The sequence below is a fragment of the Pseudoalteromonas sp. Cn5-37 genome (assembly GCF_021532495.1).
In the GTDB taxonomy this organism is placed as follows: domain Bacteria; phylum Pseudomonadota; class Gammaproteobacteria; order Enterobacterales; family Alteromonadaceae; genus Pseudoalteromonas; species Pseudoalteromonas simplex.
The window spans coordinates 1-44505 of record NZ_JAKGBA010000026.1; the positions used below are offsets into that span (position 1 = coordinate 1).

Annotated in this window: 52 protein-coding genes and 1 tRNA gene; 20 read left to right on the plus strand and 33 right to left on the minus strand. The window is 41.9% G+C overall.

The window, feature by feature from the left end; translation table 11 throughout:
• Nucleotides 1-513: 513 nt before the first annotated feature.
• Complete coding sequence (gene pyrE / locus L1266_RS18415; protein ID WP_063699763.1) at nt 514-1158, minus strand: orotate phosphoribosyltransferase; 645 nt, start codon at nt 1156-1158, stop codon at nt 514-516.
• 22 nt (nt 1159-1180) lie between these two features.
• A complete protein-coding gene (gene rph / locus L1266_RS18420) occupies nt 1181-1894 on the minus strand; it encodes a ribonuclease PH (protein WP_054554228.1) in 714 nt (237 codons plus the stop codon).
• A gap of 181 nt (nt 1895-2075) precedes the next feature.
• On the opposite strand from rph, the gene L1266_RS18425 reads away from it, so the two are divergent.
• The 6 genes from L1266_RS18425 to L1266_RS18450 all read left to right on the plus strand — a co-directional run bounded on the left by L1266_RS18425 (nt 2076) and on the right by L1266_RS18450 (nt 8503).
• Nucleotides 2076-2936 (plus strand): YicC/YloC family endoribonuclease, encoded by an 861-nt coding sequence (locus L1266_RS18425; RefSeq protein ID WP_138601109.1) that lies wholly within the window; start codon nt 2076-2078, stop codon nt 2934-2936.
• Nucleotides 2937-3105: 169 nt separating this feature from the next.
• Entirely contained in the window at nt 3106-3726 is a 621-nt protein-coding gene (gmk, locus tag L1266_RS18430) for a guanylate kinase (protein WP_054554226.1), read from the plus strand.
• Nucleotides 3727-3829: 103 nt separating this feature from the next.
• The gene (gene rpoZ / locus L1266_RS18435) at nt 3830-4105 is read left to right on the plus strand and encodes a DNA-directed RNA polymerase subunit omega (RefSeq protein WP_054554225.1); all 276 of its coding nucleotides are present in this window, start codon (nt 3830-3832) and stop codon (nt 4103-4105) included.
• A gap of 130 nt (nt 4106-4235) precedes the next feature.
• A complete protein-coding gene (gene spoT / locus L1266_RS18440) occupies nt 4236-6341 on the plus strand; it encodes a bifunctional GTP diphosphokinase/guanosine-3',5'-bis pyrophosphate 3'-pyrophosphohydrolase (RefSeq protein ID WP_138601110.1) in 2106 nt (701 codons plus the stop codon).
• 11 nt (nt 6342-6352) lie between these two features.
• Complete coding sequence (locus tag L1266_RS18445; protein WP_054554223.1) at nt 6353-6745, plus strand: RidA family protein; 393 nt, start codon at nt 6353-6355, stop codon at nt 6743-6745.
• Between the two features lie 153 nt (nt 6746-6898).
• Entirely contained in the window at nt 6899-8503 is a 1605-nt protein-coding gene (locus L1266_RS18450; protein ID WP_054554222.1) for a DUF342 domain-containing protein, read from the plus strand.
• Between the two features lie 48 nt (nt 8504-8551).
• Here the strand turns inward: L1266_RS18450 and asnA are convergent, their stop codons facing one another.
• Nucleotides 8552-9547 (minus strand): aspartate--ammonia ligase, encoded by a 996-nt coding sequence (gene asnA / locus L1266_RS18455; RefSeq protein WP_138601112.1) that lies wholly within the window; start codon nt 9545-9547, stop codon nt 8552-8554.
• Nucleotides 9548-9744: 197 nt separating this feature from the next.
• Between asnA and asnC the strand changes: the two genes are divergently transcribed.
• The 3 genes from asnC to recG are packed head-to-tail and all read left to right on the plus strand — an operon-like array spanning nt 9745 to nt 13085.
• The gene (asnC, locus tag L1266_RS18460) at nt 9745-10203 is read left to right on the plus strand and encodes a transcriptional regulator AsnC (RefSeq protein WP_054554220.1); all 459 of its coding nucleotides are present in this window, start codon (nt 9745-9747) and stop codon (nt 10201-10203) included.
• Nucleotides 10204-10247: 44 nt separating this feature from the next.
• Nucleotides 10248-10964: a tRNA (guanosine(18)-2'-O)-methyltransferase TrmH gene (trmH, locus tag L1266_RS18465; RefSeq protein ID WP_054554219.1), complete on the plus strand. Its 717-nt coding sequence runs from the start codon at nt 10248-10250 to the stop codon at nt 10962-10964.
• A 39-nt stretch (nt 10965-11003) separates the two neighbouring features.
• Nucleotides 11004-13085, plus strand: a complete 2082-nt coding sequence (recG, locus tag L1266_RS18470; protein ID WP_138601114.1) for an ATP-dependent DNA helicase RecG — start codon at nt 11004-11006, stop codon at nt 13083-13085.
• 81 nt (nt 13086-13166) lie between these two features.
• Here the strand turns inward: recG and L1266_RS18475 are convergent, their stop codons facing one another.
• Together L1266_RS18475 and L1266_RS18480 are read right to left on the minus strand one after the other, a co-directional pair.
• A complete protein-coding gene (locus L1266_RS18475; protein WP_138601117.1) occupies nt 13167-14099 on the minus strand; it encodes a porin in 933 nt (310 codons plus the stop codon).
• Between the two features lie 196 nt (nt 14100-14295).
• On the minus strand, nt 14296-15150 hold the full coding sequence (locus L1266_RS18480; protein ID WP_054554216.1) for a LysR family transcriptional regulator: 855 nt from the start codon (nt 15148-15150) through the stop codon (nt 14296-14298).
• 90 nt (nt 15151-15240) lie between these two features.
• Between L1266_RS18480 and L1266_RS18485 the strand changes: the two genes are divergently transcribed.
• Both L1266_RS18485 and L1266_RS18490 read left to right on the plus strand, forming a co-directional pair.
• A complete protein-coding gene (locus L1266_RS18485) occupies nt 15241-15615 on the plus strand; it encodes a DUF413 domain-containing protein (RefSeq protein ID WP_054554215.1) in 375 nt (124 codons plus the stop codon).
• Nucleotides 15616-15693: 78 nt separating this feature from the next.
• Nucleotides 15694-16929, plus strand: a complete 1236-nt coding sequence (locus tag L1266_RS18490; RefSeq protein WP_054554214.1) for a GGDEF domain-containing response regulator — start codon at nt 15694-15696, stop codon at nt 16927-16929.
• A gap of 2 nt (nt 16930-16931) precedes the next feature.
• Here the strand turns inward: L1266_RS18490 and rarD are convergent, their stop codons facing one another.
• Entirely contained in the window at nt 16932-17855 is a 924-nt protein-coding gene (rarD, locus tag L1266_RS18495; protein WP_054554213.1) for an EamA family transporter RarD, read from the minus strand.
• A 225-nt stretch (nt 17856-18080) separates the two neighbouring features.
• On the opposite strand from rarD, the gene recQ reads away from it, so the two are divergent.
• The 4 genes from recQ (at nt 18081) to L1266_RS18515 (ending at nt 22616) form a co-directional block, all read left to right on the plus strand.
• Nucleotides 18081-19904, plus strand: coding sequence for a DNA helicase RecQ (gene recQ, locus L1266_RS18500; protein WP_138601124.1), 1824 nt, complete (start codon nt 18081-18083; stop codon nt 19902-19904).
• A gap of 7 nt (nt 19905-19911) precedes the next feature.
• Nucleotides 19912-20208 (plus strand): DUF3630 family protein, encoded by a 297-nt coding sequence (locus L1266_RS18505; RefSeq protein WP_138601126.1) that lies wholly within the window; start codon nt 19912-19914, stop codon nt 20206-20208.
• A 67-nt stretch (nt 20209-20275) separates the two neighbouring features.
• Complete coding sequence (locus tag L1266_RS18510; protein WP_235378094.1) at nt 20276-21991, plus strand: BamA/TamA family outer membrane protein; 1716 nt, start codon at nt 20276-20278, stop codon at nt 21989-21991.
• Between the two features lie 64 nt (nt 21992-22055).
• On the plus strand, nt 22056-22616 hold the full coding sequence (locus L1266_RS18515; protein ID WP_095209703.1) for a mechanosensitive ion channel domain-containing protein: 561 nt from the start codon (nt 22056-22058) through the stop codon (nt 22614-22616).
• A 342-nt stretch (nt 22617-22958) separates the two neighbouring features.
• Here L1266_RS18515 and L1266_RS18520 read toward each other — a convergent pair whose 3' ends face one another.
• Genes L1266_RS18520 through L1266_RS18530 form a run of 3 tightly spaced genes read right to left on the minus strand, consistent with a single transcriptional unit; the run spans nt 22959 to nt 25450 of the window.
• Entirely contained in the window at nt 22959-24017 is a 1059-nt protein-coding gene (locus tag L1266_RS18520) for a succinylglutamate desuccinylase/aspartoacylase family protein (protein WP_138601134.1), read from the minus strand.
• A gap of 46 nt (nt 24018-24063) precedes the next feature.
• On the minus strand, nt 24064-24969 hold the full coding sequence (gene rimK, locus L1266_RS18525; protein WP_054554209.1) for a 30S ribosomal protein S6--L-glutamate ligase: 906 nt from the start codon (nt 24967-24969) through the stop codon (nt 24064-24066).
• Between the two features lie 58 nt (nt 24970-25027).
• Entirely contained in the window at nt 25028-25450 is a 423-nt protein-coding gene (locus L1266_RS18530; RefSeq protein ID WP_054554208.1) for an ATP-dependent zinc protease family protein, read from the minus strand.
• A gap of 148 nt (nt 25451-25598) precedes the next feature.
• Between L1266_RS18530 and zntB the strand changes: the two genes are divergently transcribed.
• On the plus strand, nt 25599-26570 hold the full coding sequence (zntB, locus tag L1266_RS18535; protein WP_054554207.1) for a zinc transporter ZntB: 972 nt from the start codon (nt 25599-25601) through the stop codon (nt 26568-26570).
• Here zntB and L1266_RS18540 read toward each other — a convergent pair.
• Together L1266_RS18540 and L1266_RS18545 are read right to left on the minus strand one after the other, a co-directional pair.
• Nucleotides 26565-26786, minus strand: a complete 222-nt coding sequence (locus L1266_RS18540) for a Rho-binding antiterminator (RefSeq protein WP_235378095.1) — start codon at nt 26784-26786, stop codon at nt 26565-26567. The two genes, zntB and L1266_RS18540, sit on opposite strands and share 6 nt — an antisense overlap.
• 61 nt (nt 26787-26847) lie before the next feature.
• Nucleotides 26848-26922, minus strand: a tRNA-Arg gene (locus L1266_RS18545).
• Nucleotides 26923-27141: 219 nt separating this feature from the next.
• On the opposite strand from L1266_RS18545, the gene L1266_RS18550 reads away from it, so the two are divergent.
• Nucleotides 27142-27324: a hypothetical protein gene (locus L1266_RS18550; protein WP_054554205.1), complete on the plus strand. Its 183-nt coding sequence runs from the start codon at nt 27142-27144 to the stop codon at nt 27322-27324.
• Here the strand turns inward: L1266_RS18550 and L1266_RS18555 are convergent.
• From L1266_RS18555 to L1266_RS18565, 3 genes are read right to left on the minus strand one after another with little or no spacing between them, the layout of a single operon-like run.
• Nucleotides 27321-28127, minus strand: a complete 807-nt coding sequence (locus L1266_RS18555) for a phosphotransferase family protein (RefSeq protein ID WP_054554204.1) — start codon at nt 28125-28127, stop codon at nt 27321-27323. The two genes, L1266_RS18550 and L1266_RS18555, sit on opposite strands and share 4 nt — an antisense overlap.
• The gene (gene pnuC, locus L1266_RS18560) at nt 28128-28751 is read right to left on the minus strand and encodes a nicotinamide riboside transporter PnuC (RefSeq protein ID WP_058583797.1); all 624 of its coding nucleotides are present in this window, start codon (nt 28749-28751) and stop codon (nt 28128-28130) included.
• Nucleotides 28752-28771: 20 nt separating this feature from the next.
• On the minus strand, nt 28772-29029 hold the full coding sequence (locus L1266_RS18565) for a YkoF family thiamine/hydroxymethylpyrimidine-binding protein (RefSeq protein WP_054563401.1): 258 nt from the start codon (nt 29027-29029) through the stop codon (nt 28772-28774).
• A 115-nt stretch (nt 29030-29144) separates the two neighbouring features.
• On the opposite strand from L1266_RS18565, the gene L1266_RS18570 reads away from it, so the two are divergent.
• Entirely contained in the window at nt 29145-29384 is a 240-nt protein-coding gene (locus tag L1266_RS18570; RefSeq protein WP_054554201.1) for a DUF2960 domain-containing protein, read from the plus strand.
• Nucleotides 29385-29389: 5 nt separating this feature from the next.
• Here L1266_RS18570 and alr read toward each other — a convergent pair whose 3' ends face one another.
• The 17 genes from alr to radC form a co-directional block, all read right to left on the minus strand.
• The gene (alr, locus tag L1266_RS18575; protein ID WP_235378096.1) at nt 29390-30469 is read right to left on the minus strand and encodes an alanine racemase; all 1080 of its coding nucleotides are present in this window, start codon (nt 30467-30469) and stop codon (nt 29390-29392) included.
• Nucleotides 30469-31848: a replicative DNA helicase gene (gene dnaB, locus L1266_RS18580; RefSeq protein WP_235378097.1), complete on the minus strand. Its 1380-nt coding sequence runs from the start codon at nt 31846-31848 to the stop codon at nt 30469-30471. Before dnaB ends, alr begins: the two co-directional genes overlap by 1 nt.
• Nucleotides 31849-32140: 292 nt before the next feature.
• Nucleotides 32141-33082, minus strand: coding sequence for a DUF4097 family beta strand repeat-containing protein (locus tag L1266_RS18585; RefSeq protein ID WP_235378098.1), 942 nt, complete (start codon nt 33080-33082; stop codon nt 32141-32143).
• Between the two features lie 11 nt (nt 33083-33093).
• Nucleotides 33094-33579, minus strand: a complete 486-nt coding sequence (locus L1266_RS18590; RefSeq protein ID WP_082389308.1) for a hypothetical protein — start codon at nt 33577-33579, stop codon at nt 33094-33096.
• Nucleotides 33566-34117 (minus strand): RNA polymerase sigma factor, encoded by a 552-nt coding sequence (locus L1266_RS18595; protein WP_054554197.1) that lies wholly within the window; start codon nt 34115-34117, stop codon nt 33566-33568. The genes L1266_RS18590 and L1266_RS18595 overlap by 14 nt, the downstream gene beginning before the upstream one ends.
• Before the next feature lie 142 nt (nt 34118-34259).
• Nucleotides 34260-36008: a DUF7305 domain-containing protein gene (locus L1266_RS18600; RefSeq protein WP_235378099.1), complete on the minus strand. Its 1749-nt coding sequence runs from the start codon at nt 36006-36008 to the stop codon at nt 34260-34262.
• On the minus strand, nt 36001-36525 hold the full coding sequence (locus L1266_RS18605; RefSeq protein ID WP_235378100.1) for a prepilin-type N-terminal cleavage/methylation domain-containing protein: 525 nt from the start codon (nt 36523-36525) through the stop codon (nt 36001-36003). Before L1266_RS18605 ends, L1266_RS18600 begins: the two co-directional genes overlap by 8 nt.
• On the minus strand, nt 36522-36923 hold the full coding sequence (locus L1266_RS18610) for a type IV pilus modification PilV family protein (protein WP_235378101.1): 402 nt from the start codon (nt 36921-36923) through the stop codon (nt 36522-36524). Before L1266_RS18610 ends, L1266_RS18605 begins: the two co-directional genes overlap by 4 nt.
• Nucleotides 36920-37372, minus strand: coding sequence for a GspH/FimT family pseudopilin (locus tag L1266_RS18615; protein WP_054554194.1), 453 nt, complete (start codon nt 37370-37372; stop codon nt 36920-36922). The genes L1266_RS18610 and L1266_RS18615 overlap by 4 nt, the downstream gene beginning before the upstream one ends.
• Nucleotides 37373-37377: 5 nt before the next feature.
• A complete protein-coding gene (locus L1266_RS18620; RefSeq protein WP_222938086.1) occupies nt 37378-37809 on the minus strand; it encodes a type IV pilin protein in 432 nt (143 codons plus the stop codon).
• 303 nt (nt 37810-38112) lie between these two features.
• Complete coding sequence (gene rplI / locus L1266_RS18625; protein ID WP_054554192.1) at nt 38113-38565, minus strand: 50S ribosomal protein L9; 453 nt, start codon at nt 38563-38565, stop codon at nt 38113-38115.
• Between the two features lie 35 nt (nt 38566-38600).
• Nucleotides 38601-38828: a 30S ribosomal protein S18 gene (rpsR, locus tag L1266_RS18630; RefSeq protein ID WP_002962753.1), complete on the minus strand. Its 228-nt coding sequence runs from the start codon at nt 38826-38828 to the stop codon at nt 38601-38603.
• 12 nt (nt 38829-38840) lie between these two features.
• Complete coding sequence (gene priB, locus L1266_RS18635) at nt 38841-39143, minus strand: primosomal replication protein N (protein ID WP_036973732.1); 303 nt, start codon at nt 39141-39143, stop codon at nt 38841-38843.
• A gap of 67 nt (nt 39144-39210) precedes the next feature.
• Nucleotides 39211-39552: a 30S ribosomal protein S6 gene (gene rpsF, locus L1266_RS18640; protein WP_036973113.1), complete on the minus strand. Its 342-nt coding sequence runs from the start codon at nt 39550-39552 to the stop codon at nt 39211-39213.
• Between the two features lie 227 nt (nt 39553-39779).
• Nucleotides 39780-39935: a 50S ribosomal protein L33 gene (rpmG, locus tag L1266_RS18645; protein WP_022946036.1), complete on the minus strand. Its 156-nt coding sequence runs from the start codon at nt 39933-39935 to the stop codon at nt 39780-39782.
• Nucleotides 39936-39946: 11 nt separating this feature from the next.
• Nucleotides 39947-40183, minus strand: coding sequence for a 50S ribosomal protein L28 (rpmB, locus tag L1266_RS18650; RefSeq protein ID WP_036973115.1), 237 nt, complete (start codon nt 40181-40183; stop codon nt 39947-39949).
• A 273-nt stretch (nt 40184-40456) separates the two neighbouring features.
• Nucleotides 40457-41131 (minus strand): RadC family protein, encoded by a 675-nt coding sequence (gene radC / locus L1266_RS18655; protein WP_138601269.1) that lies wholly within the window; start codon nt 41129-41131, stop codon nt 40457-40459.
• A gap of 144 nt (nt 41132-41275) precedes the next feature.
• Between radC and coaBC the strand changes: the two genes are divergently transcribed.
• The gene (gene coaBC, locus L1266_RS18660) at nt 41276-42469 is read left to right on the plus strand and encodes a bifunctional phosphopantothenoylcysteine decarboxylase/phosphopantothenate--cysteine ligase CoaBC (protein WP_235374046.1); all 1194 of its coding nucleotides are present in this window, start codon (nt 41276-41278) and stop codon (nt 42467-42469) included.
• A 112-nt stretch (nt 42470-42581) separates the two neighbouring features.
• On the plus strand, nt 42582-43169 hold the full coding sequence (gene slmA / locus L1266_RS18665) for a nucleoid occlusion factor SlmA (protein WP_054554189.1): 588 nt from the start codon (nt 42582-42584) through the stop codon (nt 43167-43169).
• A gap of 42 nt (nt 43170-43211) precedes the next feature.
• Here the strand turns inward: slmA and L1266_RS18670 are convergent, their stop codons facing one another.
• Complete coding sequence (locus L1266_RS18670; RefSeq protein ID WP_054554188.1) at nt 43212-43733, minus strand: hypothetical protein; 522 nt, start codon at nt 43731-43733, stop codon at nt 43212-43214.
• A 320-nt stretch (nt 43734-44053) separates the two neighbouring features.
• On the minus strand, nt 44054-44317 hold the full coding sequence (locus tag L1266_RS18675) for a hypothetical protein (RefSeq protein WP_235378102.1): 264 nt from the start codon (nt 44315-44317) through the stop codon (nt 44054-44056).
• Nucleotides 44318-44505 lie beyond the last annotated feature (188 nt).

The following is a 44505-nucleotide window of genomic DNA, read 5'->3' on the forward strand; positions in this document are numbered from 1 at the left end:
TATGAAGTCACTCAGTTACATTTGAGACTCTAAATTTGTTTGCGTTACTTAGTAAACTAAGCTTCGCTGTTAGAACTCAATCTGTACGAGTGCCCACACAGATGATTGCTTTATATTGTTAAAGAACGTTTGAGACACTTTTGCGTCTCAAGGGCTGTACATTCTACGCAAGCCGTTATTTTTGTCAACACTTAATTTTGAGAAAAGTTTATTTTTTCAAAACTCAGTTTTACTTGACTCAACCAACTCGTCGTTTTGCTTTTTTGTAAGCAGTCCGCCGTGTCGGTAGATGCGCATTATAGGGATGCAGCGAATTAACGCAAGCACTTTTTTGAGAAAACTTTAAAAAAACTGCCTTTTGTATCCTTTTTAGTCTAAACACCACAAAAGAGAAACTTTATTAACGCTTCAGTAACTTTTTAACCGTATTTAAGGCCATAAAAGTACAAGACTCTAAAAACAAAAAGGCCCAGCAATATAGCTGGGCCTTTAAATAGTTTGCGTTTTTAGTTGTTAAGCAATGCCGTATTGATCACGGTATGCTTTTACTGCAGCTAAATGCTCATCCATTGTACCTTTGGCTTCTAGGTAACTAATTAAGTCAGCTAGTTTTACAATAGAGATAACTTTAGTGCCAAAGTCTCGCTCGACTTCTTGAATAGCAGATAACTCAGCTTTACCTTTCTCTTGGCGGTCAAGTGCAATTAAAACACCACTTAAGTCCGCACCATTATCTGCAATGATTTCCATAGACTCACGAATAGCTGTACCCGCAGTGATCACGTCATCGACTAACATGATCTTACCTTTAAGTTCAGAACCTACTAATGTACCACCTTCACCGTGTGCTTTTTTCTCTTTACGGTTAAAACAGTAAGGTACATCTTTGTTGTGATGATCAGCTAAAGCAACCGCTGTTGTTGTTGCGATTGGAATACCTTTATAAGCAGGGCCGAATAATACATCGTAATCAATGCCCGCATCTTCAAGTGCTGCAGCGTAAAAGCGACCCAAGCGTGCAAGGTCACGACCGGTATTAAATAAACCTGCATTGAAAAAGTAAGGACTAGTGCGGCCAGACTTTAAAGTAAACTCACCAAATTTAAGCACCTGCTTTTCAAGTGCGAATTCAATAAACTCTTTTTGATAATCTTTCATAACTAATAAACCTACTTATTTATTAAGCTAATGCTTGCTTTTGAACGTCGATAATTTCACGAATTGAATGTTTAGCTAATGTAAGTAGCTCATCAAGTTCGTCGAATGAGAAAGGTTCGCCTTCAGCTGTGCCTTGGATTTCGATGATTTTGCCAGTTTCGGTCAAGATCACGTTCATATCTGTTTCGGCTTCAGAATCTTCTAGGTACTCAAGGTCACTAATTGGTTGACCTTTATATACACCAACTGAAATTGCCGCAATCATATGCTTAAGTGGGTTTGAATTGATCATACCTTTACTACGCATGTAAGTAAGCGCATCAACTAATGCAACACATGCACCACTGATTGATGCCGTACGTGTACCGCCATCTGCTTGAATTACATCACAATCGATAGTAATGGTGTTTTCACCTAACGCCTTTAAGTCAACCGCAGCACGAAGTGCACGTGCGATTAAGCGTTGAATTTCCATAGTACGACCGCCTTGCTTACCGCGCGATGCTTCACGGCCATTACGAGTATGTGTTGAACGAGGTAACATACCGTATTCAGCCGTAACCCAACCTTTACCTTGGCCTTTCATAAAGCGTGGTACACCAGCTTCAACAGTTGCTGTACACAAAACTTTAGTATTTCCAAACTCTACTAATACTGAACCTTCAGCATGCATAGTGTAATTACGTGTGAATGTAACCGGTCTAATTTGGTTAGGTGTTCTTTCGCTTGGACGCATTAACGATCCCCTTAATTCTGAATTTGCCACATTATAAGTCGATGTGGTGCTAGATGCCATGTTCATTTACATAATTAACTGCATCAGAAAAGCACATTTCAGAAAATTTACGCTAGAGGTTAAAAGCTGATTCGGTATAATCAGTCAACTTTGTAAATTTAATAACACTAGGAAATCATCCATGATCCACAGCATGACAGCTTATGCGCGCCGCGAAATTAAAGGCGAATGGGGCACTGGCACTTGGGAAATTCGTTCAGTAAACCAACGTTACCTTGAAACTTTTATCCGCGCACCTGAGCAATTTCGTGGCATGGAACCGGTTATTCGTGAGCGTTTACGTAAACATTTACAACGCGGTAAAGTTGAAGTTTTCTTAAAGTTTGCTGCAAATCCAGCGCATGTTGGTGAGTTAACGATTAACGAATCACTCGCTGAACAATTAATTAAAAGCGCACAATGGGTGCAAAACCAAAGCAATGGTGACATCAACCCAGTTGATATTTTACGTTGGCCTGGCGTGATGGAAGCCGAAGAGCTCGATATGGATAGCGTAAACACTGCGCTAATTGCAGGCTTCGATGAAGTGATTGAAGATTTTAAACAAGCTCGCGGCGATGAAGGCGCAAACTTACAAGAAATGATTGCAACTCGCCTTGATGCTATTTTAGAGCAAGTAACTATTGTTGAAGGCCACTTACCAGAAATTGCTAAATGGCAGCGCGAAAAACTAAACCAAAAGCTAGAAGAACTAAAAACAGACATCGATGAGTCTCGTCTTGAGCAAGAGCTTATTTACCTTGCACAAAAGCAAGATGTTGCTGAAGAACTAGATCGCTTAAAGTCACATGTTAAAGAAACCAAAAAAATCTTAACTAAAGGCGGCGCATGTGGCCGACGCCTAGACTTTATGATGCAAGAGTTTAACCGTGAAGCAAACACATTAGCGTCAAAGTCTATCAACAGTGACATCACAAACGCTGCGGTAGAACTAAAAGTGTTAATCGAGCAAATGCGCGAACAGATCCAGAATATTGAATAAGCACGCTTTACAGTTTTTTATAAGACCCAGCACCTGCTGGGTCTTTGTTTTTGAAAAGTCTAAAAGCAGGCAAACTTGAGCACTTTTAGCGAAATAAAGTACAATAGTTCAATTAAAGGCTTGGATTAGCGATAGTCCGAGCCTGTTTATTTTTTATTAGAGACAGATCATGGCGCAAACTCGCGGAAATTTATTTATCTTGTCAGCTCCATCAGGGGCTGGTAAATCAAGCTTAATTAGTGCTTTATTAGAGAAACACAGCGATATGAAAGTATCGGTTTCGCATACCACTCGCTCACCTCGTCCGGGTGAAGAAAACGGTGTGCACTATCACTTTGTTTCTGTTGATGAGTTCAAAGCGCTAATTGAGAAAAATGACTTTTTTGAATGGGCGCAAGTGTTTGATAACTACTATGGTACGTCTAAGCAAGCAATCGAAAGCCAACTTGAAGCAGGTATTGACGTATTTTTAGATATCGATTGGCAAGGTGCTCAGCAAATTCGCAAATTAGTTGATGATGTTGAGACTATCTTTATTCTTCCACCATCAAAAGAAGAACTTGAATCACGCTTAAATAACCGTGGTCAAGACTCTGCTGAGGTAATCGCAGGAAGAATGGCAAAAGCACAATCAGAAACATCACACTATAATGAGTATGATTATGTTGTTGTTAACGATGACTTTGATACTGCACTTACAGAAATCGAAACGATCGTTATGGCTAAACGTTTATCGTTAAAAAGCCAAACTGTGCGCCATCAGGCGTTATTAGAGAACTTACTTAAGTAATACTTTTTTAAGAATAAGATAAAAATTAACCACAAGCTATTGGCGAATTTAACTTGGTACAGTAAACTACGCCTTTGCTTAAGAATTTATTTGGAGTGCTAAGATGGCTCGCGTAACTGTTGAAGATGCAGTAGATGCAATTGGTAATCGTTTTGACTTAATTTTAGTTGCGGCTCGTCGTGCCCGCCAAATCGCGGTTGGTGGTAAAGATCCACTCGTTGATGCTGAAAATGACAAACCAACGGTTATTGCTTTACGTGAAATTGAGAAAGGGTTAGTAGATAGCTCTTCTATGGACTTAATTGATCGTGAAGAACAACAACATCAAGAAGCAGCAGAAATGGCTGCTGTGGCTGCTATCGTAGGTGGCAACCAGTAATCAAGCTCCCCGCTTTGATTTAGCTATACGGCTAGTATTTCTACACTAGCCGTTGGCAAGCCCTTCTTTTCATCGTATATTCTATTCATACCGTTACCGATTTACTTCATTTGCGCATTGGAGTGTGACTTTGTATCTATTCGAAGGCCTCAAAAAGAAAATATCCGAATACTTACCACCCGCTGAGATTGAGCTGGTACAAAAAGCATACGTGGTCGCTCGCGAAGCCCACGAAGGCCAAACACGCTCAAGTGGCGAGCCTTATATCACCCACCCTGTCGAAGTGACACAAATACTTGCCGGCATGCACTTAGACCACGAAACGCTGATGGCTGCCCTGATGCATGACGTGATTGAAGACACTGACTTTAGCCAACAAGACTTAGCTGAAATTTTTGGCGACACCGTTGCCGAGCTTGTTGAAGGGGTGAGTAAGCTAGATAAACTCAGCTTTAAAGATAAAAAAGAATTCCAAGCCGAAAACTACCGCAAAATGATCATGGCGATGACGCAAGATATTCGCGTGATCTTAATTAAATTGGCTGACCGTACTCACAACATGCGTACTTTAGGCGCACTGCGCCCTGACAAACGCCGTCGCATTGCCCGTGAAACCCTAGAGATTTACGCACCAATTGCGAACCGCCTTGGTATTCACGATATTAAAAATGAATTAGAAGATTTAGGCTTTCAAGCGTTATACCCGATGCGCCATCGCGCATTAAGATCAGAAGTAGTCAAAGCACGTGGTAACCGTAAAGAAGTTATCAGTAATATTAAAACTGAAATTGAAGCGCGTTTAGAAGAGTCTGGCATCGAAGCAACTATATCTGGCCGCGAAAAACACCTTTATAGCATTTACAAAAAAATGCTTAATAAAGAGCTGTCGTTTAACGAAGTGATGGATATCTACGCGTTTCGTATCAATGTTGATAATATGGATACCTGTTATCGCGTATTAGGTGTTGCGCATAACCTTTACAAGCCAATCGAAACTCGCTTTAAAGATTATATTGCTGTACCAAAAACTAACGGCTATCAGTCGCTTCATACCTCATTAGTTGGCCCTCATGGTATTCCTGTTGAGATTCAAATTCGTACCCACGATATGGATCATATGGCAGATAAAGGGGTCGCTGCTCACTGGATGTATAAAAAAGCCGGTGATAATGCAGGCCACACAGCACAACAACGTGCTCGCCAATGGATGCAAAGCTTACTGGAACTTCAGCAAAGCGCTGGTTCGTCTTTTGAGTTTGTTGAAAACGTTAAAACAGAGCTATTCCCTGAAGAGATCTATGTTTTCACGCCAGATGGCCGTATCGTTGAGCTACCCATGGGTGCGACAGCAGTCGACTTTGCTTATGCAGTTCATACTGATGTAGGTAATACCTGTGTGGGGGCACGCGTTAACCGTAAACCTCACCCACTCAGCAAAGCGCTTGATACAGGGCAAACGGTCGAAATCATCACCAGCTCTGGAGCACACCCTAATGCAACTTGGTTAAACTTCGTTGTAACAGGTAAAGCACGTTTAGGTATTCGCAATTACCTGAAGAGCCAACAGCATGAAGAAGCCATGCTGCTCGGTCGACGTTTACTAGACTCAGCACTTGGTGAAACCAAACTGGATGATATTCCAGATGAAAACATTCGCCGTGTACTTCAAGAGCATGAACTAAATACCGTCCTTGAGCTACTAGTAGAAATAGGCTCAGGTAATCTCATGAGTGTGCTAATTGCAAAACGCTTGATGCAAGTTGATGCAGACGACCTAGACGACCTAGCACAAAAAGCAAAAGCGACCATTATCGGTACTGAAGGCATGTTAGTTAATTACTCTAAATGCTGCCGCCCAGTCCCGGGTGATGCAATTACAGCTTATATAAGTCAAGGTAAAGGCCTTACGGTTCACCGCCAAGAATGTAAAAATATTCGTGGTTGGGAAAAAGAGCGCTCAAAATACCTCGTTGTAAAATGGGACGATAACCCAGAGAAAGAATATATTGCTGCCCTTCGTATTGAGATTATTAATCACCAAGGTGCGCTGGCTAAATTAACCAATGTTGTTGCCTCAACCCAAGCCAATATTGTTGAAATAGCGACTGACGAAAAAGAAAGTAATTTATACATGATAGATTTAGGCATCACGGTTAAAAACCGCGTTCATGTTGCTAACATTATGCGCCGCATTCGCGTTATGCCTGATGTGCAAAGAGTCTATCGTAAAAAGTAACAAGGATAATCATGAACAAATCTTTTATTTCTACTGATAATGCGCCTGCAGCTATCGGTACTTACAGCCAAGCAGTTAAAGTAGGCACGGCTGTTTATTTATCAGGTCAAATTCCACTTGTACCAGAAACAATGGAAGTGATCTCTGAAGACTTCACTGAGCAAACTCACCAAGTATTCAAAAACCTAACAGCTGTTTGCCAAGCTGCCGGCGGCCAAATTCAAGACATGGTGAAAGTAAATATCTTTCTAACTGACTTATCTAACTTTGCGATTGTCAACGAAGTAATGAGCCAGTACTTTAAGCAACCATACCCTGCACGCGCCGCAATTGGCGTACGTGCGTTACCAAAAGGTGTGCAAGTTGAGATTGACGGTATCATGGAGCTACCTTCAACAAACTAATCAGCCCTGCCAGCAACACAAAGTTGCTGGCACTTTTTTAGAAAAAGTTATTACTTCCCTCACCCGAAATTCTTGACTCATTAGCAAATCTCTAGCACTATGTTGTTATAACAAATAAAACCTTTAGCTAATGTAGTCAAAAAGGATCTCCACGTGTTTAAGCTCGCTCACAACGGCAACGTTTTATTAGATGTTCATGAAAACTCGCCTCCTAGTGCTGCGTTTATTATCGAAGCATTAGAAAAGTCACCATTTTGCGAATGCAGAGTGGATCATGAAGCTATCAATAAATTCTTCAAAAGTGACTCTAACGAGCGCATGCTTGTTGTTGCCTCAAAACATGATGCGAGCCTAGTTGTAACCCTAAGCGATGATAAAATGCTTGCTACAGGCGAACTTACTCTTGCTGAAGGCGGCAAAGTTATGACGCTTGATGAAGCTAAAAAGGAGCTTATCAGAGCGGGCGTTGCTCGCGGGTACAAACAAGCTTTCTTGGAACAGCTATTACAACAACAGTTTGAGTTACCAGCAGGAGAAGTCGCTAAAGGCGTGCTAGCAAAAGGTCGCTTACCTATCGATGGCCAACCATCAAAACTAGTTTCTCAAGTTGAAACGCTCAAAGATCGCTTAAAAAAACCCAAATTGCGTGAAGATGGTACTGTCGATATGCGTGATTTTGGCAAGCTTGCCAGTGTCGAACCCGGCGTATTACTTATCAAGCAAATCCCTGCGACTCCGGGTAAAGAAGGCTTTACTGTTACCGGTGATGTATTACCAGCCAAGCCTGGTGAAAGTAATACTCTAGTTGCTGGTGAAGGTACCGAAATATCTAAAAATAATCCGCTTGAACTTATTTCAGCCATTGCAGGTGTTCCAGTAGATATCGCGAATGGCATGCGTGTTGATGATATTTTTACCATTGCCGATGTCAACGTAAAAACCGGCCATGTAGATTTTGAAGGTAGCGTCATTGTAACTCATAATGTTGAGCCGGGAATGCGTATTAATGCCAAAGGCGATATAACAGTTATGGGCACTGTAGAGTCTGGTCATTTATCTGCAGCTGGTGATATCACCATAAAACAAGGCGTAATTGGCCACCAACTCGAAGATAAAAAGTTATCATGTAATATCATCAGCCAAGGTGACATTCACTTATCACATGGTCAATACAGCTACCTTGAAGCAAACAATATCCTCATCGACCGTCAAGCCAGCCATTGTGTAATGAAAGCCACTAAATTGTTGCAAGTCGGCCAAGAAGATAACCCCCAAGGAAAACTATTTGGCGGTGAAATTTTAGATGCTCAAATAGTTATTGCTGGCGAAATTGGCAATGAATCAGGCGCGAAGATGGTGATTAACTTAGCGGCTTCAGGTGCTGATGTAACAGCACAAACAGACCAATGCTTCAAAGATTTAGCACAAACAGATTCGCAACTTGATACCTTACAAGCGGCTATCGAAAAAGCGGATTTAGTAAAAGATGCAGAAAAGAAAAAAACTCTTCTGGCCAAAATAGGGGCCACACAAATGCACTATTGCGAGCAAGCTGAAATGCTTGAGAAAAAACTATCAAGTTTAGAGCATCATTTGCATGATTTACTTGAAGATGCGCAATTAGTCGTTAACAAAACATTGCACTCAGGGGTAGAAATACATATTTTTGAAAAAGTGCTACGTACAAACCGTAAGTACCCCCCTTGCAAGGTTAAGCTTGAAGAGAACAAGGTTGAGGTGGAGTTTAAAACCAGTTAATAAAAAAGAGGCTTTAAGCCTCTTTTTACCAGGGTCATTAATCTTAACTTAGAGAATTCCTTCCACTTGCTGTTTTAGCTGTTCAGGCCAAACACCAACTTGTACTTGCCCGATATGCTGTTTTTGTAACAGCAACATAGCGAGTCGTGATTGACCAATCCCACCACCAATTGTTTGCGGGAACTGCTTCGCAAGTAGCTGTTTATGCCAATCAAACTCTAAACGAGCTTGGTCGCCTGTAATCGCTAATTGAGTAGCTAATGCATCAGGACTTACACGAATGCCCATTGAAGAGATTTCAAAGGCATCTTCTAGCACCGGGTTCCAAACTAAAATATCACCGTTTAAGCCTGCAAATTTACTGCAGGTTTGGGTTGACCAATCGTCATAATCCGGTGCTCGTACGTCATGAATTTTGCCATCGGCAAGTGTGCCGCCTATACCAATTAAAAATACCGCACCGTATTCTTGTGCTACCGCTTTTTCACGTTGTTTTGCAGTAAAGTCAGGATACATCTGACGTAACTGTTCACTGTGTACAAAGGTGATTTGCTCTGGCAAAAATGGCTTTAAACCAAACTCGCTTGATACAAAGCGTTCAGTTGCTTTAATAGCCTGATAAAGTGATGTTACGGTTTCTTTTAGCTTGTCTAAGGTGCGCTCAGTACTCTCGCAAATTACTTTTTCCCAATCCCATTGGTCAACATACACCGAGTGAATTGGGCTTAAAGACTCTTCATCTGGGCGAAGCGCCTTCATATGCGTATAGAGCCCCTCACCTACCGAAAAATCGTAATCAGCCAAGGTTTTGCGTTTCCATTTAGCTAAAGAGTGCACGACTTCAAATTGGCTACCCGGAATTGTTTTCACTGCTACCGATACAGCATTTTCAGTACCGCTTAAGTTATCTTGAATACCATCGCCTACTTTTGCCAAGATCGGCGCTTGTACCTCAACTAATCCTAATTGTTGTTCTAATTGGCTTGAAAAAAACTGTTTTACTTTACTAATTTGCTGCTGTTGCTGCAGGTAGTGTGAACTCATAATAATTGGCCTCATTCCCAGTTATTGTTACTTGCTTGATTAGAGAAACCCGCTGCTTGGCCCCTCCTGTTAAAACAATCCTCAACTAAACAAAGATAATTTTCAATAACCCGCAATAAAAAGAACTTAACATTGAAATTTTCATAAAAATAATGCTATAAATTTTACTGATTCAATAATTAACACTAATAAATACCATGGAAAATTATCAAATCGATAATCTCGATAAAAACATCCTTAATGCTTTAATGGAAAATGCGCGAACAGCGTATGCAGAACTTGCTAAACGCTTTGCAGTAAGTGCCGGAACTATTCATGTTCGAGTCGAAAAGATGAAACAAGCGGGAATTATTACAGGCACCCAAGTCAGTATTGATGCCAAACAGCTTGGTTACGATGTTTGCTGTTTTATTGGTATTAACCTCAACAATGCCCGTGATTACCCACAAACGTTACTGCATTTAAAAGAGCTAGAAGAAGTCGTAGAAGCCTATTACACCACGGGTAATTACAGTATATTTATCAAAGTGATGGCACGCTCAATTGATCATCTACAAGATGTGTTAATTAACAAAATACAAGCCATCGAAGCTATTCAATCAACAGAAACGCTGATCTCATTACAAAACCCAATTAGCCGTGCTGTTGTTCCCTAGGGTATAATCAGCGCCAATTAGAATCCGTCAACGAGCACACAACTATGGATACAACTCGCTTTGAGCGTGTTAAGCGCGTATTAGATCGCCGCCAAACGGACCTAACGGTTTGTTTAGAAGAGGTACATAAGCATCATAATTTATCGGCCATTGCCCGCACAGCTGACGCGACAGGCTGCCATCATGTTCATGCTGTATGGCCAGAGAATCAAAAATGGTTAACTAACAATACTTCAGGTGGTAGTAAAAACTGGCTCGAAACTCACTTGCATCGCAATATCGATGAAGCCGTAGCCATGATGCGTGCGCAAAATCCTGATGTACAAATTTTAGCAACTCACCTCAGCGACGACGCAGTCGACTTTCGTGAAATTGATTACACCAAACCGACAGCTGTTATTGTTGGTCAAGAACGAGATGGTATTTCGCCGCGTGCCCTCGCTCATGCTGATAAAAACATCATCATCCCAATGCAAGGAATGGTGCAATCTCTTAATGTATCTGTTGCAGCGGCACTTATTTTATTTGAAGCACAGCGCCAACGTGAAGAAGCAGGTCTTTATAACCGCGATATGCTTGATGCGAAAGTTAAGCATCGTATTTTGTTTGAAGGCTGTCACCCTATCATTGCTGAACAATGCCGCGAAAAAGAGCTGCCGTACCCTGAGCTGGATGAAAATGGTGAAATTGTTGCTGATGAAACGTTCTGGAACATTTTAAAACACACGCAACCGCTTGAAGCCACTAACGAGTGCAAGTAAACTGAAAAACAGTCTACTAATTAATAATTTGAGTCACCTTTGAGTCATCCTAGCTTAGCGTTATACCCAATTACAGAATTAAAAGGCGTCGGCCCAAAAATGGCCGAGCGCCTTGCTAAGCTAAATATTCATACGGTACAAGACATGCTGTTTCATTTGCCTCATCGCTATGAAGACCGCACCCGCATTCACCCAATTTGCGAACTCCAACCGCATAGCCATGTTAGTGTTGAAGCCACTATTGAAACCAGCCAAATTACTTTTGGAAAAAGGCGCATGCTGGTTTGCCAAGTAAATGATGGCACGGGCCGTTTAACGCTCAGGTTTTTTAACTTTAGCGCGGCTCAAAAAAATGCCTTAAGTGCAGGTAAAATCATTCGTTGCTTTGGTGAGATCCGCCGTGGCAGAGTTGGCTTTGAAATGACACATCCGGAATACAGCTTATCGGATACCCTTTCTGAGCAACCAACGAACACCACGCTTACGCCGGTTTATCCTGTTACCGAAGGGCTAAAACAGTTATCCATTCGTGCACTAAGCGATCAAGCACTTGCACTATTAACTAAATACCCTGTCGAAGAGTTACTGCCAGAACAGTTTCAGCCAACCGGAATGCGTTTAGCCGATGCTCTAATGACCTTACATCGCCCACAAAACGATGTTGATTTAACTGCTCTTGAACAGGGTATGCATCCTGCTCAGCAACGGCTAGTGTTTGAAGAGTTGCTTGCGCAAAACTTAAGCCTTTTAAAGCTGCGCCAAAAAGGGCAAACGGTAAAAGCGGTTGCTTTAAAGCCGCAAAACCAACTTGAGCAACAGTTTTTAGCTAATTTAGCCTTTAGCCCAACCAACGCACAAAGTCGTGTTGTGGCAGAAATCAAAGGTGACTTACAACACCCGTTTCCGATGATGCGTCTAGTACAAGGCGATGTCGGCTCTGGTAAAACCTTAGTCGCAGCGCTCAGTGCGCTCAGTGCTATCAGCGAAGGCTATCAAGTAGCGCTAATGGCACCAACAGAGATTTTATCAGAGCAACATGGCATCAACTTTAGCCAATGGTTTAATCAACTCGGTGTTGAAGTTGCCTGGTTAGGTGGCAAAAGTAAAGGTAAAGAGCGCACAGCAACTTTGGAAAAAATCGCCTCTGGGGAAGCACAAATGATTGTTGGCACCCATGCATTATTCCAAGAACAGGTTGAGTTTAACAATCTCGTTTTAATTATTATTGATGAGCAACACCGCTTTGGTGTTCATCAGCGTTTATCACTGCGTGAAAAAGGTCGCTTTGGTGATTGCTACCCACACCAATTAGTGATGACTGCAACCCCTATCCCGCGAACCTTAGCAATGACAGCCTACGCTGACTTAGAAACCTCAGTGATTGATGAGTTACCACCCGGTAGAACGCCTATCACAACGGTGGCGATTCCAGATGCACGCCGAGACGAAATCATTCAACGTGTTAGAACAGCATGCTCAGAGCAAGGTCGTCAAGTGTATTGGGTTTGCACCCTGATTGATGAATCTGAAGTACTGCAATGCCAAGCCGCCGAGGATAGCGCCGAGCAATTAAAAGCAGCACTGCCAGAGCTAAACGTTGGCTTGGTGCATGGCCGGATGAAAGCCGCCGAAAAGCAAGCCATTATGAGTGAGTTTAAAGCAGGTAATATTCATGTACTGGTTGCCACAACCGTGATTGAAGTGGGTGTTGATGTGCCTAATGCGAGCCTTATTATTATTGAAAACCCTGAACGGTTAGGGCTTGCACAACTTCACCAGCTACGCGGCCGTGTTGGTCGTGGGGCAACGGCATCACACTGTGTTTTACTTTATCATGCGCCATTATCAGCTACAGCGCAAAAACGCTTAGGTGTGCTGCGTGAAAGTAATGATGGCTTTGTGATTGCTGAGCGAGATCTAGAAATCCGTGGCCCAGGTGAAGTACTTGGTACCAAACAAACAGGCTTAGCTGAATTTAAAATCGCCGACCTAAACCGCGATAAACAAACACTTAATCATGTCAGACCCATCGCTTTCAAAATATTGAATGACTACCCAGAACTTACCGATAAATTGATTCAACGCTGGCTTGCAGGCAAATCAAACTACGCACAAGCTTAAAGCTAACTTCAGTATAATTTTGTTGTTCAACAAAAAAAAGCCCAGCTAATTAGCTGGGCTCACAAGTAAGGGAGTGTTCACTTAGAATTTGTATTCAATACCAACACCTAGGTAATCTTGGTCAACTTGATTGTCTGTATCAAACGTTGAGTAGAAACCAAATACTTTGGTGTTTTTGTTTAGCTTGTGATCAACACCTGCAGAAATAGCTGTTTTCTTATCGCCTTCATCAAAGTCAATTACTTGGTACTGTACTTTGAATGTGTTGCTATTCATTTGGTAAGCAGCATTTACTAAGTAGCCATCAGCTTCTGCGCTACCATCCACTTTTTCTTGTGTTTGGTACATAGCACCTAGTTTGAAGTCACCTAGTTTACCTTGTACTGTTGCACGAACAATGTCGTAACCTTTTACTTCGCTGTCAGCTGCAACTGATGCATAAAGTTTGCTTTCTTTAAGTTTTGCATCGCCGTAAGTTAACGCTACTGAGTACCCGTTATCAGCATCTACATCATCTTCAGCTACATAAGTTGCTAATACTTTGAAGCCACTGAAGTCTTTAGAAGCATAAGAAATGGTGTCGCCTAAACGGTTTTCGCCTTTAAATACGTTCTTGATATCGCCTTCAAGGTCATTGAATAAATCAACTTTACCTTGAGATTGCTTCATTGCTGTATCGTTACGACCGATAACAACTTGACCAAAGCTACCTTTCACACCCACGTATTGATTACGCGCAGTGATGTTATCGTCGTTGTCGCCTTTTGAATCAGCGTCAGATACGTCTACACCAAACTCAAATTTATAAACCGCTTCTAAGCCTTCAGAAATTTTTTCTGAACCTTTTAAGCCAAAACGTGAGTTATTGCTTTTAATTTCAGTGAAAGACCCTTCGCCATCATCTGATGATTGAACAGTCACGTTTGCTTTACCATATACATCTACATCAGCTAGTGCAGAAAAAGATAAACCACCAAATAAAGCTAGGAATAAGCTAGACTTTGCAAATTTCATGTCGTTTCCTCAATAATCGCAACAAAAAACACATGTTGTGTTTCAATGCGCGCAGTGTGACAGTAAAAAATGACAGAAAGATGACAGTTGAAATAAAAGCGTCAATTTAGCTTCATAAAATGTAATTAATTTTGAAATAAAAACGTAACTCACTGTTGTAAAATTAAATTTTTATGAAAGCTAAATTAAATTAATTTTAAGCTTTTATTTGTAGCTCAGTTAATAAAGTGACTAACTTCTCTAACAGAGGGGTTTGCTCGTTGTCTCTGTGGTAAGCAACAAACACATCACGCGATGTATGCGCAACATCTTCAACATGATAAAGCTCACCAGATTTAAGCTGCTCTTCAACTAATAACTGAGGAATAAAGGCACTGCCGCCGCACTTCAAAATTAAATCAAGCGCAATACGGCCCGTACTGGTTCTAAAATACGGAGGGGCGTGGCCGTTAAACTCACGAGCATGCCATAAAGAAAAGGTGGTACCCCAATCAACATACACATATTGGTTATCGAAAAAGTTTTCACTATTTGCTGTTTCAAACGCGCTCACAGGAATAATAGGTAACTCACAAATTCGCTGTACAACCAGTTCATCTACTTTAGGGGGATCGAACAACACAGCTAAATCTAGAGTACGTTCCAGTAATAAGCGAGTACTCTCTTGTTGTGCTTTGACTTCAGCAACTAACGACACACCCGGCATAGCAGAAACAATATTAGTAATACCAAACTGTAAAAATGCATCCCAAATATTAGGTGTTCCTGCTAAGCTAATTTGCTTATGCATATTATCTGCAAGTGCCACATCAACTTTTGCGCGCTGCATACCCGTAATGATCATTTGTGCATGTGGCAGTAATCGCTCACCAGGCGCCGTTAACTGTATGTTGTTACGTTGGCGAATAAATAAGTTAACGCCTAAACCTTGCTCTAATTGTCGGATCCGAAAACTCACCGCAGACTGTGTAATATATAAATTTTCAGCTGCCTTACCGAAATGGCGCGTACGGACCACTTCAACAAAAGTCTTCAATAAATCGATATCCATTTTTTACCCTTACGATAAAAATAATTTGTTTAATAAAATCGACAACTTGATCCATACTCCAGCAAGAAATTAGGGCATGAGGATAAAGCCATGAGCAATGACATTTCATCACTTCGTCAGGCATTTGCAAGCCAACGTCAATTTTATGATGATCAAAATTTCCCACGCGGTTTTGGTCGTAGTGGTCACTTCACTTTGCTAGAAGCCGACATTCTCGAGCAGCATGGTGTTGTTCTAAAGGGTTTATACAACAAAACCCTAGAACCACAAAATGAATTTCAAACTCAATTTGTACAAGTTGTTACTGGTAATCTTGAAGCGACCAATGCAATTGAACGTGCTTGGGTCAAATACCTAAAGCAAACCACTTGCAAAACGAAATTTCATACATTGTTTGGACGTTCCCGTATTGCAAACCCAACAACACAAAGCGTTGAATATTATTCTGAGTCAGACAGCTTATAACGATTTGCTTTTTTAGGCTTTTAAGGTTAAAACTTGTAGTAACTATTGCTTCGCCAAAAAGTTATAACAAGGCAAACCGTGACTAGAAGAATATTAATAATTGAAGATACGCCAACGATTGCGCGAGTGCAAAAGCATATCGCGCAAAAAGTTGGTTATGAAGCCGATATTGCAGGCTCGTTGGCTGAAGCAAAAAAGTTAGTTGAAGAGCACTCTTATTTCTGCTCGGTAGTAGACTTTATTCTACCTGATGCACCAAAAGGCGAAGCAATTCCTTTTACTATCGCCTCTGATATTCCCACAATTGTCATGACGGGAAACCTAGATGAGACAACGCGTAATATTGTCGAAAAGCACCCAATAATTGACTACATTACTAAAGAAAATAAACAAGCTTATCAGTATCTAGAAAAACAACTCGCTCGCTTGCCTCGAAATGAACAAGTGCAAGTTCTTGTCGTTGATGATTCAGCGGCAACTCGCCACCACATTTGTAACTTATTAACTCGTCACAAATACCAAACCATTGAAGCTGTTGATGGTGTCGACGCTTTAAAAGTACTGGCTGAAAACCCAAAAATATCGGTGATCATTACCGATAACGAAATGCCAAACATGAATGGGGATGAGCTTTGTGTTGAAATTCGTCGTTTATATTCCAATGATGAAAAAGCCATAATCGGCATTTCTGCACTCGATACTCTGCACTTATCAACGCGCTTTTTAAAATCTGGTGCAGACGATTACCTTCGCAAGCCATTTAATAATGAAGAATTCTATTGCCGGCTAAGTCAAAACGTCGACATGCTTGAAAACATTAAAACGATTCGTTTACAGGCAAATACTGATTACCTCACTAAGCTGCCTAATCGCCGCTATTTCTTTGGTGAAGCAAACAGCCACCTCAAAGCTGCAAAACTGGCAGAAAACTCTGTCTCTTTAGCTATGATCGATATTGACCACTTTAAATCAATAAACGATAACTATGGTCATGATGCCGGTGATGAAGTGCTTAAAGGCCTATCGCAATGTATGGCAAAGTATTTTAAAAATAATTTAGTTGGCCGCTTTGGTGGTGAAGAGTTTGCAGTATATTTTGCAGATCAAGACCGACATGAATCGTTACAGCGTTTAGAAAAATTCCGCTTATTTGTTGAAAAGCACAGCCCTGAATTTAGCAAAGACCGTATCAAGTTTACGCTGTCGATTGGTTTTCATAATGGGCCTATTTATAGTTTAGATGAACTAATAAAACAGGCCGATCTAAAGCTTTATCAAGCAAAAGAGTCTGGGCGCAACAAGCTAATAAGCTAAGCCTATACAGGCTTAGTCACTGCCTCTAATTTCGCTTTGCGTTGCTTACGACTTTGGCGGTACGAATCCCAACTGAATAACGCCAAAGCGCTCCAAATACAGGCAAAGGTCACCACACGCTCAGCATCAAATACCTCACCATAAAAAGCCACGGCAAGCATAAACATTAAACTTGGACCTATGTACTGAAAAAAGCCTAATGTGCTGTACTGAAGGCGTTTTGCTGCACCGGTAAAACACAACAGTGGTAAAGTTGTCACCACTCCTGCACTTATCAGTAACACGTTAATATGCCAATCATTTGCAGTTAAATCAGAGCTTGGCGAAGGCGCCATAAACCACCAGTAAATAAGTGCAACAGGTAATAAGATAAGTGCTTCGAGCAATAACCCTGGTAATGATTCAATCGGCAGCTTTTTGCGTAAAAGACCATAAATAGCAAACGAGCCAGCTAGCGAAAAAGCAACCACAGGAAATGATCCAAAGCTCACTAATTGAAGCAACACACCACAAAGCGCGAGGCCTACAGCAACGCCTTGCCATTTACGCAGCCGCTCACCTAAAAACAACATACCAAGCAACACATTTAGTAGTGGGTTGATGTAATAACCTAAACTAGCATCGAGCATGTGATTATTGTTCACCGCCCAAATAAATAACCCCCAGTTAAAGCCAAGTAAACTTGCTGTTATTACCAACATCAAAAGTAATTTAGGTTGCCCAAGCACAATTCGAATACGCTGCCATTGATGACGAGCTGCAATAATAAGAAGTAAAAATAACACCGACCAAATAACACGGTGCATTAAGATCTCAAAAGCAGAAACCTGCTGAAGAAATTTAAAATAAATGGGTGCAAGACCCCACATAAAAAAGGCTAAACAAGCGAAAATGACACCTTTTCGCTGCTCAATGTTGGTAGGCATAAGTTTGGCTTTATAGTTTAAAAGCGCTATTTTACGCCCCCTAAACAGTGACGCAACCAAAACACGCTAAATAAGCCCATGTATTTACTTCTTAAAAGGGACTGCCATTGTTGCAAAGTAACGCCGTGACATTAAGCTCCTGTGAAACGCTGAATTCTGCATTTTGAGGTAGTTTGGGTATATTGCTAAAGACATCGCTATAAAAAACCACTAAAATGCTCGGCGATGAATACCAATACCGCAATGTCCAACACACCCGTTCGATCACCACAAGCCGTACTTAAACAAGTGTTTGGTTACAAGGACTTTCGTGATGGCCAAGAAGCGATTATAGCCGCAGCGCTAGACGGCCAAGACTCGCTTGTACTTCTACCAACGGGTGGAGGCAAATCATTATGCTATCAAGTACCCGCTTTGATCCTCGATGGTGTTACTGTGGTTATCTCGCCGCTTATATCCTTGATGCAAGACCAAGTTGCCCAACTAAGAGCGCTCGGCGTGCAAGCGGCCTACATCAATAACAGCCTGCCTTTTGAAGAGCAACAAGCTGTCTATCAACAATTACACTACGGCCAAATTAAGCTGTTATATGTTGCACCAGAAAAAGTATTACAACACGAATTTTTAGAGCGCTTGAGTCATCTTAAACTCGCACTTTTTGCTATTGATGAAGCTCACTGTGTGTCGCATTGGGGGCATGACTTTAGGCCGCATTACTGTCGGCTCAACGAGTTAAAGCAACGCTTTATGCACGTGCCCATGATGGCCCTTACAGCAACGGCAGATAAAGCAACTCGTTACGATATTATTGAACAGCTTCAGCTTAACCACCCTTACGTGCACACTGGTAGCTTCGATAGACCTAACATTCGTTACACCATAGAAGAAAAATTCAAACCTATGGTACAGCTGCTTCGATATTTAAAAGAGCAGCAAAATCAAAGCGGCATTATTTATTGCACCAGCCGCAAACGGGTTGATGATGTAGCCGAAAAACTTGCTGACGCAGGGTTTAATGCCGCCGCCTACCATGCAGGTATGAGCAATGAACAACGCCAATTTGTGCAATCGGGCTTTGCCCGTGACGATATTCAAATTGTGGTTGCGACCGTTGCCTTTGGCATGGGGATTAATAAACCAAACGTACGTTTTGTGGTGCATTACGATATTCCAAAAAGCATTGAGGCTTACTACCAAGAGACCGGTCGAGCAGGTCGTGATGGTCTGGCTGCAGAAGCGATAATGTATTTTGATCCGGCCGATATTGGTCGCGTACGCCGCTTTTTTGAAGATATTGAAGACGAGCAACGGCGTCGTGTTGAAGAGCAACGCTTTAATGCTATGGCCAGCTTTGCCGAAGCACAAACATGCCGCAGACAAATTTTGCTAAATTACTTTAGTGAATATAAGCGCGAAACCTGTGGTAACTGTGATATTTGCTTAAACCCACCGACTAGCTTTGATGGCACACTTGTCGCACAACAAGCTCTCTCGTGTGTGTATCGTGCAGAACAACGTTTTGGTATTGGCTATATTGTTGAGTTACTGCGCGGCGCAAACACTAGCCGTATTCGTGATAACAATCACCACCAGCTAAGCACCTATGGCATAGGAAAAGAGCATAGTGTGGAGTTCTGGCTAAGTATTTTAAGGCAGCTTATCCATCAAGGGTTATTAAGCCAAGATATTACCCAAGGCTCTTCATTACGCTTAACCGAAGCCGCCCGTGCGGTGCTTAAAAGTGAGTATGCACTGCAACTTGCTGAACCTCGCCTACAAGCTAAGCACGTTTACCAAGATAAACTTGCTCAGTTTAATTACGATAAAAAGCTGTTTGCAAAATTACGTGCCTTACGTAAAGAGTTGGCAGATGCTGATGATGTACCACCTTATGTGGTATTCAATGATAAAACTCTCGCTGAAATGGCGCAGCTCATGCCAACCAATGACAGTGAGTTTTTGAAGGTATCAGGAGTTGGTTTCACTAAGCTCAATAAGTACGGCGAACCGTTTTTAAATACCATTCGCGACTATCTTGCCGCTAATTAGGACTGCTATGACTGAACTAAGCTATGATGCTGAGCATGAAATCATTCTCATAACGTCAAGTGAGCTTCCACACGACGAAGACTTTGAACTTTGGGCAACCCTTTTCTTACACGCTCCAGCAATAACAACCGCCGACTTTGATGCTGGCGCTGATCGTCATCAATTACGCTTTCACTTTACAGATCATAGTTTTAATCTAAACTTTGAACATTACAGTGAAAGTATTTGGATTAATGCTGAAGGCATTGAGGCCAGTGCAGTTTTACCGCAACTTTATCAATATTTAGTCATGCAATTACAATAATAAGCTAGACTTTTTTCCACGCTTAGTATGTAGTAGTTGCACAGGACATACTCAACTAAGGGTGTAAATGGGATTTAAGCAGTCGCACTTTGTTGCTAGGCTAATAACACTATTACCAATCTGCATAGCAGCCAATGTTCATGCAGAGCAGCAATTCACTGACGATAATAATTATTGTCAAAACCAGCGCACGCTTAAATCGCAAGATAATAACTTACGCCGCCAACTCGATGCAGATAATCCATTTCCCGATGCTGCTAATAACCGTAAAATAGTCGCCATTGAACTTGAACAGCTAAACGTCTTTAACACTAAGCTAGAAGAAGAAAATAACTTTTTATTCCGGTTTGCCAATCGCGCTCACATGACGACTGAGCCAGAGGTAATACACAGCGTTTTATTGTTCGAAGAAGGTGATGTTTACAATCCACGTAAATTACTAGAGTCAGAGCGGTTACTGCGTAAACAAGGCTATTTATATGATGCACGTATCAACGCAAAGCTCGATTGTGATGGCAACGTCCATGTAAAAGTCATTACGCGCGATCTGTGGACTTTATTACCAGAAATAAGCTTTAGCCGTAGCGGCGGTGAGAATGAGTCGAGTATCGGCTTTCGCGAGTCAAACTTTTTAGGCTGGGGTAAACGAGTGTCATTTAGCCGCACCCGTGATGCTGATCGCACAGGTTACCTATTTGTGTATGACGATCCACATATATTCTCTAGCCGTTATCAAGGCCGTTTAGAATATTCAGACAACGATGACGGTAAACGTCATTATCTCGATGTAAGCTATCCGTTTTTCTCGATTGATACGCCCTACAGCTACGGTGTGACAAGTTACTCTGATCAACGCCGAGAGTCACTTTACTATCGCGGCGATGTAGTTAGCGAATTTGAGCAAAAGACCATTTTAAACCGTGCTTACTTTGGTCACTCATCACAACTTGGCAATAGCTGGACTCAGCGTATCAAACTCGGGGTAGAAAGTCGTAAAGATACTTTCAAGGCCATATCATTAACGAATTTACCTATTGCTGAAGACCGAACGCTCAACTACCCCTATGTTAGTGCACAGTGGTTTGAAGATCATTACGTTAAGGTAAGAAATTTCGATAGTATCTACCGAACAGAAGATTTAAACCTCGGTTGGAATATCCGCGCTTTACTCGGTTATTCGAGTAAAGATTTTAGCGACGATGCCAGCCGTACTATTTACTCGTTATCTTTATCAAAGGCGCATTACTCTGGAGACAACCAATTGTGGCGCTTTAAAGCAGACCTTGATGGCTACTGGAATGAAGAAACCGATGACGTCGAAAACCTGTTTGCCAGCACGCAGTTACAGTATTACCTCAATACCACACTAAGACAAAGCTGGTATGCCAAAGCCCGCCTACAATATGCAGAAAATCTCACTGCTGATAAGCAACTCACGATTGGTGGGGAGAATGGCCTGCGTGGATACCCGCTTGACTACCAAGTTGGCGACCGCAGCTTTTTAGTGACTTTAGAGAAGCGCTACTACTGGGAATATGACTTACTGCAATTGTTTAAAGTGGGTGGTGCCGCGTTTTATGATATTGGTAGAGCTTGGTATAACAACAAAGATAATGGCGATAACGGTAACGTGCTGCAAAATGTGGGAGTGGGCCTTCGCTTAGCGCCAAGCCGTGCCAATGCCGGTACGGTAATTCACCTAGATATTGCCGCACCAATTAACAAACAAGATGATGATATCGACTCTGTGCAGTGGCTAGTAACGGTTAAAAATACCTTTTAAAGTAGTGTTATTGTTTAGCTAAAAAGCTAAAATCGAAACGTAAAATATTAACTTAGGAACCCTTTTGGACTTCGTCGAATTCTTTAACGAGCAATATCATTTAATCGTGACTGTCATCGCAGTTTTGCTTTACCCGCTGCTTCGTAAAACCACCAAAAAACTGCTGTTAAAAGCAATTAAAGGCAAAGCTGATCCGCATCGTGAATACCGTGCTGAGCTGTTGCTCAATATCATTCTTGCCATTGTCATGCTGTGTTTAGTATTGGTTTTTTGGGGTATAGAGCTACGCGGCTTACTAGTACTTGGCTCATCCATTTTTGCCATGCTAGGTGTCGCGCTTTTTGCAGCCTGGTCGTTACTAAGTAACCTAACAGCCTTCTTGTTGATGTTTATTCAAAACGACTGCCGCGTTGGCTTTTGGGTGAGAGTAATTGATGGTGCAAACTTCTTAGAAGGCCGCATTATCGAAATGGGACTAATGAACGTGGTACTTGAACACGTTGATGGTCACAAAGTGATTTACCCAAACAACATCTTTGTTACCCGCCCTGTGATGGTCCTAAAAAACCCACCTACGGCAACCAAAGCGCCAACCATAAAACGTATTTTAGGTCCAAAAAAGTAACGACTTAAAGTTAACGAGATGCTTGCTAAAGAGGTGTTTTTTTTCTGCTTCCATAGGCGATTAATATAAAACTAAATAAAATGACTAAAGGGTGAAATAACACAATGTGAACAACACTTTGCTCAGTAAAAAAGCCGTGCGTAAGTGAAATAGCAAGCGTGCATAAGCCTGTATAAAATAGAAAAATTTTCATCTTTGATCCTTTAGTCATTCTTACGACAATTAAGTAAGTAAAAAAACTATAAACCTTGTACTTGCTCTAAGGTCATGTATTAGATGGGGGCAGGCGGATACAAAAAAGCCAAACAGGTAGTTTGGCTTTTTGAATTACAGAATAGGGTATTAGTTATTTAATTCTGCGGTTTTTAACTCGTCTTCAATATCACTTATTTCATCAATAAAGTTTTCGAGCTGTTGTTCAACTAAGCTGTTTGCGTGAGCAAAGTAAGCAAGATGGAACACGGCATCCCCCTCGTTTACCAGCGGCATGGTTTGTTGACCAATGACAATACCGCTGCGCGGCGCTAGTAACTCAAGCTCAGCATCACCAAGAGGGCTGCTAATATAAGCTAGAACCTGCCCTTTCATTACTCGCTCACCGAGTGACACTTGTGCACGAACAATACCGTCAACTTCAGCGCGTACCCAACTCGTCGAGCTTGCAATAATCGGCTCTGGTAACTTTTTAGCACGCTTGCCACGCACCATTTTTAAATGGCGCATGACATAGTCAACACCTTGCACACCAGCTGCAATGGCTATTGGATCAAAGCGTAGCGCTTCGCCGGCTTCATAGGTAATAACGGGTATTCCTAAATTGGCCGCTTCACTGCGCAATGAGCCATTACGAAGTGACGCGTCAATCACCGCTGGAGTACCAAACGCTTTTGCCATAGCCGCCGTTGCAGGGTCGCTCAAATTGGCACGAATTTGTGGCAAGTTAGTTCGGTGAATTGCACCTGTGTGCAAATCAATAATATGCGTACAATGCATTGCCACCTGAGTAAAAAACGCATTCGCCATTCGCCCTGCTAACGAGCCTCGTGTTGAGCCCGGAAAACTGCGGTTCATGTCACGGCGGTCTGGTAAATAGCGTGACTTGTGAATAAAGCCAAACACATTCACAATCGGTACCGCAATAATAGTACCGCGCAATTGCTCCGGATCGATTTTAGCAAGCAACTGCCTAACAACCTCAACACCATTGAGCTCATCACCGTGAATTGCAGCACATACCATTAATACAGGCCCTTGCTGCACACCATTGACGACTTCAATTGGAATATTTAACGGCGAGTGGGTGTAAAGCTTGGCAGCTTCAATCGCAAATGTTTTACGTTCGCCAACACCAACCGTATCGCCTAAAATTGAAAACGGTGTATTTTTCTTAACCTTAGCCACGCACTTTTCCTTTTAATAGAGCGCTTATTTTCCTATGGGTAAAGGCTTAACCTTTACCACGCGTTGCAGTTCTTTTTGATGCCGCTGTTTTTTCAATAAACTCAACAATCATGCCTGCAATGTCTTTGCCGGTTGCAACTTCAATACCTTCAAGACCAGGTGAAGAGTTAACCTCCATCACCAATGGACCACGTGCAGAGCGAAGTAAATCAACACCCGCTACGTTTAAACCCATCGCTTTAGCAGCTGCAACCGCTGTTCTTCTCTCTTCTGGAGTAATACGAACCAATGTCGCACTACCACCTCGGTGTAAATTAGAGCGGAATTCACCTTCTTGCGCTTGACGCTTCATCGCAGCAATTACTTTGTCGCCTAAAACGAAACAACGAATGTCTGCACCACCGGCTTCTTTGATGTACTCTTGCACCATAATATTGGCTTTTAAGCCCATAAACGCTTCAATTACACTTTCTGCAGCTTTACGTGTTTCAGCTAATACCACACCAATACCTTGGGTACCTTCAAGTAGCTTAATAACCACTGGTGTGCCACCCACCATGCTTAATAAATCTTTTACATCATCAGGTTTACTTGCAAAGCCTGTTACTGGCATACCCACACCTTTACGTGAAAGTAGCTGTAATGAACGTAACTTATCGCGCGAGCGAGTGATCGCCACTGATTCATTGACAGGGAATACCCCCATCATTTCAAACTGACGTAATACCGCACAGCCATAAAAGGTCACTGATGAACCAATACGCGGTACGATAGCGTCAAAATCTTTTAAATTTTCACCGCGGTAATGGATTTCAGGCTGCTCTGAATTGATGTTCATATAACAACGAAGTGCATCAATTACTTTCACTTCGTGACCACGTTGCTCTGCTGCTTCAATTAAGCGACGTGTTGAATATAAATTTTGGTTGCGAGATAAAATACCAAGTTTCATAGTTAAAAACCTTAACTGATAAACTCATACACGTAACAACGTGTGATAAGTCCTTTTCCTATAATAAATGAGATAAAGCCGGATCAACGACTATGCGATTTTCCATTGCTGTACGCCCTAACAACATTCTAAACTTCATTGTTGAACGGTTACTTAAAGTCACCCTTACAGGCCAGCTTTGGGTTCCTGCGACTAATTTTGTTTCAATAAAGTAGCGTAGCTCACGCTGACCGCTTGAACTGGTCACATACTTACGCTCAACTACTTTGGCGCGACACTCTACCGTTGTTTCTACATCGTCTTGTAGAGGATGGGTAGTAAATTTCACCCATGCTTCGCCATTTTCTGAAAATTCCTCAATGTCAAAAGCATGAATACATGAAGTTCTTGCTCCGGTATCAACTTTTGCTTTGATTTTTTCTATTCCCAGTTCAGGCAGGCCAAGCCATTCTCGCCAGCCAACAATAATTTTTGCGCTCATTAATGTGCCCTCTATAAAAAAGTGTCTTATACGCTACAGAGCTAGAAACACCAACGAAATATATTTATCCCCTCGATAAATCGATTTAATTGACGTAGGCTAAACTATAATCAACTATATCCCACTATTTGTAAAACGAGAGTTCAATATGATCAATGGGTTACTTCATGTCTTAATCTTAGACGAACAAGGCGGCGCACGTGCTATTGAAAATAGTACTGAGCTGCAAAATTGGCAACCCGAACACGGAAAACTTTGGGTGCACATGGACTACAGTCAAGCTGAAGCCGTTGAATGGCTTGAGCAAAGTAATTTATTAACTGATTACGAACTTGAGTCGCTGATTGCCGATGAAACACGCCCGCGTTTAAGTAAAGTCACTAATGGTAATATGCTGTTTTTACGTGGAGTTAACTTAAACCCAGCGCAAAGTCCAGAAGACATGGTCTCGCTACGCTTGTTTATTAACGAAAACATTGTGGTCACAACACGTAAGCGCCGTTTATTATCGGTGCAAGATATTGTTGAATCGTTCGATGGCAGCAATGGTCCTTGCACAATTTCTGAGTTAGTGTGCCAATTAGCGCAAAACCTAACCTCGCGTATGCAAGCTGTTATCGACAATTTAGATGACACACTCGATGGATTTGAAGATGAAATTGATGAACCAAACAAAGGCTTTGATCATCAATCATTAGCACAAATTCGCCGCCAGACAATCGCGTTAAAACGTTATCTACGGCCACAAAAAGAAGCACTTATTACTTTGTTAAACAACAAGTATAAGTGGTTAGATGAAGACGATAAGGCACGCTTAAACGAAACAACTAATATGTTGATCCGTTATTTAGAAGAGCTAGATAGCTCAATTGAACGCGCGCAAATTATTCAACAAGCAATTACTAGCCAAGTATCTGAGCAACTAAATCAGCGCATGTATGTGATGTCGGTGGTTGCTGCATTGTTTTTACCACTTGGCTTCTTAACAGGCTTATTAGGTGTAAACGTAGGCGGTATTCCGGGCACTGAAAGCCCTTACGCATTTAGCTTGTTTATTATTTTCTTGGTGGTGCTAACCGTTGGGATTGGCATTTACTTTAAAAATAAAAAATGGCTATAGCTCGACAACCTTTTTAATTAAATCAAGGCGGACGGCATGTTCGCCTTTTTTTGTTGCCAAAATCAGGTGCTCGCCACCGGAGTTGAGTATCTTCAAGGTCTTTGCCTTACCTTCTAACTGCTCACCAGATTCTAAGGTAATGCGTAATAAAGAGTTATGCATGCACCATAATATATATTTATCGTAGTCGCCACAGGCGATGGGTTGATAAGTCATTGGCTTTTGAGACTGCTGAAGGAATAAATCGAGCTTAGAAGATATTAAAGTGAAGAGCAAATGGCGCTCTCGGCAGGGATCGAACCTGCAACTTAGCCTCCGGAGGGCCACGTGATATCCATTTCACCACGAGAGCACATTTGTCGTTATCAATACTGACTCGCGATATCAGCATGACAACCCGGCAATGATAATGGCATCTTGCGCTAAATGCTAGCATCAAGGCCTTTATATGCACACAAATTCAGCAATTTGCATTAAAACACTTCACTTTCGTGCAGAACCAAGGTATTAACGTATACTTAATAAAATTAATAACAAGGTGGCAGTATTGCCATGTAAGGGGAATTTGATCATGAGTTTAATGTCTACAGAGCAAGTCGCGGAATTTTTGGGTGTAAAAGTTGAACGCGTAAAGCGCCTTGCTCGCGAACATTTACTGATATCGAAATCACAAGATGACAAAGGGGAGCCTTTGTTTGAACAAGAAGATGTAAAAAAATATAAAGAACTTGCTGAGCGAATTGGCGGTCTTTAATTTTTAGCTTTTTCTATGAAGTGGTTAAGCTGTGTTAGCAGTGGCGCCACTTTATCCATCGCACCACGTTGTTCATACCAACAAATACATAAAAGTAAAAACAGCGCATGAAATGCCGCGAGCTTTTCAACTGATAAGTAAAACTCGTGATGTTCGCACACTAACGCTTGGTAATGTTTAAGTAACGCCAGTTGCTGCTCATCATTTAACGCAAAGCTCACCACCAGCGCAGCTAAGTCAAAGTAAACATCGTTGCTTTTGGCATATTCAAAGTCGATTAAAAACATACCCGTCTCATTCACAATGATATTTTCTTTCACTAAATCATTATGACAAAAGCCCATGTCTTTAGGTGCACTATCAATATAAGCCAGTGACTGCTTAATTAGCTCTGTGTGTTGCTGGTATCGCGCTGTTTGCTGGTAGTAGTTAATTTCATAAGCAATATTCATCGGCTCAGTTAGCACAGGGTAACGGTGTAAATTAACTAAGTCGGGCAATAAGCTACTACAAAATTCACCGCTGGCAATACTACCTGCCACGTATTCGAAAATAGCCGTGTCGGTTGCTTGTTCTAACCAAAGTGGGGCTGGGCAGCAGCTTTGCTTTGCAAAATGCGCTTGCGCTGCAAGACCAATCGCCGGCCAGTGGTCGCGATAGTGCTTAACCAAAAAATCTTGGCTTGCTGTTTTTACTAGGTAGTTATCATTGCTTAACCCCTCAACCAGTGGACTGATTGAGGTGATAACTAAACGTGAGTTGAAGCGCGTAAAAAGCGCGTGAATTTGTTGCTCAGTTTTCATCTATAGCTGTGCAAGCGGCTTAGCCTGATGCTGCTCGTATTCTTCATACCAAGTTTTAAAGCCCCATGCGGCCATAATGGTGTAAAACACGAAAAGTACTAAGGTTGGGTAATACCCTTTTTCAAAGTACAGATACATAGATGCTGCATCAATTACAATCCAGTACAACCAGTTTTCCAGCACCTTCTTGGCAACAAGGTAGGTTGTCACCACCGCAAAACAGGTGGTAAAGCTGTCTAGATAAGCAAAATCAGCGTGAGTGTAATTGGTCATCACAAAACCAATGGCAACTGAGGCCAGTGAGGTGGCAAGCAAAATCACCGCATGGCGCTTTAATGACCATGAAATAATGGGCAGATGATCTTTATTATTCATGCCCCTGCGCCAAACCACCCAACCATATACCGCCATATACATGTAGTAAAAATTAAGTAGCGACTCCATCAACAGTGCGCCATTCCAGTACATTACGGTATAAATAAAGGTGCTCACAAACGCGGCTGGCCAACACCATAAGCTTTCTTTAATCGCTAACAGTAAATACGCCATCGATAGGGCAACGGCAATATATTCCCAATGCGACATGGCAGTAAAGCCAGAGAAGGTTTCGCTTAAAAATTCCATAACTCGCGCTACTTTAGGTTTTAGTCTTCGCTAGGCGACAAGTCACCATGTAAGAATTTACAGACGAAAATAGCTTTACCAAACTCTTCATAAGAACGTTTGATTTCAGTATTAAGTACAGACATCACTAAATCATAGTCACCAAAAATCTGAGTAGATAGGGTGTTGGTGATCACTTTAAGCCCTTCATAACTGTTTACACGGTCAATAAAACCTTTGATAAACGGAATGTAGTCTTGATGTAGTGGGTACTTACTGATCTCTACTGAAAGTTTCATTATGAGTTACCGAGTCTTTAAAAAGTATTGCATTGTAACCCGCTTGTACTAACAAGTCATGGCTATGGTTATTTTTTAGTGTAAAATCAGCCCCGATAAACATTGAGGATTCATTATGGCACGCCGCATCACTTACAAATTTAAAAACCAGCCTCGCGAAATCAATTTTGCAAAAGATAAATACCGCGATATGTACCATGCGATCGCAGCGGCTGAAGGCATTGATTTAACTAATTACTTAAAGATGGAACAACAAGTCGAAATGACTTCAAAAGGCTCTGCGGCGGTACGTAACTTTCGTGACCAAGAATTCGCACGAATGGGTTTCAGTGACGTGTATTTTATTAAAGAGTAACAAAGTTACTCTTGATACTCGTAGCTGACTCGTGGGGTGATATTACAGAGTAATTCGTAAGGAATAGTTGTTGCGCACTGGGCAATCTCTTCAACGGGAAGCTCTGGCCCCCACATGATCACCTCATCACCCACTTTTATGTTGTCGCGGTTATCACCAATATCCACCGTGATCATGTCCATCGCCACACTGCCAACAATACCATAGCGTTGTGATTTGATAACCACAGGTGTACCCTGCTCGGCATGGCGTGGATAACCATCCCCATAGCCCATCGCAACCACCGCAAGCTTAGTCGGTTTATCGCTATGCCAGCGTCCGCCATAGCCAACACACTGATCGGCATCGACATCGCGTATCGCGATAACTCGCGTAGTCAAACGCATAACAGGCTCCAGTCCGTGCTGCTGCCCTACACCATTAAGCATTGGCGATACGCCATAAAGCATCAAGCCAGGACGCACCCACTCACCATGACCTTTTGGCCATGCAATAATACCAGCAGAGTTTGCAAGGCAATGCTGCTCACTTTTGCCATCTGCCAGTGAATCAAATAAGGCAATTTGCTGAGCGGTCTTTTCATCATTGATGTCATCGGCGCACGAGAAATGCGTCATTAACTTAATGTCATCACGGGCATTTGGGCTTGCTTTTAAGCGACTGTAGAAAGACTCAAATTGCGATGGTGCAATACCCAGTCGATGCATCCCCGTATTCACCTTTAACCAGCATGCAATTGGTGCATCAAGGCTTGTTTTTTCAAGCGTTGCGAGCTGATTTTCATCATGAATAATGGTTTGAAAGTTATTGGCAAGCAAGATAGGTAAATCATCTTTATGAAAAAAACCTTCAAGCAATACAATCGGTTTTGTCAGTCCACCTGCACGTAGCGCTAACGCTTCGTCTATTCGCGCAACCGCAAAAGCATCCGCATCATTAAGGTATTGGGCAATTTTTACTAAGCCATGGCCATAGGCGTTGGCTTTAAGCACTGCCATTACTTTGCAACCAGGCGCAAAGCGCTTCACTTGCGCTAAATTATGAGCAAGTGCTTTTAGGTTGATTTCGGCAATGGCTAAGCGCATTAGTATTCGTCGTCCATAGCTGGACCCGCGTAGTTATCAAAACGCGAGAATTGACCTTGGAAGGTTAAGCGTACTTTACCGATTGGACCGTTACGTTGCTTACCTATGATGATTTCGGCCACGCCTTTTTCTGTACTGTCTTCGTTATACACTTCATCACGGTAAATAAACATGATTAAGTCAGCATCCTGCTCGATTGAGCCTGATTCACGTAAGTCGGAGTTGATTGGGCGTTTATCGGCACGTTGCTCTAGGGTACGGTTAAGCTGCGATAGTGCAATAACCGGACACTGCAGCTCTTTTGCCAGTGCCTTTAATGAACGAGAGATTTCAGCAATCTCTAAGGTACGGTTATCCGACAAGCTTGGCACACGCATTAACTGCAAGTAGTCGACCATGATCATACTAATACCGCCATGGTCGCGGGCAATACGACGTGCACGCGAACGCACATCTGTTGGTGTTAAGCCTGATGCATCATCAACATACATCTTACCTTTTTCCATCAACAAGCCCATGGTTGACGACAGACGCGCCCAATCGTCATCATCTAGCTGACCGGTACGCACCTTAGTTTGGTTAATACGACCTAGTGATGCCAGCATCCTCATCATGATTTGCTCTGAAGGCATCTCTAGTGAGTAAATGAGTACAGGCTTATCTTGTGTCATAGCTGCGTGTTCGGCTAAGTTCATCGCAAAGGTCGTTTTACCCATCGATGGACGTGCCGCTACAATGATAAGGTCAGAAGGCTGCATACCCGCCGTCATTTTATCTAGATCGGTATAACCCGTGCTTACGCCGGTCACACCATCTTGCGGCGACTGGTAAAGTTCTTCAATCTTATCAACGGTTTTTTCTAAGATACTGTGTAAGCTTTGTGGACCTTCAGTGCTTTTACTGCGCTGCTCAGCAATTTTGAATACTTTACTTTCAGCAAAGTCGAGCAGGTCATGGCTGGTACGCCCTTCTGGGCTAAAACCCGCTTCTGCAATTTCGTTGGCAACACCAATCATTTCACGAATAACAGCGCGCTCTCGTACGATATTCGCGTAAGCATCAATGTTCGCCGCACTTGGCGTGTTCTTGGCAATTTCAGCAAGGTAAGCAAAGCCACCAACACTACTTAACTGATTGTTTTTCTCTAAGCTCTCAGAAATAGTGATCAAATCGATTGGATCCCCCCCTTCAGCAAGATTCACCATCGCTTCAAAAATTAGCTTATGGGTGCGGGTATAAAAATCCTGTGCAACCACTAACTCAGCAACACGGTCAAACGCTTGATTATCAAGCATTAAACCACCTAAAACAGATTGCTCAGCTTCTATTGAATGGGGAGGGACTTTTAACGTATCGACTTGCTTATCTGGTTTGGCCATAACATCACAAAACTAAAATTGAATAGCTCTATTCTATCGACTTGCAATGGCTCTGCAAATAGTTAATACCAATCGACTTAAATATTTGGTCAATCTAGCGTGCTAAATAAAGCGCTAACTGCGTTAGAAATGTCTAAAGTAGAGTAACTACATGTCAAAATTTCTGCCTTGTTATCACTTCATTTATCTGTCGCTATTTAAGACCAACAACTTAACACGATTGGTATGAGCGGGAAGTCTTCCCGCTTTATTGTAATTGAGTGAAATATTGTAATTGAGTGAACTGTAATCGTTATTTCTGTTTACGAAGTTCAATGCGTCCGCTAATGGTATCCATTTCGATATCAGCATCCCCACCGTTAATACTAAATTCTAAGTCGCTAGATGGGCCGTATTTCGCCTTCACTGCTTTGTCATCGCTTAGCTCATTAACGATTTTGCCGTTAGCATAAGCTTCAATTTCAAACTTTGCCGATACATCAGCTGGGAAGTAAAACTCGGCGTCTCCACTGACTGATTCAAAACGAATATTGGCATCTTCAAGCAGCTTATTGATGTGAACTTCAGCTTCACCGTTAACGGTATTAATACGCAGTTTTTTAATTGCATCAAATGCAAAGTCGATATCACCGTTTACGTTTTCAAGACGCACATCTTGCGCTTTGGTCTTTGACTTAATGTCGCCATTCACCGCGGTAAAGCGTAAAGCACCTTGTGAGTTTTTATCGTTAATTTCACCATTAACGGTTTCAAAGCGAATATCACCGTTTAAGTCGTGGGCATTTACATCGCCATTGACCGTTTCAAAGCTCATGTTGCCGCGAATATCTTGCACTGTGATATCACCGTTGACGGTATCAATCTCTGCGCCCGCTTCAAGCTCTTTAGCACTAACTGTGACATTCACCCCAGCAAATTCAAGCTCACTGCTTTTTGGCATGTAAATGGTTAAACGAGAACCGTCACCACTATTCCAGCCACCTAAGTTACGCGGCATTTTTACGATAAATTCAACACGGCTGCCTTCAACCTCTAAACGATAGCCTTGTGCTTTATCGTCAAGCTCACCTTCGATTTTAAGTTGTGGTTTATCCCACCCTTCAATGCGTACATCACCACGTTGGTTTTCAATAAAAATGCGTTTATTTGCAGGTACATCAATTTGTTCATTAATGGTTTGTCCTGCCATTGCCATCAGTGGCAGTAATCCTAAAGTTAAGGCTAGTAATTTCATAATTGTCACTCCTAAATCGTTTGCCACTTCGGTGCATGCACCTTGTTAATTAAGTCCAGTTGTTGCTGATAAACCTGCGACAGCATTTGTAATAAAGCAGGGTTTTCCGGTTCATTCTCAAGTGCTTGCTTAATGGCACTTTCGGCTTCTTCTAACTCTTTTAGTTGCTGCTGCCAGTTATCGGTTAACGCAGGTTGATTTTGATACTGCACCAACAAGCCTTGCTTTTGCTTAGTAAAATAATCGCTCATTGCCATCATGCTATTTGGCTCACCTTGGCCAACAAAAAGCTGTACGGTCAATAGTGCGGCAATACAACAAGCGGCAACTGCAGCGAGTTTATTCCAGCCATGGTTTGGCTTCTCAGTTTGCTCTGGTTGCCCTGTTGCAATTGCTCGCTCAACACCGGGCCAGAGATCTTTGTCTGGGCTAATATCTTGCTTATGGTTAAGCGAGTCATTTAAAAATTGTTCAAATTCTGGCTTACTCATTTTCATACCACTCTTTTAATAACTGCCTTGCACGGTGAAATTGCGATTTACTTGAACCGACTGCCATATCAAGCATGCTTGCTATCTCTTCATGGCGATAGCCTTCAATTGCATGAAGTACAAACACCATACGTGCTCGCTCAGGTAGTCTCAGTACTAATTTGTCAAGGCCGTTAAAGCCGTCGCAATCTGCTGCGCTTTGCTCATCCATACCGCTTTGTTCAAAACTCACTACTTTTTGAAACCAGCTTTTATGTTTGCGAATGTAGCTAATCGCAATATTGCTAGTAACACTGTGTAACCAAGTCGAAAATTGTGAGCGTCCATCAAAGTTCGCGATTTTGTGCCACAACTGTACAAACACTTCTTGTGTTGCATCTTCTGCGTGCTCTTTGTCCGCAAGTAATCGCAAACAAAGGCTATAAACCCGCTTCACATGCAACTCATAAAGTGTTGCATAGGCTGCTTGATCACCGCTTTTTACGCGCTCTATCAAGGCATGCTCACTTTGCTGGGCGAACGCTTGTTCTGCATCTATCAACATCCTGGATGTTGTCCTTTATGATTATTGTTGTGAATTTAGTGTATTAGACGTAAGGAGGGATTCAAAAGGTTTAAATGAAATTAAAATTTTTTGTGTAAGCTACAAATAATTGAGCTTACACAATTTTATTTGGGGATTTACGTTATTCGGCAGGTGATGCTTCGCTTTCTTCTTCAGTTGTTTCTGCGGTTTTGTAGCTCCAACCTAAAAATACGATACGTGCCGAAGAAGCAGGCGTGCCGCCATTTTGTACTTGTAATAAACCCGCATCATAGTGAGCACCACTGCCCCCTGTTGCGGTAATTGTAGAGCCACGTACACTACCAAACAGCTCACCACTTCCCGATAGCTTCACCGTTGTCAAAGGGGCATAAATAGCCGCATATAAATTCGCAGCACCGCTAAATTGCACGCCATTTACACCATTAAATGATGAGTAGAATGATAACGACGGATGACCACTAGTAGTTAATCCTTCTTGCTCAGTAATAACTTTTGCGCCTGCGCCAATATTGACTTTTCCGGTTAATAACACAGTTAAACTACTGTCTTTTTTAATAGTCAGTGTTGTGCTCCCCGCCATCGAAAAGTCACCATCAATCAGTAAAATAACATCACCACCAGAAACTTCCATTTTGCCGTCACTGGTCATTTTGAGTCTATCAACTGCAAAAATATACTCTTTGCTATTGCTACCATTAGCTTGGTTTTGCGCTTTAGAATTAAACAAGAAAACATCAGCAAGGCTTGGCATAATAACTTGGCTACCACCGCTACTAAAATAGCCCTTTTCAGTATTAAGCTTAAATTGTTGCGTAGGACCTACAGAAATAGAGCTGTAACTGCTTACTTGATCTGTGATGCCTGTCATTTTCTCTGGCAAAATTAACGGGTCGCAACTGGTATCTGGGTTTGTAGGGTCATAATCAGGTGCAGCTGGATCGGCTACAGTTACCGGTTCAACATTCGGGTTCACGTTAAATTTACGATCACTATAATGCACACCATCTTGCTGGTTATTGCTGGTATCTTTAAAATCGCCTGAACCGCCATACATAATATCCAACGCTTCGCCTTGGCTATTCGTGATGAATGTTGACCACTGCATTTTTGCATCACCATTGGCTCGCACAACCCCCGAAACAGTCCCGCCACGATGGGTATAATAACCACGGGTATAGACATTACCGTCTACACGTAAACCACTGCCAGGAGAGATATAAACACCAGAGTTCGAATGGATATTACCAATAATTGGTGATGAGCCATTTAAGTAAATAACTCCGGTCGCTTTTACATCGCCCTTTATCGGTGAATGACCCGATAGCACTACATCTGAATCGCCAGCAATGGTTGAAACATCACCATCATTCGACTTTGTTTCTTCGTAGCTGCCTTTACTCGAATCATAGCTGTCGATACTACCACTGCCCGATAAATCGACTCCCTTACAGCCCACCATCGCATTAGTGAAAACAGAACTACCTTTCGCGCCTTGTACTGCAAAACGGGCGACTAAGTTACTTTGCGCGTCACCATCAAATCGTTGCCCCAAGCTTGCAATTTCAAGCTCACCAGCAGCGTTTTGACTTAAACTGGCATTAAAAATGGCATCATCAGCAATAACACCAGAGCCCGATGCGTTACTGGTTTTACTGATCAAATCTTCAACCGCTAATACACCTTCCTCATTCAAGGTTTGTTGCAATAACTTAGCTTGTTCAAACACACCTTTTTCAGCCATTAAGCGGCTGTTTAATTTCTTTTGAAAGTTGCCACTTAAACGTTCTTGAACAACGTTTTCACGTAGCGAACTAAGCACCACTATGCTAGCCATACTGGTCAAGATCAACACTGTAATTAGGGTAAAACCATTTTGCTTGTTATACACTGCCAGCTCCGTATGCTTTGACTAATATTGCATTAGTTAAGGCAATATCAATGTTAATACCATTACCGAACTGAGCTGGTAAATCATTTGGCTTTACAGTAACGGTTACAAGCTCACCGGCGATATCAAATGACAAAGCTTCGATTCCTGTCAGTAATCGCTCTGAGGCAGCGCCATCGAGTGAACACATTAAGTTGCTACCATTTAAGCTATATACTTCAACCACCTGCGTAGTTGTTGCAGAGCCATCACAGGCAATGACACCACTTGGCTGAGTAATAGTAATTGTGCTTTTATCTGCACTGATGGTGGGTGTTAGTTGTGTTTGCTTTATGCTGCGGTTGAATACTTTACTGGTATAGCGAATCACTTCTTGAGCGTTTTCTAGCTCTTTACTCACCTCAATGGTGCTTTTAATCGCCGAGTAAGACAAGCTCACTCCCGCTAATAAAAAAGCGCCAGCTGCCAATGCCACCATCAGTTCAACTAAGGTAAAACCCTGAACGCGTTTATTCATGAGCACACCGCCGTTAAATCAGGAAAACTGGCATTTAGACTAATTTGATTTTCTGCATTGTCTGTCATGCGTTTATCAACCCAAGTCACATTAATTTGCATGTCATCACTGTAAGTAGCTGGGATCGTCAGCTGATAATCACTCACTTGTGGCGCGAGCGAAGCTCTAAATGTCGCGTCTTGAAAAAGTGCGGTATTAGTTTTTTGAATTTCACAAATGCGTGGCCACAAACGCTCAATGGTGTTTTGCCCTTGAATAAGTGACACAGTGTAATCAAAACTATTGGTTGCATATTGCAGCGATTTTAGCTGCGCTGCCGCCAAGCCTAATAATGCGATGCCAGCGATCACCACTGAAATCATCACTTCTAATAATGAAAAGCCTGCCTGCTTATTCATGCACATCCTCGCTGTGAATTTTCTACTAACCAGTTTTGGCCACTTTTAAGCACACACATCACGTAATCAGTGGTATTTGTGTGCTCATCTTTCACTAAAATTTCAGCTTGTTTATCAACTTCGCCACTGGCACTAATGGCCAATGCGACTAAATTGACGGCAACGCCGCTTTTTGTGACCGAAAATTCTTTTAAAACCGTGTCTACGCCGCCCTCGTTGAGGGTCACTTGCCAACTATTATTACTAACAACTAGGTTAATAGGTTTGTCGCGTTTGACCGCTTCACTGCGTGCAAATTTATAAGCACTATTTAATTGATTTGCAGTAGTTACGACGCGATCTTGCAAAATTTGCTGACTAAAAGACGGGAAAGCAAGGGCTGCCATAATGCCAATAACACTCAGCACAACCATTAACTCAATTAAGGTAAACCCTGCAATTCGACGCAATTGTGTTACTCCCAGCAATCACTAAATGAAGCGCTATAACTACCATCATGTTTAACGGTTAAGTCACCACAGCGATCACTCGCTTGCGCCGAACCCGATTTAGGAGCGGCTTTTAAACTGTAGCCACGATTTTTAAAATCGCTTACAGCACCTGATACTTTATCTGTTGCTGTGTAAGTAAGGGTGTAATAGTCAGTATTTTGAGTTGCAAATGCATTGGGGTAGCCGCCATTTCGTGAATAAATTCGTTCAAGACTGGCGCTGTATTGCAGTAACTCTTGTTGAATATCAGCACGGCGACTACGTTGCATGTGCTCAGTGTAAGCAGGCAGTGCTACGCTATACAGAATCCCTAAAATAGCGATCACGATAAGAATTTCTACTAATGTAAATCCTGTTTGTTTACCTATTCCATGTGGTACTAATGCACTTTTCAACCTCAACCCCTTAATACTTTTTAACCAGCACAATATAAATGACAGCGTTGTCAGTGTCAATTTTAACCAATTTACTTTTACTCATTCGATTATACTAATAAGAAAAATAAAATTAAGAAAAAAGAACGTATGTTTGTGAAATATGTAAGATTATAGGATTAGCATTTGTATGTTTAAAATATAGAAACCAATACTATTGGATGACAACTGAAGAAGCAATAGCGGTACAAAATGCTACAATTTATAAATTTCAGGCACAAAAAAGCCGCACCTAAGTGCGGCTTTTTTTACTTAATATTGCTATTAAGCTTCAGCGATAACGATTACTTTGATAGTAGCCGATACGTCTGAGTGTACTGCGATTGCTACGTCAAATTCGCCAGTCTCACGGATAGTACCTAGAGGTAAACGAACTTCTGATTTAGCAACTTCAACGCCAACAGCTGAAATAGCTTCAGCGATGTCGCGAGTACCGATAGAACCGAATAACTTGCCTTCGTCACCAGCTTTAGAAACTAGTGTAACTTCAGCTAATGCTTCTAACTTGTCAGCGCGAGCTTGAGCAGCAGCTAGATCTTCAGCGATCTTAGCTTCTAAATCAGCACGACGTGCTTCGAAAGTTTCGATGTTAGCTTTAGTTGCAGGAACTGCCTTACCTTGTGGGAAAAGGAAGTTACGTGCGAAGCCAGATTTAACTACAACCTGGTCACCTAGGCCACCTAGGTTTGCGATCTTGTCTAGTAGAATAACTTGCATGTCTCTACACCTTTTAAAAACTGTTAATCCGCTGCTTACTTATGTAAGTCAGTGTATGGAAGAAGGGCTAAGTAGCGAGCACGCTTGATAGCAGTTGCTAGCTGACGCTGATATTTAGCGCTAGTACCTGTGATACGGCTAGGTACGATTTTGCCACTTTCTGTAACATAGTTTCTAAGAGTAGCTAGATCTTTATAATCGATTTGTTGTACGCCTTCCGCTTTGAAGCGGCAGAACTTACGACGTCTGAAATAACGTGCCATGAGTAAAATTCCTCAAAAAATTCTTTCTATATGTTGAGCATGCAAGACCAATTGGCTTAAGCCGTTTCGGCCTTCGTGACGATTTAAAAACCCCGTCACTTGCACTTGTTGCCCAACGTGCAATTGTTGAGTTTGTTGTTGCATTGGCGTGCCGCTGGCAACAACTTGAAGCCTGACATAACTATTACGGTTAAGGTCTGCTTCAACTTGCATCGATTTATGTTCAAGAACAAAAATACAATGCGGTATACCAGCAGGGCTTTGACTATATTTAGGTGTTTTACAAACAACCCCAGATAGTGTCAGCTGATTCATATAAGGATTAAGCGGTTGGCTCATCTTTTTGTCTCAACTGCAAGCGCCATGCTTGAACTCAAAACGATTAAGCAGCTGGTGCTTCTTTCTTCTCTTCTTTCGCAAGAGGAGATGCTTCAGTTACAGCGTCTTTAGTACGCATAACTAAGTTACGAAGCACTGCATCGTTGTAGCGGAAAGTAGTTTCTAGCTCGCTGATTACTTCAGTAGGTGCTTCAACGTTCATAAGAACATAATGAGCTTTGTGAAGCTTGTCGATTGGGTAAGCCAATTGACGACGGCCCCAGTCTTCAAGACGGTGGATAGTACCACCAGCTTCAGTGATAGAACCAGTATAACGTTCGATCATACCAGGTACTTGCTCACTCTGATCAGGGTGAACCATGAATACGATTTCGTAATGACGCATGGATATTCCTTACGGTTAATAGAGCCTTCTACCGTTTCGGCCAGTCGGTTTAAGGCAAGGAATTAAATTTAATAAGCCGAAATGAGCGCGCATTTTACGCTTAGATTGATAATTAAGCAAGATAAAACAGCAAGCCAAGCTAGATTATTGTGCTCTATTAAGATTTTCTAAACGCTAAAAACAAAAAACCCAGCCGAGGCTGGGTTTTTGAATTCTGAAAACTAAAATTACTTGATTTTAGCTTCTTTGAAAATCACGTGTTTACGAGCTTTAGGATCGTATTTTTTGATTTCCATTTTTTCAGGCATGTTACGCTTGTTCTTGTCGGTAGTGTAGAAAAAACCAGTACCAGCAGTTGAAACTAAACGGATCTTATCGCGCATGATTCAGTTCCTTAAACTTTTTCGCCACGAGCACGGATTTCTGTAAGAACCGCGTCGATGCCTTTTTTATCGATAATACGCATACCTTTAGTAGTAGTGCGTAGTGTTACAAAACGTTTTTCACTTTCAACCCAAAAACGGTGAGTTTGTAGGTTAGGTAGGAAACGACGTTTAGTCGCGTTTCTCGCGTGTGAACGGTGGTTACCAACCGCTGGACGCTTACCTGTAACTTGACATACTTTAGACATGTCTATATATCTCCAATAACTTCGCTCGAGCTTAATTTTCCCTTAGGCCAGTATTTGTGCCCCGGGATAAATCGAAGGGCGCTCTTTATACAGCTTATACAGGCAAAGATCAAGTAACAGATCTTATCCAATCAGCTCATGTGTAAATTTGATAGCGGCTAATTATAAAGATCGAATGCCCTTAGGGAAAGTAAAAACTGCATTTAAATTAAACTAATTTCTAAAATCGCCCTAAACTGCTCATTTTTAACACACTCTCTAATACAGTTGGCTCTATATAAGCCCTCTTTCGGCAAACGAAACACAATTTTCACCACCCACTATGATGTGATCCAGCACATTTATATCGACTAAGGCTAAAGCTTGCTGCAATTTAGTGGTGATCAATTTATCGGCCTGACTAGGCTCAGCCACCCCACTTGGGTGGTTATGAGCAAGTATTAGTGCCGCCGCATTATTACGCAGCGCTGCTTTAACCACTTCACGGGGGTACACAGACGCGGCATTAATAGTGCCGTAAAAAAGTACTTCGTCTTTAATCAACTGGTTTTGACTATCTAAGTACAGCACCATAAATACTTCCTGCTGTAAGCCACGTAACTGAATAGTTAAATAGTCATACACGGCTTGTGGCGAAGTAAATAACGCCTCGCGCTTACATTGCTCAAGCATATAGCGCCGGCTTAATTCAAGCACTGCTTGAAGCTGCACATACTTAGCAGCCCCTAAACCCTTTTGAGCGCAAAACTCTTGTTCAGATGCATTAAATAAGTCATGCAGCGTACTATTAATATCGAGCAGATGCTCAGCCAGTTCAATGGCATTCATGCCCGGCACACCGGTTCGTAGGAATATTGCTAATAACTCTGCATCAGAGAGTGCTTTGGCACCTTGGGCAAGTAACTTCTCCCGCGGCCTTGCTGATAAAGGTAAATCGGTTAATGGCATTGCTTCATCCTTAAAACAACTATTCCATATATTAAACTGTACTATAAAATTTAGTTTTTTCCTGTCTGTAGAAAAGAAAACTTCATGCTATCGGTAAAGATTTGCTATCGTTAGCCCATATCGACAAAGGTTAAATTTCACGTAATGACAAAATCAGTAAATAAAAAAATCCTGTTAGGTATGAGTGGTGGTATTGCAGCCTATAAATGCGCAGAACTTGTTCGCCGTTTAAAAGATCAAGGCTGTGAAGTAAAAGTCGTCATGACCGACTCAGCCAAACACTTTATTACTCCTTTAACAATGCAAGCGGTAAGCGGTGAGATTGTTTCTGATTCATTACTCGACCCAGCAGCAGAAGCCGCAATGGGTCATATCGAATTTGCCAAATGGGCAGACCTTATTTTAGTCGCCCCTGCAACCAGTAATATTTTAGCGAAAATGGCCATGGGTATTGCAGATGACTTACTGACGACCCTACTACTGGCTACCCCTGCAAAAGTGGCGGTTGCACCTGCCATGAACCAACAAATGTATGCCCACCCTGCTACACAAGCAAACCTTGCCACACTTAATGAGCGTGGCGTGGCTATTTGGGGCCCAGGTAAAGGCGAGCAAGCCTGTGGTGATGTAGGCGCAGGACGCATGTTAGAGCCTCATGAGTTAGTCGCGCTTTGTACACAACCTGAAGTAGAGCCATTACTTGCAGGCAAAACCATCACGATTACTGCAGGACCAACCCGAGAAGCCCTCGACCCGGTTCGTTATATCTCTAACCACAGCTCAGGCAAAATGGGTTATGCCCTTGCAGAAGCTGCACTTGCGCTAGGTGCAAAGGTAAATCTGATTTCAGGCCCCGTAACAATTAAAGCACCTGCTAATGCCCTGCTTACTAATATAGAAAGTGCTGAGCAATTACTTACCGCCTCAATGGAACTGGCCGCGCAATCGGATGCTTTTATCGGCTGTGCAGCAGTGGCTGATTACCGTGCAGCTGCAATTCATGAGCAAAAGATGAAAAAGCAAGGCGATGAACTAACCCTTACTTTAGTTAAGAACCCAGATGTCATCGCTAATGTCGCAGCACTTAGCGAAAACCGCCCTTATACCGTTGGCTTTGCGGCAGAAACTCAAGATGTTGCAAGCTATGCACAAGGTAAGTTAAAGAACAAAAATCTCGATATGATCTGCGCAAATGACGTATCAAAAGAAGGCCTTGGCTTTAATTCTGATCATAATGCTTTAACACTCTTCTGGCACAATGAGCAGCTAGATTTAGCAATGGGAAGTAAAAAAGATTTAGCCATGAGCGTAATGACTGAGCTTGCCAAGCGTTTGTAAAAATGCTGGAAAGAAACTGAATAAAACATTAACATAAGCCACTCATTTGCACAAAAAATGGCTTGTCTGACTCCCAACAGCGCAAGTAATAAATTATAAGAAAGGAATGGTCATGCCTGCGACAAAAAGAAGTAATCGCAAAGAGCAGATTCTGCAAGCACTCGCACAAATGTTAGAAACCAGCCCAGGTCAACGTATCACAACCGCAAAACTCGCGGCTGAGGTCGGTGTGTCTGAAGCTGCGTTATATCGTCATTTTCCGAGTAAAGCACGGATGTTTGAGGGCCTAATCGAGTTTATTGAAGATACCCTGTTATCACGCATTAACCTCATTTTAGAAAATGAGAAAGAAAGCCAAACACGTGTCTACAATATTTTGCTGTTATTGTTAGCCTTCGCCGAGAAAAACCCGGGCATTACCCGCATTTTGACCGGTGATGCCTTACAAGGTGAACAAGAGCGTTTACGTGAACGTGTACAAGGCTTATTTGAAAAGCTAGAAACTCAGTTCAAGCAAGTGCTACGCGAGCGCAAACTGCGCGAAGGTAAAGCATTCCAGTCAGACGAAAGCACCCTAGCCAACTTCTTACTCGCCTATGTAGAAGGTAAGATGAACCAATTCGTGCGCAGCGACTTTAAAGCAAAACCCAGTGCACAATTTGAAAAGCAGTGGCCAGAGTTACAAAAGATTTGGTTGTAGTTCAAGCTTTATTAGCTGGTAGTTTAACTACCAGCTTAATACCTACCTTATATACACTTGATTTGAAAAGTATTTCTTTTTTGAGTTAGTTAATTGAATTTCGGCCTGGTTACCAACAAGCTGCAATAGTAAGCCCTGAGCAATTTCCCTTTCACCCAATTTCGATTTCACAACAACTTCTTTTCCTATTGCTCCTTGCAACCTCGGTTTAGGGAAACTCGCTTTAGTAACTGGTTTTAGCCCTTCATTTTCAACAAACAAATTTAGACAATGCTGCTTAGCGGCACTGATCCAGTCATCATGGGATTTAACAATATCAACGTTATTTAAAAAGTGTATCAACGCACTATTTCGACTACTAAATTCACTCGAAACATCGGCCATATTTTTAACTTGCGCCCATTTACGAATAACAACGTACTTGCCTTGCGTGAGTCTCGCTAAACTCGTCGATGCGCCCGTCATCCGGCTATACCATTCGATTCTATAACAAGAAGAACCCAAGCTATGAAGTAGAATAGTCGTATTGCCAAATTCCTTAGTACTGCCCTCAATAACACTCACTTTCAATCCTTTAAGCAAAAGTAAATCAGACTTAAAGGATATGAAGAACAAGCCGTTATGATAATGAGTGACTTTCTTAGTAAGCCTAATAAATATTCCTAGATTGCAGAGAATGGTTAAACAACTTAAAGGGGCAATCGAGATTAAAGAACAAAGAATGATGATTCATTTTGAATATTGGGTGGGGTGGCTTTTCTTAATCACAGAAGATATTCTGTAAAAAGCCACTTTTATAAGAATTAGTGATTAAGCTGTGTTTCCGAATTAAAAAACATTTAAACTTCTCGCACTTTTAATTAGCCTTTACATAATTTAAAAAATTAAGGTTTAGGCATAATACTTATAGAGGAAGCTCTCATTACTTGAGCATCTTCATTATTCTTAACACTAAACCAAACATTCAAATCTACCCTCAGCTTATCCCAAGATTGTTTCTTAACATCTTTCCTTAAAGTAGTAAAAATACCACTACTAGATTTTATCTTTATTTGTGAGCTGTTTTTAAAGATTATTCTTCCATTCTTACGGTTTGGCTCAGCATGAGAGCTGCTTTTTTTCTTTTTTTTAAATTCATTAGAATGCACCTTCTTAACTGATAGTGTCTTTTTCTTTACTATTACATTTACAGCTGAATCATGCTCATTGCGGCGTTGTTTCCTAAAAGTTTGAACTATCTTGCCAGCCTGTGATCAGATCATCTATATCCTACTAGCCCGTGCAACAACAATGAGCAAAATCACAAACTGGTCTCACTATAATCAAGCCCTCGTTA

What these genes read in the sequence shown, in the direction of transcription:
- L1266_RS18530 (WP_054554208.1), bottom strand. Translation starts at nt 25,450, where the DNA reads ATGAGCGCAAAAATTATTGTTGGCTGGCGAGAATGGCTTGGCCTGCCT.
- L1266_RS18475 (WP_138601117.1), bottom strand. Translation starts at nt 14,099, where the DNA reads ATGAAATTTGCAAAGTCTAGCTTATTCCTAGCTTTATTTGGTGGTTTA.
- L1266_RS18485 (WP_054554215.1), top strand. Translation starts at nt 15,241, where the DNA reads ATGAGCAATGACATTTCATCACTTCGTCAGGCATTTGCAAGCCAACGT.
- dnaB (WP_235378097.1), bottom strand. Translation starts at nt 31,848, where the DNA reads ATGGCCAAACCAGATAAGCAAGTCGATACGTTAAAAGTCCCTCCCCAT.
- coaBC (WP_235374046.1), top strand. Translation starts at nt 41,276, where the DNA reads ATGACAAAATCAGTAAATAAAAAAATCCTGTTAGGTATGAGTGGTGGT.
- L1266_RS18590 (WP_082389308.1), bottom strand. Translation starts at nt 33,579, where the DNA reads ATGAAAATGAGTAAGCCAGAATTTGAACAATTTTTAAATGACTCGCTT.
- L1266_RS18570 (WP_054554201.1), top strand. Translation starts at nt 29,145, where the DNA reads ATGGCACGCCGCATCACTTACAAATTTAAAAACCAGCCTCGCGAAATC.
- L1266_RS18540 (WP_235378095.1), bottom strand. Translation starts at nt 26,786, where the DNA reads ATGACTTATCAACCCATCGCCTGTGGCGACTACGATAAATATATATTA.
- trmH (WP_054554219.1), top strand. Translation starts at nt 10,248, where the DNA reads ATGGATACAACTCGCTTTGAGCGTGTTAAGCGCGTATTAGATCGCCGC.
- priB (WP_036973732.1), bottom strand. Translation starts at nt 39,143, where the DNA reads ATGAATCAGCTGACACTATCTGGGGTTGTTTGTAAAACACCTAAATAT.
- L1266_RS18555 (WP_054554204.1), bottom strand. Translation starts at nt 28,127, where the DNA reads ATGAAAACTGAGCAACAAATTCACGCGCTTTTTACGCGCTTCAACTCA.
- rpmB (WP_036973115.1), bottom strand. Translation starts at nt 40,183, where the DNA reads ATGTCTAAAGTATGTCAAGTTACAGGTAAGCGTCCAGCGGTTGGTAAC.
- L1266_RS18585 (WP_235378098.1), bottom strand. Translation starts at nt 33,082, where the DNA reads ATGAAATTACTAGCCTTAACTTTAGGATTACTGCCACTGATGGCAATG.
- pnuC (WP_058583797.1), bottom strand. Translation starts at nt 28,751, where the DNA reads ATGGAATTTTTAAGCGAAACCTTCTCTGGCTTTACTGCCATGTCGCAT.
- L1266_RS18565 (WP_054563401.1), bottom strand. Translation starts at nt 29,029, where the DNA reads ATGAAACTTTCAGTAGAGATCAGTAAGTACCCACTACATCAAGACTAC.
- radC (WP_138601269.1), bottom strand. Translation starts at nt 41,131, where the DNA reads ATGCCATTAACCGATTTACCTTTATCAGCAAGGCCGCGGGAGAAGTTA.
- L1266_RS18505 (WP_138601126.1), top strand. Translation starts at nt 19,912, where the DNA reads ATGACTGAACTAAGCTATGATGCTGAGCATGAAATCATTCTCATAACG.
- asnA (WP_138601112.1), bottom strand. Translation starts at nt 9,547, where the DNA reads ATGAGTTCACACTACCTGCAGCAACAGCAGCAAATTAGTAAAGTAAAA.
- rarD (WP_054554213.1), bottom strand. Translation starts at nt 17,855, where the DNA reads ATGCCTACCAACATTGAGCAGCGAAAAGGTGTCATTTTCGCTTGTTTA.
- alr (WP_235378096.1), bottom strand. Translation starts at nt 30,469, where the DNA reads ATGCGCTTAGCCATTGCCGAAATCAACCTAAAAGCACTTGCTCATAAT.
- rpsR (WP_002962753.1), bottom strand. Translation starts at nt 38,828, where the DNA reads ATGGCACGTTATTTCAGACGTCGTAAGTTCTGCCGCTTCAAAGCGGAA.
- L1266_RS18605 (WP_235378100.1), bottom strand. Translation starts at nt 36,525, where the DNA reads ATGAATAAACGCGTTCAGGGTTTTACCTTAGTTGAACTGATGGTGGCA.
- rpmG (WP_022946036.1), bottom strand. Translation starts at nt 39,935, where the DNA reads ATGCGCGATAAGATCCGTTTAGTTTCAACTGCTGGTACTGGTTTTTTC.
- rplI (WP_054554192.1), bottom strand. Translation starts at nt 38,565, where the DNA reads ATGCAAGTTATTCTACTAGACAAGATCGCAAACCTAGGTGGCCTAGGT.
- rpsF (WP_036973113.1), bottom strand. Translation starts at nt 39,552, where the DNA reads ATGCGTCATTACGAAATCGTATTCATGGTTCACCCTGATCAGAGTGAG.
- L1266_RS18610 (WP_235378101.1), bottom strand. Translation starts at nt 36,923, where the DNA reads ATGAATAAGCAGGCAGGCTTTTCATTATTAGAAGTGATGATTTCAGTG.
- L1266_RS18595 (WP_054554197.1), bottom strand. Translation starts at nt 34,117, where the DNA reads ATGTTGATAGATGCAGAACAAGCGTTCGCCCAGCAAAGTGAGCATGCC.
- zntB (WP_054554207.1), top strand. Translation starts at nt 25,599, where the DNA reads ATGATCAATGGGTTACTTCATGTCTTAATCTTAGACGAACAAGGCGGC.
- L1266_RS18510 (WP_235378094.1), top strand. Translation starts at nt 20,276, where the DNA reads ATGGGATTTAAGCAGTCGCACTTTGTTGCTAGGCTAATAACACTATTA.
- gmk (WP_054554226.1), top strand. Translation starts at nt 3,106, where the DNA reads ATGGCGCAAACTCGCGGAAATTTATTTATCTTGTCAGCTCCATCAGGG.
- L1266_RS18425 (WP_138601109.1), top strand. Translation starts at nt 2,076, where the DNA reads ATGATCCACAGCATGACAGCTTATGCGCGCCGCGAAATTAAAGGCGAA.
- rph (WP_054554228.1), bottom strand. Translation starts at nt 1,894, where the DNA reads ATGCGTCCAAGCGAAAGAACACCTAACCAAATTAGACCGGTTACATTC.
- recQ (WP_138601124.1), top strand. Translation starts at nt 18,081, where the DNA reads ATGAATACCAATACCGCAATGTCCAACACACCCGTTCGATCACCACAA.
- asnC (WP_054554220.1), top strand. Translation starts at nt 9,745, where the DNA reads ATGGAAAATTATCAAATCGATAATCTCGATAAAAACATCCTTAATGCT.
- L1266_RS18550 (WP_054554205.1), top strand. Translation starts at nt 27,142, where the DNA reads ATGAGTTTAATGTCTACAGAGCAAGTCGCGGAATTTTTGGGTGTAAAA.
- pyrE (WP_063699763.1), bottom strand. Translation starts at nt 1,158, where the DNA reads ATGAAAGATTATCAAAAAGAGTTTATTGAATTCGCACTTGAAAAGCAG.
- rpoZ (WP_054554225.1), top strand. Translation starts at nt 3,830, where the DNA reads ATGGCTCGCGTAACTGTTGAAGATGCAGTAGATGCAATTGGTAATCGT.
- rimK (WP_054554209.1), bottom strand. Translation starts at nt 24,969, where the DNA reads ATGAAACTTGGTATTTTATCTCGCAACCAAAATTTATATTCAACACGT.
- slmA (WP_054554189.1), top strand. Translation starts at nt 42,582, where the DNA reads ATGCCTGCGACAAAAAGAAGTAATCGCAAAGAGCAGATTCTGCAAGCA.
- L1266_RS18480 (WP_054554216.1), bottom strand. Translation starts at nt 15,150, where the DNA reads ATGGATATCGATTTATTGAAGACTTTTGTTGAAGTGGTCCGTACGCGC.
- L1266_RS18445 (WP_054554223.1), top strand. Translation starts at nt 6,353, where the DNA reads ATGAACAAATCTTTTATTTCTACTGATAATGCGCCTGCAGCTATCGGT.